The organism is Streptomyces sp. NPDC046465, from assembly GCF_040646035.1.
Lineage (GTDB): Bacteria > Actinomycetota > Actinomycetes > Streptomycetales > Streptomycetaceae > Streptomyces.
In genome coordinates this window covers 276,817-331,795 of the sequence record NZ_JBEYZK010000007.1, presented here as the reverse complement: position 1 = coordinate 331,795, position 54,979 = coordinate 276,817, and the positions used below count along the sequence as shown (strand labels likewise).

Sequence of the window (54,979 nt, the reverse complement as noted above, 5' to 3'; positions counted from 1 at the left end):
CGCGTCGACGAGGGCGGCGATCACGAAGAAGCCGGTGACCAGCAGATCCCAGACGAGCGGGCGGCGCCTGTCGAAGGCGCGCACCCGCTGGGTCGAGCGCTGGAGGAGCTGGGTGAGGGGGTGCGACTCGGTCACGTACTCATCCTCGTGCATCGGTCACGTACTCATCCTCGGGCGGAGGACCCACGGCCCCGTAGGGAGGTTGGGGAGGTCATACGTCGCGGCGCTTGAGCAGGACGGTCGCCGCGGCGAGGATCGCGGCGGCCCAGAGGGCGAGGGAGGCCAGGGCCGTGCCCGGGGCGACGGTGTTCTCCACCCGGCTGATCGAGCCCAGGGAGCTCGCCGCCTGTGCGGGAAAGTGCTTGATGATGGTGTCCACGGCGCCGAACGGCAGCATCGAGAGGACCTCGGGCAGGATCAGGACCGCGCCGACGAACGCGCCGATGGCGCCGGGCACCGAGCGGAGGAGGGCGCCGAGGCCCAGGGCGATGAGGCTGAGCAGGGTCAGGGCGACGGCGCTGCTCGCGAGGGCGCCGAGTACGCCGGAGTCGGTGAGGGACAGGGCCTTGTCGGAGTCCGAGAGCCAGATCTGGGCGGCGAGGAAGGTGACGAGGTTCGTCACGAAAGACACGGTGAAGGCGACGGCCGTGAAGACGCCCGCCTTGGACCACAGGACCGGCAGGCGGGCCGGGACGGCGGAGAGGGACGCCCGGATCATGCCCGTCGAGTACTCGCCCGCGGTGACGAGGATGCCGAGGACGGCGAGGCAGATCTGGGAGAGCTGGGTGCCGAAGAGGGTGAAGACGATCGTGTCGACCTCGGAGTCGTCGCCGTCGTAGGTGACGCCCATCGTGATGCCGACGGCGAGGACGAGGGCGCTCGCGGTGAACAGGGTGATCCAGGTCGAGCGGAGCGTCCACAGCTTGTGCCACTCGGAGCGGAGGATGCCCTTGGTGCTCAGGCGGTACGCGGGGGTGGGGGCGGGGGCAAGTGTGCTCATGCCGCGGCTCCTTCCGACTGGTGGGCCTGGTGGGCCTGGTGATTCTGGTGGGTGGCGGGGGTGTTCGGTGTGGCGATGTACTCGACCGAGTCCCGGGTGAGGTCCATGAAGGCCTGCTCCAACGACGCCGTCTGCGGGGTGAGTTCGAAGAGGGGGATGCCATGGGCGGCGGCGGTGCGGCCGATGTGCTCGGCGTCCGTGCCGCGCACGTCCAGGACGCCGGTGGCATCGCTGGAGAACCCCACGCCGGGCCCCACGAGCAGTTCGGTGAGGCGGCCCGCCTCGGGGGTGACGACCTTGACGGAGCCGGTGCCTGACTCGCGTACGAAACGTTCGACGGTGGTGTCCGCGAGGAGCTTGCCGCGGCCGATGATGATCAGGTGTTCGGCGGTCAGCGCCATCTCGCTCATGAGGTGGGAGGAGACGAGGACCGTGCGGCCTTCGGCCGCGAGGGACTTGAGGAGGTTGCGGATCCACAGGACGCCCTCGGGGTCGAGGCCGTTGACCGGCTCGTCGAGGATGACGGTGGCGGGGTCGCCGAGCAGGGCGGCGGCGATGCCCAGCCGCTGGCCCATGCCGAGGGAGAAGCCCTTGACGCGCCTGCGGGCGACTTCGTGGATGCCGGCCAGCTCCAGGACCGCGTCGACACGGCGCTGCGGGATGGAGTGGGTGAGGGCGAGTGCCATCAGGTGGTGGTACGCGGAGCGGCCCGGGTGGACCGAGCGGGCCTCCAGGAGGGCGCCGACCTCGTGCAGGGGTGCGGGGTGGGTCGCGTAGGCGCGGCCGCCGATGGTGGCGCGGCCGCGGGTGGGGGCGTCGAGGCCGAGGAGCATCCGCATGGTGGTGGACTTGCCCGCGCCGTTGGGGCCGAGGAAGCCGGTGACGGTGCCGGGGAGGACCTCGAAGCCGAGGTCGTCGACGACGGTCTTGTCGCCGTAGCGTTTGGTCAATCCGTATGCCCTGATCATGTCTTCGATGCTGGCGTGCGCGGGGGCGCCGATCGTCGGACCGGGGGCGGGATGTGCGGGGCGGGTGTAGTACCGGGGTAGGACGGTGACCCTTAGACGACTGTGACCCTGGGGTGTTGGTGCACCTGAGGTGTCGGTGCATCTGAGGAGGGGCCGCCCTGGTGCTGGGCGGCGCCCCTCGTCGTGGGTGCTGTGGTGCGGGTGCTGTGGTGCGGGAGCTCTGGCAAGGCGGCTCTGGCTAGGCGGCTCTGGCAAGGTGGCTCTAGTACGGGTTCTCCGTGCGGGCCGTGCGCAGGGCCTTTGCCCACCAGGCCAGTTGGTCCAGCATGACCTTGGCGGCACCGGCCGCGCCGTTCTCCTCGTGTGCCCGGCCGTCCTCGCCGAAGTGGTCCCAGCCGTTGTGGAAGCTGACCCCGTCGCGGATGGTCGCGCAGTGCAGCTCGGCGAAGACCAGGCGAAGCTGTTCGACGGCGCGCAGGCCACCGCCGTGGCCGCCGTAGGAGACGAAGGCGACCGGCTTGGCCACCCATTCGGTGCGGTGCAGGTCGATGAAGTGCTTCAGGGCGGCCGGGAAGCTGTGGTTGTACTCCGGGGTGACGACGACGAACGCGTCGGCGGCGTCGACCCGCTCGGCGAGCGCGGTGAGGGCGGGGGTGCGTTCGGCGCCCCAGCCGGGCTGGTTCGCGGGCAGTTCGAGGTCGGCTACGTCGATGACGTCCAGGTCGAAGCCGCTGTGCCGCTCGGCGAGTGCGGTGAACCAGTCGGCGACGGTGGGGCCGAAGCGGCCGTCGCGGGTGGAGCCGATGATGACGGCGAGGCGGAGGGGGGTGGTGGGCATGGCTTGCTCCTCTGGGGTGGGTACGGGGCGTTTGGTACGGGGTGTGTGGGGTGGGGTGTGCGGGGCGGGGGTGTGTGGGGCGGCGGTGCTGGGGCGGGGTCAGCGCGTTTGTGCCAAGGGTGCGGGCGCGGTCCTGGGCTCGGGCCCGGCAGGTGAGAGGGATGGCGCCGTCTCCCGGGATGCGGCCCCCGGCACCCCCGTACGCACCCGCAACAGCCCGTGGACCAGGAGTGCGAGCCCGGCGACGATGCCCGCGACGGTCCAGAGCGTGATCCGCCAGGCCTCGGTGAACTGGTCGGCGTGGCCGCCCGTGCCTGCCGTGACGCGGCCCGCGAGCTCCGCCGACCCGACCCGGGCCTCCACCAGGGCGAGCAGCAGCGCGCCGAAGAGGGTGAGCATGACGGCGCCGGTGCCGCCGCGGACCGTGTTGAGGAAGCCCGAGGCCATGCCGACCTTCGTGGGCTCGACCATGCCGAGTGCCTGGGCGTCGATGATGCCGAGGGACAGGCCCTGTCCGGCGCCGATGGTCAGCAGGGGGCCGGCGAGCGCTGCCGTGGAGATGCCGGGGTGCAGGGTGGTGAGCCAGATGTTGCCCGCGGCGATCAGGAGCAGGGACAGGACGAGCAGATGGCGGGCGGGGATGCCCCGGTTGACCAGGCGGGCGCCGAGCGGGGGCAGGGCGAGGACGGGGACGGTCATCAGGAGCAGGATCAGGCCCGCGTCGCGTGCCGTGGTGCCGCTGGTGCCCTGGAGGTAGGTGGGCAGGAAGACCAGGACGCCGGTGGTGCCCGCGCCGAGCCCGAAGGAGCCGAGGGACCAGCCGAGGAAGGCGGGGTTGCGGGCCAGGGAGAGGTCGAGGATGGGCTGGCCGCCGGTCGTGGTGAGGCGCTGCTCGACGCGCACGAAGGCGGTGAGCAGGGCCAGGCCGACGGCGAGCGGCAGGAGCGTACTCACTGATGCCCAGCCGGACTTGGAGCCCTGGGTGACGGCGAACAGGGTCAGGGAGAGGCCGCCGATGAAGGAGAGGGCACCGGCCTTGTCGACGCGCGGCGGGGTGTCGGCGCGGGACTCGGTGAGGAAGCGGGTGCCGGTGACGATGAGGGCTCCGGCGGCGGCGAAGACGAGGAACGTGGTGCGCCAGCCGAGGCCGTCCACCATCCAGCCGGAGAAGGTGGGGCCGATGGCGAGGCCGACGCCGGCCGTGGTGCCGAGGGCGGCGAAGACCCTGGTCCTGGCCGGTCCTGTGAAGGTCGCGGCGAGCAGGGAGCCGCCGCTCGCCATGACGCCCGCGGCGCCGAGGCCCGAGAGGAGCCGGGCGGCGTCCAGGAGCAGGATGTGGTGGGCGAAGGCGGCGCCCAGGGTGCCGGCGGTGTAGAGCGTGGCGCCCGCGGTGAGGACCCGGCGGCGGCCGAAGATGTCGCCGAGTGAGCCTGCGACGAGCATGAAGGAGGAGGCGGCGAGGAAGTAGCCGACGACCACCCACTGGAGGGCCGCGCCCGACGCGCCGAGGTCGGAGCCGATGCGGGGCAGGGCCACGGTGGTGCCTGACATCGCCATCGGCAGCGTGAACATGCCGAGGAGGACGACGAGGAGGGTCAGGACGGGGCGGGCGGGGCGAGTAGGGCGGGTGGGGCGAGTGAGACGGGCAGGGCGAGTGGGACGGACGGGACGGCCCCTGCGGACGGGCTGCGGGGCCTGCGGAGCGGTCTCGGTAGGCATGCGAGTAAAGTACAACGTGCGTTGTAGTTATTACAACGGTCATTGTAATTTTTCTGGGAGAGGTGAGATGGCGAGCAGGACAGAACAGGGTGAAGAGGGGCAGAAGCCCCTGCGCAAGGGGATGTTGGAGAAACGCAGGGCCATCACGAGCGGTGCCCGCACCGTCTTCGGCCGCGAGGGCTACACGCGCGCGAGCATCGACGCCATCGCCGCCGAGGCCGGTGTCTCCACGCGCACCATCTACAACCACTTCGGCGACAAGGAGGGCCTCTTCCGCGCCGTGCTGCTTGAGAGCGCGGCGTCGGTGACGGAGGCCGCGGAGGCGCTCTTCGAGCGGCATCTGCGCAAGGTCCGCGACATCGACGAGGACCTCCTCGACCTCGCCCGCGACTGGGCCGGGCAGGGCGCGGCGCACCCCGGGCACTTCGCCGTCGTACGCCAGATCATTCCGGAGGGCGGACGGCTGCCCGCGGACGTCCTGGAGGAGTGGCAGCGGATCGGGCCGCGGGCCTCGCAAGAGGCGCTGGGCCGCTGGCTGTTGGAGCTCGGCCGACAAGGGCTGATCACCGTCGACGAGACGAACGCGCGCAAGGCGGCGCGGCACTTCGCGTTCCTGGTGGGCGGCATGGTGACGGCCGAGTCGTACTTCGGGGCGCTGCCCCTGACGGCCGAGACGGTCGATGAGCTGGTGCGGGAGGGGGTGGGGATCTTCCTGCGGCTGTACGGGGTACGGGGGGCCGCCGGGGGTGGAGGGGAGCGGTGAGTGTCCCCTACTGAGTGGGGAGTTCGTCGTTCGGCCAGCGGGATCTGCCCTGTTCCCGTGAGCGGAGCAGGGCCAGGGTCGGCAGGCCGCGCGCCGTCCCGCCGGTGAGCAGCTCCGGCAGCTGCGGCAGCGGCGCCACCGCGGCGACATCGTCGAGGACCAGCGTCATTGGTGGGTCGAGCCGACCGGAGGATGACCGTTCGGCCATGCGCCGGCCGTGCTCGACCACGCTGGAGGCGAGTGCCGTCAGCAGTGGCATGGCACCCGGGCCCTGGTGGGACTTGGGATCCTCGATCGCCTCACCCACCACAAAAAGCGTGCCCCCTTCATCGACGAAGGAATCCAGAGTGAGGGCATCAGTTCGGTTGGGCGTGCAGGACTCGCGTACGTGGACCGTGAACAGTGCGGAGAGGGCGCGGGCCGTCAACTCCTGGGCGATGTCACGCCGTTCGGGATAGCCGGTGAGGGCCGCCTCCAGCTCGCCCGCGGCGCCGGACGACGCTTTGGGGTGCGTACGGAGGATGCGTACCGCCTCTTGCACCTGGGTGCCCTGCGACCAGCGGTGCACGACCTTCATGGGCTTGTCGCCCACCGCGGCGGCGTGCAGGAAGCTGCGCATCAGAATCCGTGCGGTGTCGGCGACGGCGGCGTCCAGCTTCGCGGCCGGTCTTATCGGCGCGATGAGCGCCACGGCGCGCTGGTCGGCCGTCGCCTTGTCCTGGCAGCCGGTGGTGGGGGACCAGTGCAGGCGGGCCGGGGTGTCGCACAGGTGGGCGGGGTCGTAGAGCAGGACGGGGCCGAGCTTGGCCCTGGCGTCCTTCGTCTCGGCCCACAGGGTGGGGTCGGAGGTCAGGACCATGGCCGCGCCCTCGGCATCCCGGACGGCCTCGACGGCGAGGGGGCGGCGGGTGGCGGGGCCGCCGAGGATCAACGCGGGTCGGCCTTCGGCCGGGGGGCGGGGGGACGGGGTGATGTTCTCCGCGCGGGGGCCTGCGGCCTGGGGGGCCGGGGCCGGGGTGATGTTCTCCGCGCGGGGGCCTCCGGCCTGGGGGGCCGGGACCGGGGTGCTGTTCTCCGCGCCTCCGGCGCGGGGGGCTCCCGCCGAGGGGGCCGGGGCCGGGGTGACGTTCTTCGCGCCTCCGGCGCGGGGGGCTCCCGCCGAGGGGGGCGGGGCCGGGGTGACGTTCTTCGCGCCTCCGGCGCGGGGCTCCCACCCGCCCACCCTTTCGGCCCGGAGCTCCGTGCCTTCGGCACGGGTGGGCTGGGCGGGGACTTCGGTCATCTCCGTGCCTCCGGCGCGGGGCGGTTGTGCGGCGGGGACTCCGGTCATCTCCGTGCCTCCGGCACGGTGCGCGTCGGGCGGCTCCGCTTCTTCCGACTCCCGGCGGAGCCTCCGTACCGCACGCCACCGCGCCACCGTCCCCAGCACGAAGACGGTCAGCACGATCAGGATCAGCAGTTGGCCGATGAACAGGCCCCAGAACAGGCCGTACCCCGAGAGCTGGCCCGGTGGGGTGTCCGGCCAGGCGCCCGCGACGTCGTGCGGTTGACCGAGCAGGTGACGTACGGCCGGGGGCGTATGGCCGAAGGAGACCTTCTCCGGCCAGGACCCGCGCGCGAAACGGCCCGCGAGGTTCGTCGCCGACCAGACGAGCACGGTGGCCCCGAGCAGGAGGGCAAGGAAACCCACCAACAGCCCGTCGGGCACGCCCCCTTGAGGACCCCTCTGCGGGGGCCGTCCGTGCGGGCCCCGGCCCCGCTCCCGCTCCCACTCGTCATCCCGCATGCTGCTCCATATACGCCGCCCGCTCCGCCGCCTCCAGCTCCGCCGCCCGCATCGCGTCGTCCGTCGGTACGTCGTGGGCGAGGTCGGCCGACGACTCCGTCATGGCGCGGTCGGTGAAGACCAGGGGGCGTTCCGTCTCCGTGATCAGGTGTTTGACCACCTGTACGTTGCCGTTGACGTCCCAGACCGCGATGCCGGGGGTGAGGGTGGGGATGATCTCCACCGCCCAGCGCGGCAGGCCAAGGACCCGGCCCGTCGCCCTCGCCTCGTCCGCCTTCTGGGCGTAGATGGTCCGCGTGGACGCCATCTTCAGGATGGCCGCCGCCTCCTTGGCCGCCGCCCCGTCGACCACGTCGCTCAAGTGGTGCACCACCGCCACGAACGACAGCCCGAGCCGCCGCCCGAACTTCAACAGCCGCTGGAACAGCTGCGCCACGAAGGGCGAGTTGATGATGTGCCACGCCTCTTCCACCAGGAAGATGCGCTTCTTGCGGTCGGGCCGGATCCAGGTGTGCTCCAGCCAGACGCCCACGATCGCCATCAGGATCGGCATCGCGATGGAGTTCCGGTCGATGTGCGAGAGGTCGAAGACGATCAGGGGGGCGTCGAGGTCGATGCCCACCGTCGTCGGGCCGTCGAACATGCCCCTCAGGTCACCGTCGACAAGGCGGTCCAGGACGAGGGCCACGTCCAGGCCCCACGCCCGTACGTCGTCTATGGCCACGTTCATGGCCTCGGCCGACTCCGGCTCGGGGTGGCGCAGCTGCTCGACGATGTCGGTCAGGACGGGCTGGCGCTCCACGATGGTCTCGTTGACGTACGCGTGCGCGACCTTCAGGGCGAAGCCCGAGCGCTCGTCGAGGCCGTGGCCCATCGCGACCTCGATGATCGTGCGGAGCAGCGCGAGCTGACCCGTCGTCGTGATCGCGGGGTCGAGCGGGTTGAGCCGGATGCCCATGTCCAGGGCTGCCGTCGGGTCGAGGCGGATGGGGGTTATGCCCAGCTCCTGGGCGATGAGGTTCCATTCGCCGACGCCGTCCTCGCCCTGGGCGTCGAGGACGACGACCTGGCGGTCCTTGAAGCGCAGCTGCCGCAGGACGTACGTCTTCTCCAGGGCCGACTTGCCGTTGCCTGACTCGCCGAGCACCAGCCAGTGCGGTGCGGGCAACTGCTGCCCGTACAGCTGGAACGGGTCGTAGATGTACCCCTTGCCGGAGTACACCTCACGCCCGATGATGACGCCGGAGTCGCCGAGGCCCGGCGCGGCCGTGGGGAGGTAGACCGCCTGGGCCTGCCCCGTCGAAGTGCGCACCGGAAGCCTGGTCGTCTCGATCTTCCCGAAGAGGAAGGCGGTGAAGGCGTCCGTGAGGATGGTCAGCGGATCCCGCATCTGAGCAGCCTGCCTCTACGTCTAGCGTCGGATGCCGGTCGCGAACGGCAGCGTGTTGACGAAGGCCCTGTGGTGCTCGCGGTCGCACCACTCCAGCTTCAGATACGACTTGCCGGCGGAGGCGCGGATGGTGCGCTTGTCGCGCGCGAGGGCCTCCGGGGAACGGGACGAGACCGTGATGTACCCGACGAGGTTGACGCCCGCCGCGCCGCTCGCCAGGTCCTCGCCGCGCTGGTCGAGGCGGGAGTGCGAGGCGATGTCGCGGGGGTCGACCGTGCGATTCATCTTGGCCTGGCGGCTGGCCTCCGCCTCGTCGTTCGTCTTCTCGGTCAGCATCCGCTCGATGGCGACCTCGGTGGGTTCGAGGTCCATCGTCACGGCCACCGTCCTGATGACGTCCGGGGTGTGGACGAGCAGCGGCGCGAGGAAGTTGACTCCGACGGGCGTCATCGGCCACTCCTTCACCCAGGCCGTGGAGTGGCACCAGGGGGCGCGGGTGGAGGACTCGCGGGTCTTGGCCTGGAGGTAGGTGGGCTCCATGGCATCGAGCTCGGCGGGCCAGGCGTTGCGCTTCGTCATCGCCTGGATGTGGTCGATGGGGTGGTCCGGGTCGTACATCGAGTGCACGAGCGAGGCGAGGCGGCCCTGGCCGAGCGGCTGCCGTACCCGGATGTCCGCTTCCTGAAGGCGCGAACAGATGTCGGTCAGCTCGCGCGCCATGACGACGGCGAGACCGGCGTCCTTGTCGAGCTTCCTGCCGCTCTGCGGGCGGGCCGCGCGGGCCATCGCCTGCGCCTCGGCGGCCAGGTCGCGGGAGTAGTGCATGCAGGCGACGAGGTAGGCGCGGTGCTGCTCGCTGCTGGTCGACACCATCGACTGCAGCTGGTCGTACGACTCCTGGAGCCACGGGAGCGACCGCCCGTCCCCTCGTACGCTGACGTCCTTGGCGTGCGCGTCGGGGTCGGCGGGCAGCGTACGGGCGAGCATTTGCAAGCGCGTGACGAAGCCGTCCCCGTTCGCGACGTGCTTGAGGAGCGTCCCGAAGCGGTCGACGAGGGCCTCCTGGTCCTCGCTGTCCCGCAGGCCGACGCCGGGCCCCTCGATCTCGATGGCGGCGGTGACGGTGCGGCGGTCCGCGTGCAGCAGCACGGCGATCTCGTCGGGGCCGAAGGGCGCGGCCAGCCAGCTGATGCGGCCGATGCCGGGCGGCGGCCCGACCTCGACCTCTCGTCCGTCGAACCGGATGCCCGCTTCGGAGGCGCTGGAACGGTAGCCGGTGCCGCGCTTCAGGGACCGCTTGTAGCTGCGGTTGATCTCGAACCACTTGTAGAAGGTGCGGTTCTTGTACGGGACGTACACGGCCGCGATGGCGAGCATCGGGAGGCCCGTCAGCAGGACGATGCGCAGGGAGAGGACGGGGACGAGGAGCCCGCACATCATGCCGAGGAACGCCCCCGCGATGATCAGGGCGATCTCCCCGGTCTCGCGGTTCTTGCCGACGATCGCGTTCGGCCGGGCGCGGCCGATCAGATATGTGCGGCGGGGCGCGACCGGCTGGGACAAGTGGGACTGGGTCGTCAACGCCCTTCACCTCCCGTGCTGTTGGTACTGCTGTTGGTACTGCTGTTGCGGGACCCGCCGCGGTTGCCCGCGTGCGGCGTGCTCGTCGCGCCGCTGCGCGGCTGGGGTGCGGCGGAGGGGACGGCCCCGCCGCCGTTCGCCGAGCCGCCGCCCCCGGAGGGACGGCTGCTGTGCGCGGCGACACCGCCGCCGACGGGGTTGGCGGGGCGCGGCTGGCTGCTCTGGCCGCCCTGGTTCCCGCCGCCGCTGCCGTTGCCCCGGGAACTGTGGGTCTTGATGCCCTGGGAGACGAGGGAGGCGGGGGAGCTGATCACGGCGGCGGCCTTGTTCTCGGCGCCGCGCATGATGCGGTTGTTGCGGGACCCGGCGATCTCGTCCCCGAACCCCGGGACGAAGCGGTAGATCATGGCGCTCGCGAAGATGGCGAGCAGGATGATCGAGAGCCCGGAGACGACCGCCGAGAACGAGTCGGGCCCGTCGTCGGCGGAGAGCGCCCCGGCGAGGCCGAGCACGATCACGATGATCGGTTTGACCAGAATCACCGCGATCATGATGCCCGCCCAGCGGCGGACGTGCGACCACAGGTTCTTGTCGACGAGTCCGGCGTACACGACGGTGCCGAGGAGTGCTCCTACGTAGAGGAGCGCGGCCCTGATCACGAGCTCCAGCCAGAGGACGCCCGCGGCGAGGATCGACACGAGGGAGACGACGATCAGCATGATCGGGCCGCCGCCGATGTCGTCGCCCTTCTTGAGCGCGCCGGAGAACGTCCCGAAGAACGTGTCCGTCTGACCGCCCGTCGCCTTCGCGATGACGTCCGTGACGCCGTCGGCCGCCGAGACGACGGTGTACAGGATCAGCGGGGTGAAGGCGGACGCGAGCACGGTGAGCCACAGGAACCCGATGGCCTCGGAGATCGCGGTCGTCAGCGGCACGCCGCGGACCGCCCGCTTGGCGACGGCGAGCAGCCACAGGAGCAGCGTCAGGATGGTCGACGCCGCGAAGACGACGGCGTACTGCTGGAGGAACTGGGGGTTCGTGAAGTCGACGTTCGCGGTCTCCTTCACGGCCTCGGACAGCTTGTCGACGGTCCAGGACGCGGCGTCGGCGCAGCCCTTGGCCAGGGAGCTGAGGGGGTCGAGGCTGTCGGGGAGGGGGGAGTCGGTGGGGTATTTACCGCTGCCGGAGCTGCCGCTTTGGCCTTTTTCGCAGTATTTTTTGGCGGGGCCGCGGATGAGGTCGCAGGCATCGTCGGATGGTTGGGGGTCCGGAGCTGCGAGGGCACGGGTGCCCAGCAGTACGGCCGCCGTCTGCACGGTGGTGAGAGCGGCGGCGAGTGTGATGGTGCGTCGACGGGTGCTACCGGGCATAGGTGAACCCTCCGAACTGCTCCACTGCCTTCGCCATGTCGTCGGCGGTGGATGCCCGCTGATCGCGTCCGACCGGGACAGGGCCGTCCTTCTGCCGGAAGTCGGCGACCTTCCATTCGCCGTCGGTCCACCGCAATTCGTAGGTGTTGGTGAACCAGCTCTCCGACACCGGGTTCTTGGCGGCCTCTCCCGCCAGGCCGAACAGGGACGAGTACCAGATCTCGACGCTCGCGGTGTCACCGCTGAACTTCGTGGCCTTGGTGCCCACCGGGATGATGCGCGAGACGAACGAGGTGTTCTTGGGGGCGGAGCCATCGGGGTTCAAACCGATGCTGGTCAGGAACTTCTCGCCCGAGTACACCTTGTCCAGGTCGGGCTGCCGCTTCGTCGCTTCGTCCGGGGTGTAGACGGTGTTCACGATGCCGTGCCGCAGCTCCTTGTTGAACATGTCGGCGGAGCCGAGCGCGACCGCGTAGTTCGCCGCCGCACTCTGCGCCCCCTGCTCATCGTGAGCGAACCCCGCAGGGATCCCCCCACGCTTGCCCCCGACCGGCCTCTCCCCCGAGGGAGCCGTCGAAGCCGACTCCGGCTTCTTGCCGTCTCCGTTCTCCGAAGAGGACTCGTCCCCGCCACGGTTGGCGAAAGCAATCGCCGCGATGAGCAGCACCACGACGCCCACGACAGTGACCAGGCTCCGCGAGGACGTCCGGCCGGACCGGCCGGATCTGCGCGTGCCGCCGTAGACGTCGTCGCCCCCGCCTTCTCCCTCGGGAAGCCGCGTCCGGGTCTCCCCGGAGCCGCCGAAGAAGAGGCCGTCGTTCCGCTCGTCGTCGGGACTCATGCCGCGCACGCCCCCTCAAGCTCTCGCTGAACCGTCGCACAGGACACGTACGACGGTAGCCGTGCTGGTTCCCGCGCGGGCGCGGTGTGGTGACTCGACATCAGGGAGTTGCAACCTCAGCCGGTGGGCACGACGGACGGGTGGGGGAGTGGGGACAGGGTGAAGGAGGGGACGGGGTGGAGAGAGGGGACGGGGAGGAGGGGACGTGGGTGGGGGGACGTAGGTGGGGGAGAGGCGGAGGCGGGCGGGGGAACGCGGGCCTGCGCCGGGACGTACTAGACCGCCATGCCGTAGACGATCGTGAAGAGCGTGCCGAGCGAGCCGATGATGAAGACGCCGGTCAGCCCCGCGATGATGAGGCCCTTGCCCTGCTCCGCGCTGAACGTGTCACGCAGCGCCGTCGCGCCGATGCGCTGCTTCGCCGCGCCCCAGATCGCAATGCCGAGACAGAGGAGGATGGCGATCGCCATCACGACCTCGATCATCACGCGTGCCTCGTTGCCCAGGCTCCCGAAGGGACCCCAGTCGGGGGCGATCCCGCCGATGATGGTGGTGATGTCGCCCTTTTCGGCTGCCATAAGCATGTGTAACTCACCGCCCCTAGTGGGTTGTTCTGGCACCTCTGCCTACCTCAGTACAGAGGACAGCTCATTCTCGCCGACAATCGGGCCCGCGCATGTCGCCTTGGCGCCATTCGTTGGCTGACTTCGTGCGTTTCCTCGTACGTGACGTCTGGTGACTCTGTGTATCACGCGGTACGACGCCGGGCAATGACGGCCCGGCGTGCCTCTGACCAGGTGTTAAGTAAGCCCGAGCCCGGCGGACCCGCGGGTCACGAAGGAGCAGTCGGTGTAACGGTAGGCGGTGCTGAGCCTCGCACCGTCGGCTCGATTGCGTACGGTGGCCCGCTTGTAGAGGAAGTGGTACTCGCCGACGGGCAGCCGGAGTGTGGTCCTGGGGTACGTCGTGACGCCCGCCCGGCAGGCGGCGTCGCCCTGCGACTTGGTGGCGTAGATGCGGCACGAGGGGCAGTCCTTCAGCGTGAGGGTGCCGGTGGTGGGGCCGGTGTAGAGGACCTCAAGGGCGCCGGGGCCGAGGTTGGCCACGAGGAACTCGACCGTGCCGCCGCCGGTGGCGGAGCGGGCCGGGGGCAGGTGGCGGCCGGCGCTCGGGCGTTCGGCGGCGATCTCCGCGGCGACGGCGATGTCCGCGGCGCGGTCGCGCTTGTCGCTGCCCGGGTACTTCGTGGCGAAGCCGTCGAGCGTCGCGACGGCCTTCGTGAAGTCGGCGTCCTTGAACTGGTCCACGCCGCAGGCGTAGACGCCGCGTTCCACGGCCCGGTCGGTGGTGGCGCGCAGGGCCTCCGCGTCGATTGCGTCGGCGGGCAGGGCGGCGGCGGTCCGGCCCAGGGCGCGCAGCTCGTCGACGCCGGGGCACGGGTCGGAGCCCTCGAGTGCGGCCGAGCGGGTGTCGACGGCATTGCGCAGGGCGGGGCCGACGGCCGCGGCGCGTTCCGACTCCGGGAAGGTGCGGAGGAGTTCGCCGAGCGGGCCGGTCGCGTCGGCGCGGCCCAGTGCGGCGGTCCCGCACGCGTAGAGGGAGGTGGCGAGTCGGTCGTCGGGCCAGGTGGCGAGGGTGCCGAGGCGCTCCTTGCCGGGGCCGCCGGGGCCGCCGAGGGTGTCGGGGACGGTCCGCAGGTGCCTGAGCGGGGTGACGGCGTCGCAGTACTTCTTGGCGGTATACGGGGCAGCGACGGACTTGTAGTAGGCGCCGAGGCTGTCGGGCAGCCGGTCCGCGGCCTTCGAGCCGCCGTGGTCCTCGGCGAGGCCGCGGTAGATGCCGAGGGCCTTCTTGTACTGGCGTTCCGCCGTGCCGCCGAAACGCTGCCCGTCGAGGCCCGCGACGATGCGGTCGGCCCTGTCGAGGCGGTCCAGGAGCATCTGCTCGACCGCCTCGTCGTGCGCGCTCTCGTACGCGAAGGCGCCGCCCGCGGGTATGGCGAGCAGGACGACGCCCAGGCCGACGGCGACGGGTGCGCGCAGTGCTCGTGGCCAGCGGCCGCGGTCCCGGGTGGCCCGGTGGGCGCCGTGCGCGGCGGCCAGGAGCAGGACGACGACGTACGCGACGAGTACGCCGACGGGGACGCGGTCGACGTCGGCGGGCAGTGCGATGAAGAGCAGCGCGGCGGTCGCGGCGCAGCAGAGGGCGGCGAGCAGGTGGCGGCGCAGGAGGAGGTAGCCGAGGCCCAGGCCGGTGAGGTTGAGGAGGGCTATGGCTGTGGGGTGCAGGGGGGTGGGGATGGGGGCGGGGTGGGGGTCGTGAGGGGGGCCCTGGGTCGGGGGGTTCAGGGGTGGTGGCTCTGCGTATGGGTTCGGCTGAGTGTGTGGGGGCGGCGGAGTGTGTGAGGGCGGCGGAGTGTGTGGAGAAGGTGGGACGGGTGGAGAAGGTGGGGCGGGTGGGGAGGGCGGGACCTGCGGGGGAGGTGGAACGTGTGGGGGTGGGCCGAACTCGCCCGGACGTTTGTCGCCGGGCTCCTCCGCAGGCCGGTCCCTCGGTTCCATCCTCGGCTCCCCCCGACCGTGGCGCAGGGCGCGGCGGTCGCGCGACGCCCAATTCCCCCACCATCGAGGTTGGTTGGGGGCGCGTCAATCACGCGTGGCCGGGGCCTTGAACCCCTGTGACCAGCGCGTTTCTCTGGCCACAGGGATCTCTTGGCTATCTCAGCCCGCGGGGGAGTCGCTGACCTTGATGACCGGGCCGATAGCCAGCTTGGTGCCGCCGGCGTCCTCGCCGTTGCTCACCGCCAGGGTGCCCGCGGGCCAGGCGATGGTGACGGTCTTCGTCTCGTTCGGCGGGGTCACGAGGATCTTGGCGATGCGCACGCCGGAGCCGCCGCTGTTGTTGACGGGGAACGTGATGTTGAAGGCCGCGGACTCGCCGTCCTTGAGGGTGTCGGGGGTGGCGGGCTCGCCATTGCGGTCCACGGAGAGGGTGTCTCCGGTGGAGGACTTCAGGTCGACGCCCGCGTAACCGTTGATGGCGCAGTCGCGGCCGCCGCCGTTCTCGAACTGGACGGTGACGACGCCTTCCGTCTTGTCGGTGCTGTTGTCGACGGCGGTCACTTCCAGCTCGTCGCTTCGGCAGATACCGGCCTTGCCGCCGTCGCCGCCGTCGCCGCCGCCGCTGCCGCCGCTGCCGCCGCTGCCGCCGCTGCCGTCGCTGCTGCCGCTACCGCTGCCGCCGGAGCCGCTTCCGTTCGCCTGGCCGCTGGAGGAGCCTGCCGGGGCCGCGTCCGAGCCGCCGACCTCGTCCCCGTTGCAGGCGGTCAGGCCGAGGGTGCTGATCAGGGCGAGGCCTGCGAGGAGGGTCTTGGTGGCATGGGCGTGCTTCATGGGGGTCCCCGTGAGTGAGTGGTGTGAGCGGTGGCTGTTCGCCGTTCTGCGGGGCCGTGGTGTCCGGCCTGGTGAACAGCGAAGCGGGTGCCGCTTCGACGGGGCAAGGAATGTTTGCGAATCAGGAACGCTGGAATGGGCGTACGGGGCCTGACCTGGGGAAATGCCGTTCCCCTGGAACGCCGTCCTGGAACGTTACGATCATGGATTCGCCGGCCGCGGCACGTCAGGAAAGGTCGACGCCCTCCACGAAGTGGTCGAACTCGCCCGCCTGCACGCCGAGGACGAAGGCGTCCCATTTCCGCTGCGTCGTCGTGACGACGTTGTCGGGGTCGCTGGTTTCCCTGAGGTACACCGCGTCGTCCTCGCCGAAGGCGATCTCGATCCATGGGCCGGGGCCCGGCTCGTCCTCGGGGGCGGCGCGGATCCATTCGAGGTCGGAGGGGATGGCGGGCCGGGGGCCGGGGCTCGGGGTCTCGGTCATGACTGGGGTGGGCGTCCCTTCTGAGGGGGTGGGGGTAAGTGCGGGGCTCAGGCCGTTCGGGCGCCTGAGGGTAGCTTCGCGCCCCGGATCAGTGCGGCGAACGCTGCGGGGGCTGCGGTGAGTATCGCGCCGCTGGGGTCGCTGCTTTCGGTGAGTTCGACGGTGCGGCTCGCTGTCGCGGCGACGTGTACGCAGGAGTTGCCCTGGGCGCAGTAGGACGACTTCTGCCAATCGCGGTTCATCCGTGCTCCTTCAAAGGTCTTGCATGACGGCGCATATCTCCACACCCCTCAGGCCGTTCGTGCGCCTGCTGGCCGTTTCGCGTCGCGGATCAGGGCGGCGAAAGCGGCGGGGGCTGCGGTGAGTATCGCGCCGCTGGGGTCGCTGCTTTCGGTGAGTTCGACGGTGCGGGTCGCTGTCGCGGCGACGTGCACGCACGAGCTGCCTTCGGAGCAGTAGGACGACTTCTGCCAGCTGGGGTTCACGGGTGCTCCTTCACAGGTCCTGCATGACGTTATGGATGAGGTCCCGGGTCTTATCGGGGGCGAGTGCGACTGCGTCGAGCCGTCCGAAGAGGGTTCGGTACTTGTGCAATTGGGCCTCGGCGTCGAGGAATGCCAGGCCGTGCGATTGGTCGAGGTAGACGGAGTCGAGCTGGGGCACGGGCCCGTGTACGTAGTAGATCGACTGCCCCGACCCGGGGTAGGCGCCGACGTCGAAGGTGATCGCGCGCAACACGATGTCGCTGCGCTCGCTCATGTCGAGCAGGTGCCGCAGTTGCTGCGTGGCCACTCGGGGCCCGCCCACCTTCATGCGCAGAGCGGCCTCGTGAATCACGGCTTCGTACGGGACAGGGTTCTGCTTGTACAGGACTGCCTGGCGCTTGATGCGAAACGACAGCCGGTGCTCGATGTCGGGCGGGGGCAGCTCGGTGACCGCCTGGCGGAAGATCTCGCGGGCATGGTCATGGGTCTGGAGCAGGCCCGGGATCCGTGCGGTGACACTGTCACGCAACGCCTCCGCGTGGTGCTCCAGTTCCGCCAGGTCGAGCAAGGAGCCGGGAAGCAGCTCTCGGTACTGCTCCCACCAGCCGCGCGTGCGGTCGCTCGTCGTGTGGGCGAGGGCGTCGATGAGCTCGTGGTCCGGACAGTCGTAGTGGCAGGCCAGCATTCGTACGCGCTCGGGGCTCACGCCCATGCGGCCGGACTCCATGTTGCTGACCTGGTTCTGCTTCACGCCCAGCAGTTGACCCGCTTCGGTGGACGTCAGGCCCGCCCGTTCGCGGAGTTTGCGCAGCTCTGCGCCGAGTCGGACTTGACGTCCCGTCGGATGGGATCTCACCGTTCGCTCGCCTCTCGCCACGCCTGGTCACCCACACGAGTGGTAGGGCGGCCCTTTTCCGCGATACCGATAAAGCCTTATCGGAACCCGGATACCTTATAACTCAGGCCACCACCCCAGAAGACCCCGCCCGACGGAGCGGCATCGTCACTGGGACCCGCCCGGCAACTCCCCACCCCCAACGGAGACTTCCATGAAGCCAACCGTATCGCCGCCCTGGGCCTACGCCCTCCAACTGCCCCACGATCCCCGCGCCCCCGGCATCGCGCGGGCCACCCTTCGGGCGGTCCTGAAGGCGTACGGGCTCGGCGAACTCACGCCCACCGCTGAGCTGCTGGCGGGAGAGCTCCTGAACAACGCGCACTGCCACACCGACGGCCCCTACGCCCTGCGTCTCCGCTCCTCCTCCCCGGAGGGGATCCGCGTCGCCGTGTGGGACTCGAACCCGCGGATCCCGCCAGGATTCGCGGAGGAACGCGTGCCCGGCCACCACCCGCCCGGCACGGCGGAGAACGGGCGGGGGCTGCATCTCGTGCGGTCCTGCGCGGACCGGTGGGGGGCGGCCTCCCCCGCCGACGCGGAGGACGCGGGGGACGCGGGGGACGCGGGGAAGTTGCTGTGGGCCGAGGTCACGCCCGGCTCCCCGTGGCGGCGGGGCGGCGGCTCCGGATCGGCCTAGTCGGGGCGGGCGCCGCGCGGGAAGCCGTACGTCACCTCGGGCGGCGGGTGCCAGGAGTGCGGGCCCAGTGAAGTTCCGGAAGTTTCCGGGCAATGGCTCCTGTCACTGTCGTACGAGGCCTCTACACTGAGCGCCGGGTGGGCTACCGGCGGGTGAGGGGTGGTTGACGGTGCGTAAGGCGTGGCTGGTCGCGTCCGTCGGGATCGGCGGGGCCCTCGGCTTCATCGCGCTGCTCGTCCTCGGGACGTACATGGCCGCGGGGAGCCTCGCAGGTGGCGCGGGCGGCGGCGAGACCGTGGGACTCGCCAAGGGCGCCGTGCCCGCGACGTATCAGCCCCTCGTGCAGAAGTGGGGCAACCTCTGCAAGGCGATCAACCCCGCACTGCTCGCCGCCCAGCTCTATCAGGAGAGCGGCTTCAACCCGCGCGCCAAGAGCCCGGCCAAGGCACTCGGGATAGCGCAGTTCATCCCCGGCACATGGGCCGCGCACGGCCTCGACGGCGACGGCGACGGCGACCGTGACATCTGGGATCCGCAGGACGCCATCCCCTCCGCGGCGTCGTACGACTGCAAGCTCGCCGGGTACGTGAAGGACGCCCCGGGGAGCCCCACGAAGAACATGCTCGCCGCGTACAACGCGGGCGCGTACGCCGTCATCAAGTACGGCGGCGTGCCGCCCTACCGCGAGACCCAGAACTACGTGAAGACCATCACCAACCTCTCCAAGAGCTTCGCGCGGCCCGTCGGCCGGGTCGCGCCCTCGCGGCAGGCGGCCGCGGCCATCTACTACGCGCAGAAGAAGCTCGGCACGCCGTACCTGTGGGGCGGCAACGGCACCGCGGACCAGAACGGCCGCTTCGACTGCTCCGGGCTCACCCTCGCCGCCTACCGCACCGTCGGCATCACCCTGCCGCGCGTCGCCAACGACCAGTACAACGCGGGACCGCACCCCAAGAGGAACGAACTGCTCCCGGGTGACCTGGTGTTCTTCTCGGACGACCTCACCAATTCCCGCACCATCCGGCACGTCGGGATCTACGTCGGAGGCGGCTACATGATCGACGCGCCCCGGACGGGCGCCGTGATCCGGTTCGACCCGGTCGACACCCCTGACTATTTCGGCGCGACGCGAGTCACGGAGGACGGCGCCAAAGCCTTGCCGGACAAACCGTCAGAGGTCTGAGGGGCTCACGAGCAGATGCCTGCGGAAGCCTCTTACGAGCGCTTGCGGAAGCGTACGCGAGGGGTGATGTGGCTTGAACTCTCCGTTAGTACACTCTTCTGAGCTGCGGCAATGAGTCTCTCTTCGGTAACGTCTCAGTGATCTTTCGGTGGAGAGTGGAACGTGGGGTGGGGGTAGGGCGTTCCCTTGACTGGACCGACCACGGGGGTTGATGGAACGGGTGCACAGAAAGGTGCGCCCACGGGCTAGGAGACAAGGGGCCGCAGCGACATGGCTGGACTCGATGAATCCGGGTCGAACCCCGACGTCAGCCTGCTCTACGACATCAACGGCCTGGCGAAGGACTCCCCGTCCTGGTTCGACGACGCCATGGCGTTCGTCGGGGAGTACGGGCTGCTGATCGCCCTGGTGCTGCTCGTGGTGTGGTGCTGGTGGGGCCAGCGCAGGCGCGCCACCCTCGACGACGCCGCGTCATCGGTCGCCGCCGTCGTCTGGACGCCGCTCGCAGCCGGTCTCGCCGTCCTGGTCAACGTCCCCATCCGCAGCTTCGTGGAACGGCCGCGTCCGTTCCGTGACCACCCCGGCCTCCAGCTCCTGGTGGACGGCAAGAACGACTACTCCTTCGTCAGCGACCACGCGACGCTCGCCATGGCCGTCGGCGCCGGACTTTTCGTCGCCAACCGGAAGTTCGGCCTCGTCGGCCTCGGCCTCGCCGCTCTGGAGGGCTTCTGCCGGGTCTTCATGGGCGTGCACTACCCGACGGACGTCGTCGGCGGCTTCGCGCTCGGCACCGCCGTCGTCCTGCTCCTCTCGCCGCTCGCCATGGCGCTGCTCACGCCGCTCACCAAGATGATCGGGCGGAGCGGGCGCGCGGGGTGGCTGGTGTGGGACCGGAAAGTCGGCCCTGTCGCCGCGCCCCTGAGCGGGACGGCGTCGCCGTCGGAGGCGGCGGCCACGGCACACCCGGACGAGCGGGACCTCGCCGCGTAACGCGTATCACCGGTCCTGCGTAGGCACCGTAGGTTCCGAAGGCCCCGTGTCATCGGTGGTGTCATCCGTACCGCGGCGGCGGCGCAGCAGCCAGACCCCCGCTCCGGCCGCGGCTCCCGTGACGACCGCGGAGACGAGCGTCAGAGGCCCCGCCTCGGGATGCTCCGCCGCGACCGGATGACCGGGGCCCCCGGGGCCCATGGGCTTCTCCAGGGCGATGGCGGGGCCCGCCAGAGCGACGAGGAGAGCCGCGGCGGCCGCCCCCGCGCCGGTGGCTATGCGCGGGGTGCGGCGAAGGCCGCCGGTCCGGTGAGTGCTGCGCGCTGGGGTCATGCCCTCAGCGCAGCCGTGTCCAGCGGGGTGGGCCACCCGAGGGCGTGTCGGACGGGACCGTTCGGGTGGCGGGGACGGCCGTACGGATGACGTAGGTGACGTTCGCCCCCCGCCCGGGAGGGCTACAGCCCCTGCGGGAAGTCGAAGAAGCGGGCCGGGTCGTACTGCTTCTTCAGCTTCTTCAGGCGCGGGGCCGCGTCCCCGTAGTACGCCTCGCGCCAGTTCGTCAGCGTGGCGTCGGTGTAGTTCTGGTACGCCGCACCCGACGCGTACCGCCCCATCGCCCCATGCGCCTTTTTCAGCCACGCCTGGGCGGGCTTGCCGGACGTGCCCGCCCGCCACGACGCGAGGTACTGCGCCAGCATCCGCGAGCGGCGGTGCACGAAGGCCGTCGCGGTCGGGTCGACGCGGTTGATCGCGCCGCCGAGCGCGGTGAGCGCGATGCTGCCCCCGCTCGCGCCCGTCACGTTCTCGATCTGCGACAGCAGCGCGCGGATGCCCGCCGCGGACAGCGAACGGTCGTAGAAGTCCGAACTGGCCGCGTACGTCTCACGGTTGAGGGCGCCCTGCGGGGTGCGGCCGGGCGTCGCGCCGGGGAGGTGGCACTGGGCGTCGGTGGGGAACGACGAGCAGCCCGCGTAGACCTCCATCGACTCCTCGTACGTACGCCGCTTCAGGGAGACGCTGCGGGCGGGCGCGCCGATCTTGTCGGCGAGCCGGTCGACGGCGTTCTGCAACTCCCCGTACGTACCGAGGGAGAAGCACGCGACGGAGACGGTCGGGGTGCCGCCCGGGGTGTTCGCCAGGTGGAGGGACGACCAGATCTCCTCCGGCTGGTCGGGGCCCCACGCCTGCCACGTCTTGACGACCGCCGCCGCCTTCGACCACGGCCAGGTCATGTACGCCGAGACGCCCTGGGGCGCGGCGTGCGTGCGGTAGGTGAGTTCGGTGACGACGCCGAAGTTGCCGTTGCCCGCGCCGCGCAGCGCCCAGAAGAGGTCCTTGTTCTCGGACTTGGAGGCGGTGAGCTGCTTGCCGTCCGCCGTGATGAGGGTGGCGGACGTGAGGCTGTCGCAGGTCAGGCCGTAGGCCCGGGAGACCACGCCGTGGCCGCCGCCGAGGGTCAGGCCGGAGATGCCGACGGTCGGGCAGGAGCCCGCGGGGATGGTGACGCCCTTCGCGGCGAGCGAGCGGTAGACGTCGATGAGCTTGGCGCCGCCGCCGATGGTGGCGCTGTTGCCGCTCGCCCGTATCTTGCTCAGCTTCGACACGTCGATGACGAGGCGGCCGTTGCCGGAGGACCAACCCGCGTAGGAGTGGCCTCCGTTGCGTATCGCGACCGGGGTGCGGTGGGCGCGGGCGTACGCGAGGGCGGTGCGGATGTCGTCCGGGTGCGCGACGTAGGCGACGGCGGTGGGCTTCAGATCGTCGAAGCGCGTGTTGTACAGCTGGCGTGCCGCCGCCCACTTGGCCTCGCCGGGCTGGACGAGGGTGCCGTCCAGGTCGCGGGCGAGTGCCTTGAGGGTGGCGGGCGATGTGGCGGCGGCGCTGGACGTCCTGATGGGCGTGCCGCCCGCACTCGCGCCGCCGGCGCCGCTGCTGCCTCGTGACGCCGCGGCGTCCCCCGAGCCGCCGCTCGTGCAGCCCGCGACCGTCGCGGCGGCCAGTGTGGCCGCCGTTGTGCCGATGAATGTACGTCGTTCCATGGCGCCTCCCGTTGCTTCCCGTCCCGGTGAACGAGACGGTCTGCGGGGCGCCGGGGTTCCTCGCCGCGCTCAGCCCCTGTCGTGGACTCAGGGCGCCGTCTCGTGTTCGGCGGCGTCCGTACGGGCTTTGCTGCGGGCTCTCCTTGCGGGGCCGCGCCAGCCGCAGGAGCAGTGGGCCGCGACGAAACGGCCCTTCTCGACCGTCGTCGTGCGGTGGGACGCGGGGGCTTGTTGATCGGCCACGCGGCCACCGTATCGACCGTCCGTGAACGGCCGCCGACGGCTCCGTCACGGGGTCGTCCGCGTGACGGGTCCATGGACCGGTCGTTAGGTGGAGGACGGGCGAACGGGCAGGACTGGCGCGGGACGCTTGAGGGTGGGCAGGCCATGGTGCATCGGCACAGGCGCACGGGTGCGGCGGACGCCGTGGTGGTCGCCACGGTCGCGGCGGCGGGGCTGGTGGCCGCCGCCACCGGATGTACGGGCGCCGGTGCCGCCGCGGACGGCGGTGGCGGCGTCGACCCCGGCGTCGCGGTGCGGCGGGCCGCCGACTCCCTGGTGCGAGCGGGCAGTTCGAAGGCGAACACGTCGATGGAGATGGCCAGCGGCGGCACGCGCGTGACCGTCCGGGGCACCGGCGTCTACGACTTCGAGCGGCAGCTCGGCGTGTTCGAGGTGGTGCTTCCGCCGGACCCCGCGGGGGACGACGAGCACCGGCCCATCACCGAGCTGATGTCCGACGGCGCGCTCTACATGAAGAACCGCGGGGCCGGAGTGCCGGCCGACAAGTGGGTGCGGATCGAGACACGTTCCCTCTCCGACGGAAATCTCGTCACCGGCGGAGCCACGGACCCCCTCGCGGCGGCGGAACTGCTGCGTGGCGCGAGAAGGGTGAGGTTCGTGGGGGAGGAGCGGGTGGGGGGTACGGAGGTGCGGCACTATCGCGGCGTCGTCGACCTGCGTGCCGCCGCCCGGTCCGCCTCCGCAGGTCAGCGCGGTGCGCTCGGTGCGGCGGCGGCGAAAGGGTTCAGCAAGGGGAGCGCCGCGTTCGATGTCTATCTCGATGACCGAGATCGCGTACGGAAGTTGCGTCAGCAGTTCTCCGTGGCCGACGCGAACGTGGCGTCGACCACACTCCTCTACGACTTCGGAGCGCCGGTGAAGGTACGACTTCCGGCCGAGAAGCACATCTACGCCGGGAAAATCGCCGAGCAGTAGTCGCTGACGGCTGGTGGAAATGGTCCGTCTGTGCCATGCGCGGTGCGTAGACGGCTCCCTACCCTAGGAAGTCGTCAGGTGGGTTCCGGGTCAGGAAGAGGTGATGAACGTGGCTCCGATGCGTGGCGGTACGGCGGTTCAGGACCACGTCGCCCTCGCCGAGATCGAACTGTGCGGGGAGCTCATCATCGCGGCGAGTGCGGCGGCGGAGCGCTTGAGCTTCGACCGTATCGACGAAGTCCTCAGAGTCTCCGACCACCAGGACCCCACGGGGCACGCGGACGACTGACTGACGGCGCCCCGTCATCCCCCGGGCGGGCGCCCCGTCATCCCCCGGGCGGGAGCGCTACGTGCGGAGCATCCGTGCGATCGCCTTCGTCGCCTCTTCGACCTTCGCGTCGATCTCGGTCCCGCCCTTGACCGCCGCGTCGGCCACGCAGTGCCGCAGGTGTTCCTCCAGGAGCTGGAGGGCGAAGGACTGCAGGGCCTTCGTGCTCGCCGAGACCTGGGTGAGTATGTCGATGCAGTAGACGTCTTCCTCGACCATGCGTTGCAGGCCGCGGATCTGGCCCTCGATGCGGCGCAGGCGCTTGAGGTGCTCGTCCTTCTGCTTGTGGTAGCCGTGCACCCCGCGGTCGTGGTCGGAGGCCGCCGCGGGCGCCGCCTCCGGGGTGGGTACGGCCGCGTCGGCCGCCTCGGTGGTCGTCATCGCGTCCTCCTCCTGGTCTTCCTACGTCTTCCTACGTCTTCCTACGGGGCTTCCCGTCGGACGTACCCGCATTTCTGCAGATCCATATACCCCCGGAGGGTATATGATAGCCGATTTCTCGGGGGGTGTGCTGATCACTGTGCCTGATGGGCGACACTGGGGGGCGGCCGGTTAGCCGTGGCCGGATGATGCGCCTAGCATCAGCCTGACCGCATCCAAAGCACCCCGAGGACCCCACGTGCGCTTTCGTCTGACCCCCAGGGAGACGAGCTTCTACGACATGTTCGCCGCATCCGCGGACAACATCGTCACGGGCTCGAAGCTCCTCATGGAACTGCTCGGAGCGGACTCCTCCGCACGGGCCGAGATCGCAGAGCGTATGCGGGCCGCGGAACACGCGGGAGACGACGCCACGCATGCGATCTTCCACCAGCTGAACTCCTCCTTCATCACGCCGTTCGACCGCGAGGACATCTACAACCTCGCGTCGTCCCTGGACGACATCATGGACTTCATGGAGGAGGCCGTCGACCTGGTCGTCCTCTATCAGGTCGAAGAACTCCCCAAGGGCGTCGAGCAGCAGATCGAGGTGCTCGCGCGGGCCGCCGAACTCACGGCGGAGGCCATGCCCAACCTGCGGACGATGTCCAACCTCACCGAGTACTGGATCGAGGTCAACCGTCTGGAGAACCAGGCCGACCAGATCCACCGCAAGCTCCTCGCCCAGCTCTTCAACGGCAAGTACGACGCCATGGAAGTGCTGAAGCTGAAGCAGATCGTGGATGTGCTGGAAGAGGCCGCCGACGCCTTCGAGCACGTGGCGAACACTGTGGAGACCATCGCGGTCAAGGAGTCCTGAGGCACCGCCATGGACACCTTTGCTTTGATCGTGACCATCGGCGTCGCGCTCGGATTCACGTATACGAACGGCTTCCACGACTCCGCGAACGCCATCGCCACCTCCGTCTCCACCCGCGCGCTCACGCCCCGTGCGGCGCTCGCCATGGCCGCGGTGATGAACCTCGCCGGTGCCTTCCTCGGCAGCGGCGTCGCCAAGACCGTCAGCGAGGGGATCATCGAGACCCCGCACGGTGACAAGGGGATGTGGATCCTCTTCGCCGCGCTCATCGGCGCGATCGTCTGGAACCTGGTCACCTGGTACTTCGGGCTCCCCTCCTCCTCGTCGCACGCGCTGTTCGGCGGCATGGTCGGGGCCGCGCTCGCGGGCGGCATCGGGGTCATCTGGTCCGGGGTCATCGACAAGATCGTCATCCCGATGTTCCTGTCGCCGGTGGTCGGCCTCATCGCCGGTTACCTGGTGATGTGCGCGATCATGTGGATGTTCCGCAAGTCCAACCCGCACAAGGCCAAGCGCGGCTTCCGTATCGCGCAGACGGTGTCCGCGGCCGGTATGGCGCTCGGGCACGGTCTGCAGGACGCGCAGAAGACGATGGGCATCGTGGTGATGGCGCTCGTCATCTCCGACGTGCAGAGCGCGGACGCGCCCATCCCGATCTGGGTCAAGATCGCCTGTGCGCTGATGCTCTCGGCCGGTACGTACGCGGGTGGCTGGCGCATCATGCGGACCCTCGGTCGCAAGATCATCGAGCTGGACCCGCCGCAGGGCTTCGCCGCGGAGACGACCGGCGCGGGCATCATGTTCACCACGGCGTTCATGTTCCACGCGCCGATCTCGACGACGCACGTCATCACGTCCGCGATCATGGGTGTGGGCGCGACGAAGCGGGTGAACGCGGTGCGGTGGGGTGTCGCCAAGAACATCATCCTGGGCTGGTTCATCACGATGCCTGCGGCGGCCTTGGTTGCCGCGGTGAGCTTCTGGATCGTCGACCTCGCCTTCTTGTAGAGGGCGCGCACAGCACGTAGAGCGCGCACACAGCACGTAGAGCGCGCACAGCCACATGGAAAGGCCCGCCCCCGGGAGCCAGGGGCGGGCCTTTCTTGTTGTCCCTGCGGTGGCACCGCCATGCAGCACCGCGGGGAGTCCGGGAAGTCCGGAGGTCCGGGGAGTCCGGGGAGTCCGGGGAGGGCCTAGCCGAAGCGGCCCGAGATGTAGTCCTCGGTCGCCTGGACCGAGGGGTTGGAGAAGATCCGCTCCGTCTCGTCGATCTCGACGAGCTTGCCGGGCTGGCCGACGGCGGCGAGGTTGAAGAAGGCGGTGCGGTCCGAGACGCGGGCCGCCTGCTGCATGTTGTGGGTCACGATGACGATCGTGAAGCGCTCCTTCAGCTCGCCGATCAGGTCCTCGATGGCGAGCGTCGAGATCGGGTCGAGGGCCGAGCAGGGCTCGTCCATGAGGAGCACGTCGGGCTCGACCGCGATGGCCCGCGCGATGCACAGGCGCTGCTGCTGGCCGCCGGAGAGGCCCGAGCCGGGCTTGTTGAGGCGGTCCTTGACCTCGTTCCAGAGGTTCGCGCCCTTGAGGGACTTCTCGACGACGTCGTTCAGCTCGCTCTTCTTGTACGAGCCGTTGAGCTTGAGGCCCGCCGCGACGTTGTCGAAGATCGACATCGTGGGGAACGGGTTCGGGCGCTGGAAGACCATGCCGACCGTGCGGCGCACCGCCACCGGGTCCACGCCGCTGCCGTAGAGGTCCTCGTCGTCCAGGAGCACCTTGCCCTCGACGCGGCCGCCGGAGGTCACCTCGTGCATGCGGTTCAGGGTGCGCAGGAACGTGGACTTGCCGCAGCCGGACGGGCCGATGAAGGCGGTCACGGAGCGGGGCTCCACGGTCATCGAGATGTCCTCGATCGCCTTGTGGGAGCCGTAGTAGGCGGTCAGGCCCGATACGTCGATTCGCTTGGCCATGGGGATCACTGCTTCTTTCGAGTCTCTGGTGCGCGAGCGCGCGAGGGTCCGCTGATTGGCCGCTCAGCGGCCCGTCTTGGGGGCCTTCCAGCGGGCTACGCCGCGGGCCGCCAGGTTGAGGATCATGATGAAGACGATGAGCACGAGGGCCGCGGCCCAGGCGCGGTCGTACGATGCCTCGGTGCCTGCCCCGTACTGCTGGTAGATGTACAGCGGCAGCGAGCCCTGGGCCCCGTCGAAGGGGTTCGTATTGATCAGGGGGGTCACCCAGACAAGCAGCAGGACCGGCGCGGTCTCACCGGCGATGCGGGCCACCGCGAGCATGACGCCCGTGGTGATGCCGCCGATCGCGGTGGGCAGCACGACCTTGAGGATGGTCCGCCACTTCGGGACGCCGAGGGCGAGCGACGCCTCGCGCAGCTCGTTCGGCACGAGCTTGAGCATCTCCTCGGTGGAGCGCACGACCACCGGCATCATCAGGATGGCGAGCGCCATCGCGCCGGCCCAGCCGGAGAAGTCGAAGCCGAGGATCAGGATCCAGAAGCTGAGGACGAACAGACCCGCGACGATCGAGGGGATGCCGGTCATGACGTCCACGAAGAACGTGACGACCTTGGAGAGCTTGCCGCGCCCGTACTCGACGAGGTAGACGGCGGTGAGCAGGCCGATCGGCACGGCGATCACGGAGGCCAGGAGCACCTGCTCCAGGGTGCCGATGAGCGCGTGGTAGATGCCGCCGCCGGTCTCTTCGTCCGCGACGACGCCCATCGAGTGGGTGAGGAAGTAGATGTCGAAGACCTTGATGCCGCGCTGCACGGTCTCGTAGATCAGCGAGGCGAGCGGGACGACGGCCAGCAGGAACATGACCCAGACCAGCGAGGTGGCGAGGCGGTCCTTGGCCTGTCGGGCGCCTTCGACGGCGACCGCGAGGACGTACGAGCCGACGATGAAGAGGAGGGCGGCTATCAGGCCCCACTGGATGCGGCTGTCCAGGCCGGCCCCGGCGCCGATGCCGACCGCGACGGCGGCCGAGCCGAGCGCGACGGCCGCGGGGGACCAGCGCGGGAGGCTGGCTGCCCGGAGCGTCGAGGGGCGCTCGACGAGAGGGTTGGCCTGGTTGGGTGTCGTGGTGCTCATGCGTTGGCCCCCGAGTACTCCTTGCGGCGCGCGATGATCAGGCGGGCCGCGCCGTTGACCAGCAGGGTGATGACGAACAGGACCAGGCCGGAGGCGATGAGCGCGTCCTGGCCGTACTCACTGGCCTCGTTGAACTTGCTGGCGATGTTCTGCGCGAAGGTGCCGCCGCCGTAGTCGAGCACGGAGGCCTGGAGCACGAAGGTCGGGGAGAGCACGGTGGCGACGGCGATCGTCTCGCCGAGCGCGCGGCCGAGGCCCAGCATCGAGGCGGAGATGATGCCGGAGCGGGCGAAGGGGAGCACCGACATGCGGATGACCTCCCAGCGCGTGGCGCCGAGGGCCAGCGCGGCCTCCTCGTGCATCTTCGGGACCTGGAGGAAGACCTCGCGGCTCACGTTCGTGATGATCGGCAGGATCATGATCGCGAGAAGGATGCCGACGGTCATCAGGGAGCGCGGGGCGCCGTCCTTGTACTCGAAGACGCCGGTCCAGCCGAGGTAGTCGTCGAGCCAGCCGTAGAGCCCCGTGAGGTGGGGGGCGACCACGAGGGCGCCCCACAGGCCGTACACGATCGACGGCACGGCGGCCAGCAGGTCGATCACGAAGGCGATGGGGCCGGCCAGCTTGCGCGGCGCGTAGTGCGAGATGAAGAGCGCGATGCCGATGGCGACGGGGACCGCGATCAGGAGGGCGATCAGCGAGCTCACCACGGTGCCGACGACGAGGACCGCGATGCCGAAGGACGGCTTGCCGCCGGTGGTGGCACCGGCCGGGTCCCACTCGAAGGTGGTGAGGAAGTTGCCCGTGTTGTCGGAGAGGGCGAGGGCCGTGCGGTACGTCAGGAACGCGGCGATGGCCGCCATGATCACGAGGAGCACGATCCCGGAGCCGCGGGAGAGGCCGAGGAAGATCTTGTCGCCGGGGCGGGTGGCGCCGCGGGCGGCCGCCTTGCTCACCGGGGCCGTCGGCCTCGCGTCGTCGACGGGGGGAGGAGCGGTCGTATTGCTTGGTATGTCCATGGGGTTCTCCGGTCTGCGGAGGCGCCGTGCGGGTGACGCAGGCGCTCCGTGGCGGCGGTGCACCGGACGGTGCGGCCGGCCCTCGTCGATGTGCACGGGGCCGGCCGCACTCGGTTCAGCTAGCTCAGGCCCGCGACGGTGGAGCGGACCTTGGTGATGATCTCGGCCGGGATCGGCGCGTAGTCGTTGTCCTTGAGGACCTTCTGGCCGTCCTCACCGGCGATGTAGGTCAGGAAGGACTTGGTGGCGGCGAGCGTCTCGGGCTTGTTGCCCTTCTCGCAGACGACCTCGTACGTCACCAGGGTGATCGGGTAGGCGCCCTCGGCGGTCGGCTTGTAGTTCAGCTGCAGGGAGAGGTCCTTGCCCTTGCCGACGACCTTGGCCTCGGCGATCGCCTTGGAGGCGTTGTCGACGGTGGCCTTCACCGGCTCCTTGGCGCCCGTCTTCAGGTCGACGGTGTTGACGCCCTCACCGGCGTACGAGAGCTCGAAGTACGAGATGGCGCCGGTGGTCTGCTTGACCTGTCCCGCGACACCGGCGGAGCCGTTCGCGGACTGGCCGCCCTTGGGCGCCCACGACTTGCCCGGCTCGTACGGCCAGGCGCTGGGGGCGGCGCCCTTCAGGTACTTGGTGAAGTTGTCCGTGGTGCCCGACTCGTCGGAGCGGTGGAACGCCTGGACCTTGGTGCTGGGGAGCTTGACGCCGGGGTTGAGCTTGGCGATCGCCTTGTCGTCCCAGCTCTTGATCTTGTCGTTGAAGATGTCGGCCAGGGTCTTGGCGTCCAGGGTCAGGTTGTCGACGCCGGGGACGTTGAAGCCGATGGCGATCGGGCCGCCCACCATGGGCAGGTCGAGGGCCTGGCTGCCCTTGCAGACCTTCTTCGACTTCTCGGCCTCCTCGGGCTTCAGCGCCGAGTCGGAACCGGCGAACGCGGTCTGGCCCTGGAGGAACGCGGTGATTCCGGCGCCCGAACCCGTCGGGTTGTAGTTCAGCTGCACGTCCTTGCAGTTGGACGTGTAGACCTTGCGCCAGGCGTCGATCGCGTTCTTCTGCGCGGACGAACCGGAGGCCGCGAGCTGGCCGCTGGCGTCGTCGCACTTGATGTTGGCGTTGGCGTTGGTCTCCTTGCCGCCGTCACCCGAGCCGCTCGTGTCGTCGGAGCCGCACGCCGTGAGGGCCAGGGCGCCGGAGACGGCGATGGCGCCGAGGGAGAGGGCGCGGAGCCGGTTCTTGCGCTGAAGCTTCACTTCGGGTCTTCCTTCCGGGAGCCGCCGACCCTTGTGGCGGCGTGCGATGACTTACGTCGTGTTGTAAGGCCGAAATTAGGCAGGACAGGTGAAGCGGCCGATGGGCACGAGTGAACGGCGGGTGAACCTCGGCGGTCGGCCTGGTTAGCCGACCCGCTACAAAAAGTAGCGGTCCTGCTACATGGAGTGAGGGAGGCAGGTGGCGGGAGGGTGGCGCGGGTCGGCGCGGGTCGCCCCGGGGTGCTGCGCCGCGGGTCGGCCCGGGGCGCTGCGGGGAGGGGAGAACGGGAGCGGCGCCGTCAGCTCAGCGCCGGTCGCCCTCAGTGCTGGTCGCCCTCGGCGGGGTGGAGGGCCGCGAGCAGCTCGGTGACGAGCTCCGCGTCGCGCGGGCGGGTCAGGCGGCGACGGGCCGCCTCGGGGGCCAGCCACCGCAGGTGCGACACCTCGGAGTTGGGGGTGAAGGTGCCGCCGACCGCCTCGGCGGCCCAGTAGCGCACCTCTTTGGGGTTCCCCTGCGCGTCCCGGTAGCGGGCGGTGGACAGCTCCGCGCCGAGCTCGCACCGCATGCCGGTCTCTTCCCGCACTTCTCGTACGGCCGCGTCGGCAGCCGACTCGGCGCGCTTGAGCTTGCCTTTCGGGTGGGACCAGTCTGCCCACTTCGGTCGATACACCAGGGCGAGCTCGATGCCGCCCTCCGTGGTGGGTGCGGGGCGCCACAGGACACAGCCGGCCGCCCGTACGACCCGTTCGTCTTCCTCGTCGTGCGTCACCGCGTCACCACGTCCTCGTCTCCTCGTGCAGCCACGCCTGCTGGAAGGCGAAGCGTGCCGCCTCGACATCGTGCCGCTGGTCGGCGTGGAGTACACCCAGGGCGTACGCCGTGGCCGGGGCGATGCGCGGGGTGCGGGCCGCCTGTGCCGCGGCGGCGGCTGCCGCCGATGCCTCCCGGTGGACGTTCAGGGCGTGGCTCGCGTCCGCGATGCGCGGCTCCGGGGGTGCGTGGCCGAGGAGGACCTCCTGGGCGTACCGGTGCAGGCGCAGCAGGGAGCGGACCTTGAGCCAGGGGGCGTCCTGGGCGTCGGGGGCGGTGTCCGCCGCGAGGCCGTGGACGAGGGCGCCCGCGTTGTACGGGTGGCCCGCCTGGCCGAGGGGAAGCGCCGCGACCGCTTCGGCGAGGGCTGACTCGGCCGTGCCCGCCAGGCGCTCGAGGCCGTCCGTGGCGCCGTTGAACGGGACCTCGCTGGCCAGGACGGCCACGTTGTCCGCCACCGCGTGGAAGCGGGAGGAGCCGAGGGCCTGGAGGGCGGCGGAGTGGGCCCGGGTCCTTGCGAGGGTCAGTTGCCGCTCCAGGAGTGCGGCGGCCTTGGCGGCGCCCACCGCGAGGCCCCGCGGTGGGCCGCTCTCGCCGTTGGTCACGGGCACCTCCGCCGTGACCCATGCCTCCCCGGGGCCGCGGCCTCGGCTCCGATCGAGGAGGGGGCGGCCCGAGCGCCGTGCGGGGCGCTTGCCTATGGCCGTCACGGTGGCGGCAGCGGGTGCGGGGACAGTGGCGGGTACGGGCGGGGGGCCCGACAGGCGGTGCAGGGCGTCCAGGAGGCGGGCGAGCCGGGACTCGTACGCGTGCTCCTGGGCCAACGTGCCCGAGAGCCACGCCAGTTCGGGCCGCAACGAGGCGGACCAGTCCTCGTCGAGGAGCGGCCGGAACGTGTGCAGCGTGCCGCCGATGCGGCGCGCCGCGCGCCGCAGGGAGCAGGCCGCCGCCAGGGCCTCCTCGGCGCCCTGCGCGTCCGTCGAGGACTCGCGGTGCAGCCGCAGCGAGCGGAGGAACTCCGTCGCCTGGTCCTGGAGGTAGGCCGTCAGGGCCTCGCCCGCGGTCCCCGTGCCCGTCGTCGTCTCATGGTGTTGCTGTGCCACGCCGGCGCCTCCGGGCGTCTATGAGCATCTCCTGGACGTTCCGCAGGGGCTGGCCGTCCGGATCCGCCGAGTGGCGGGTCCAGTTGCCGTCCGCGCCCAGGTGCCAGGAGGCGGTGGTGTCCGACATGCCGGTCTCCAGGAGCCGGCTGAGGGCCGTTCGGTGCGCCGGGTCCTGGACCCTGACCAGCGCCTCGATACGGCGGTCGAGATTGCGGTGCATCATGTCGGCGCTGCCGATCCACACCTCGGGCTCGCCGCCGTTGCCGAAGGCGAAGACGCGGGAGTGCTCCAGGAAGCGGCCGAGGACGGAGCGCACGCGGATGTTCTCCGAGAGCCCGGCGACGCCGGGGCGCACCGCGCAGATGCCGCGCACCCACACGTCCACCTCGACGCCGGCCTGCGACGCGCGGTACAGCGCGTCGACGACGGCCTCGTCGACCATCGAGTTGACCTTGATGCGGACGTAGGCGGGGCGGCCCGCCCTGTGGTGCTGCATCTCCTTGTCTATGCGGGAGATGAGGCCGTCGCGCAGGGACTTGGGGGCCACGAGCAGCCGACGGTAGGTCTCGCGGCGGGAGTAGCCGGAGAGCCGGTTGAAGAGGTCGGAGAGGTCCGCGCCGACCTCCGCGTTCGAGGTGAGCAGGCCCAGGTCCTCGTAGAGGCGGGCGGTTTTGGGGTGGTAGTTGCCGGTGCCCACGTGCGAGTAGCGGACGAGGGCCTCGCCCTCCTGGCGCACGACGAGGGAGAGCTTGCAGTGGGTCTTCAGGCCGACGAGGCCGTAGACGACGTGGCAGCCCGCCTCCTCCAGCTTGCGCGCCCACTTGATGTTGGCCTGCTCGTCGAAGCGGGCCTTGATCTCGACGAGGACGAGGACCTGCTTGCCGGACTCGGCGGCGTCGATCAGCGCGTCGACTATCGGGGAGTCGCCCGAGGTGCGGTACAGCGTCTGCTTGATGGCGAGGACGTCCGGGTCGGACGCCGCCTGCTCCAGGAACGCCTGCACGGACGTGGAGAACGAGTCGTACGGGTGGTGCAGGAGTACGTCGCGTTCGCGAAGGGCCGCGAAGATGTCGGGCGCGGACGCCGACTCGACCTCGGCGAGGTCACGGTGGGTGCCCGCCACGAACTTGGGGTACTTCAGCTCGGGCCGGTCCAGCTTGGCGATGCTGAAGAGGCCGGTGAGGTCGAGCGGGCCCGGCAGCGGATACACCTCGGCCTCGCTGATCTTCAGCTCGCGCACCAGCAGGCTGAGGACGTTCGGGGCGATGGACTCCTCGACCTCCAGGCGCACGGGCGGTCCGAAGCGGCGCCGCATGAGCTCCTTCTCCAGGGCCTGGAGAAGGTTCTCCGCGTCGTCCTCCTCGACCTCAAGATCCTCGTTCCTGGTGAGCCGGAACATGTGGTGCTCCTGGATCTCCATGCCGGGGAAGAGCTCCTGGAGGTGCGCGGGCGCGGCGATGACGTCCTCGATGGGCACGTACCGCTGAGGGGAGGCCTCCAGGAAGCGGGAGAGCAGCGGAGGGACCTTCACGCGTGCGAAGTGCTGATGCCCCGAGACCGGGTTGCGCACGACCACGGCGAGGTTCAGGGAGAGGCCCGAGATGTACGGGAAGGGGTGCGCGGGGTCCACGGCCAGCGGGGTCAGGACGGGGAAGATCTGCTGCCGGAAGAGCGTGAAGAGCCGGGACTGCTCCTTCTCGGTCAGCTCGTGCCAGCGCACCAGGTGGATGCCCTCGTCGGAGAGGCCGGGCGCCACGTCGTCCTGGTAGCAGGCGGCGTGCCGGGCCATGAGCTCGCGGGAGCGGTTCCAGATGAGTTCGAGGACCTCACGGGGTTGCAGGCCAGAGGCCGAACGGGTGGCGACGCCGGTCGCGATGCGGCGCTTGAGACCGGCGACGCGGACCATGAAGAACTCGTCCAGGTTCGAGGCGAAGATCGCCAGGAAGTTGGCCCGTTCGAGGAGGGGCGTCTGGGGGTCCTCGGCGAGTTCGAGGACCCGTTCGTTGAAGGCGAGCCAGCTGCGCTCCCGGTCCAGGAAGCGGCCCTGCGGCAGCTCGGCGCCGTCGTGGCCGACCGCCGCGTCCCCGTCGTACGCGTCGAGGTCGGCGTCGATGTCGGGGTCGAGGTCGGAGACGGTGGCGGCGATGGTGGCGGGGCGGTGCGCGGCGATGGAACCTACGGAAGGCTGGGCGTGCTGGACCGGTCCCTGCGTGTTCTGCTGGCTCATACGGCCATTCTTCCGCGCGGGGACGCCGATGGGCGCGTCGGAGAGCGCGGGAGCGATACGGAACCTTCCGTTGGCCGGGCGGTGCTTTCCGATCTCCGGGCGGTGCTTTCCGTTCTCCGGACGGGGCTTCCCGTTCTCCGGGGCGGGGTCGGGCGCGGCGGGCTGCATTGAGCGAGCGTCGCAAGCCTGTCTGAATGAGTGGTTACGGCGACATGACGTGCAGGACATCGGCCGAAGGCCCCCGGGCGTCCACGCGCCGGGGACCTTCCCAGATCGTACGGTTCAGGCCACGCTGCGCCGCAGCAGCCGGAACGCGACGTACGCGGCGGCGGCCGTGAGGGCGAGCACGATGCCGGTCTCGATCAACTGGATGTACCAGAAGTGCGATCGGGGGTGGTAGTCCATGAACCAGCCGGTGACCCTGGTGTCCGTGGGGCAGGAGAAGCCGGGCTCCGGCGTCGGGAGGCACTGGCCCGCGACGAAGTGGTCGCCCGCGGCGTTGGTGACGCCCTGGTCCATGACGAAGGAGTCGACGGGCTGACTCGCGGGCCACCAGTCGCCGTCGGGGGAGGCCCCCGAGACCGCGCGGGCCGGGAACAGATGCCAGCGGACCTGGCCCATGAGCAGGATCACCGCCCCGGTGATCGCTGTCGTGAGCGACACGGCGAACAGCGTGCGGCGCACCAGGAGGCCGACGGCCGCCCCCACGGCCACCGCGAGCAGGCCGTAGGCGGCGAGGGCCGGTCCGGTGGCCTCGTAGACGCCGCGGTCGGCCCAGTTCAGCTGCCAGCGGCCGCCGTTGGCCTGGGAGGCGCCGAGCTTGAGGACCGCCATGAGGAAGAGCGTCGCGCCGACGGCACACGCGGCGGCGGTGGTCAGCTTCGAGGCGAGCCAGCGCGCGGGGGAGACCGACTGGGTCCAGGACACCTTGTAGACACCGGACTCGAGCTCGCGCGCGACCATCGGGCCCGCGACGAAGGCGCCGATGAGCAGGGGCAGCAGGAGCAGGCCGAGGGAGCCGTTCTCCATGCTGATGTAGAGCAGGTCGCGGGCGCTGGTGAAGCCGAGGAACGTATCGCAGCCCGCGTCGGCGTAACAGCGGGGCTGAGGATAGGTGTGGGCGGCCCAGCGCAGCCAGCCGGTGTAGGCCAGGGCGGCGAGGAGGATGCCGCCGCCGGTCAGCAGGGCGGTGCGGTGCAGGCGGACGTCGGCCCAGCGGAGGCCGCGCAGGGTGAGCATGCTCATGCGGTCACCCCGGCCGTGGAGCGGGCCGTCGTGGCGGGGGTCAGGAGCGCGGGCGTGTCCGGCGAACGGAGATGGGCGAGCAACAGCTCCTCCAGGGAGGGTTCTTCGACGCCCCAGTCGTCGCCGACCGGGCCCTCGGGGCGGATCAGGGCCGACAGGCCGCGTCCGGTGGTGCGGGACTCGACGACGGTGTGCGGGAACAGGCGGCTCTCCGGGCCGCGCCCGGTGACCAGGCGGTGGGCGCCGACCAGGTCGTCAATGCCGCCGCCGAGACGGATCCGGCCCCCGGAGACGAGCAGCAAGTAGTCGCAGGAGTCGGCGAGTTCGGTGACGATGTGCGAGGACATCACGACGGTCGTGCCGTGCTCGGCGGCCTCCGCCATGAGCGTGCCCATGAGCTGGTGCCGGGCGAGGGGGTCAAGGTCGGCCATCGGCTCGTCGAGGAGCAGCAGTTCGGCGCGCTTGCCGAGGGCGAGGGCGAGCGCGACGCGGGTGCGCTGGCCGCCGGAGAGCGTACGGACTCGGGCGTTCAGGTCCAGGTCGCCGCCGCCGACGACGCGTGCGGCGGTGCCCGCGTCCCAGCGGCCGGGGTTGAGTTCGGCGCCGAGCCGCAGGGTGTCCGCGATGGTCAGCTGCGGGTGGAGCGGCTTGTCCTGGGCGACGTACGCGACGCGGGCGCGGGCCTTCGCGGGGTTGGTGCCGAGGACGGTGAGGGTGCCTTCGGTGGGGCGGTCGAGGCCTGCGGCGAGGGCGAGCAGGGTGGACTTGCCGGCGCCGTTCGGGCCGACGACCGCGCAGACGCGCCCGGTGGGCAGGCGGAACGAGCAGGCGTCCAGGGCGGGGCGCCGCCCGTGGCGTTTGGTCAGTGCGGACGCCTCGATGGCGGTGCCGGTCATGCGAAGTCCCCCTTGGTGCGCTGCTGCTTGCTTTCTTTGGTTCCCTTGGCTCCCCGAGGGGCTCCCCGGGCCTGGCCCTGCCGTTCGCCGAACTGCTCGTCCAGTACGGCGTGGAACAGTGCGGCCACGTCGTCCCTCTCCAGGCCCGCACGGCGCGCCCGTACGGCCCACTCGGCGAGCTCTCCCCGCAGCGGCGAGTCGGCCGGTGCGCCGCCCAGCGTCCGGCGCACGAAGGTGCCGAGCCCGCGCCGCGCCTCGACCAGGCCCTCCCGCTCCAGCTCGCGGTAGGCCTTGAGGACGGTGTTCGGGTTGATGGCGGTGGCCTCGACCACCTCGCGGGCCGTGGGCAGCTTGTCGCCGGGCTCCAGCAGGCCCATGCGGAGCGCCTGTTGGGTCTGCTGGACGATCTGGAGATAGGTGGCGACGCCGCTGCGCCGGTCGATGCGGTACTCGAACACCGCCTTCCACCACCCTTTCACTAATTGAGTAGTGAAAGGGTGGTGCAAGAGAGGGGCGGCGTCAAGTGACGCCGCCCCTCAAGGTCCGCTCATATCCCGCCTATTGGCGGGAAGGCGCAGGTCAGGACTCCGTGCGGTACATCAGGACTCCGTGCGGTACATCAGGTCCGTCTCGTGCGTGACGAAGCCGAGTCGTTCGTACACGCTCACGGCGGCCTTGTTGTCCGCGTCCACGTACAGCATCGCGGTCGGCAGGCCGGACTCCGCGAGATGGCGCAGGCCCGTCGTGGTCAGGGCCTTGCCGAGGCCGCCGCCCTGCGCGCCGGGCCGCACGCCGACCACGTACACCTCGCCGAGGCGCTCCTGGTCGTGCACCTTCGTCCAGTGGAAGCCGACCAGCTCGCCGTCGCTCTCGCGCTCCGCCAGGAAGAAGCCCGCCGGGTCGAACCACGGCTCCGCCTTGCGGTCGTCCAGATCGCGCTGGGTGAGGGAGCCCTGCTCGGGGTGGTGGGCGAAGGCCTCGGCGTTCACCGCGAGCCAGGCCGCGTCGTCCTGCCCCGGCACGAACGTACGGATGCGCACGCCCTCGGGAAGCACCGGCTCCGGCAGGTCGAGCTCCGCCAACGGGCGCCGCATCTGCCGCAGTTCGCGGAAGAGCGCGAGGCCGAGCACCTGCGCCAGGTGCCGGGCGGCGGAGTGCCCGCCGTGCGCCCAGACGCGCAGGCGCCGCCCCGACTCGGCGAGCAGCGCGGAGCCGAGCGCCCTGCCGTGCCCGTGCCCCCGGCGCGCGGGATGCACGACGAGTTCGGCGGCCGGTGCCTCCACGGGGTCGGTGTCCTCCAGCTGCGCGTACCCGACGAGCTCGTCGCCGACGCTGAGCAGCAGATGCCGGATGCCCTCGCGTGCGCCTCCCCTGAGTTGCAGCCGCCCCTGCTCGGACACCGCCTGCTGCCCGTCCGTGCGGGCGGCCTCGGCGAGCAGCCCGAGGACGGCCTCGGCCTGCGCGGGCGAGAGGGCGGCGAGAGTGTCGATCTTCCGGAGTGGCGCGGGTGCCTCGGCGGGCCGGTCGTCAGTCATGAGTCGAGCGTAACCGCGCGGCCTCCTGCCGGTGGGCCGCGCGCAATCAGGATGTGACCCGCGATCCTCTGTTGCGCTACGCGCGTTGACCATAGGCTGCCGAACGGTCCCATCCGTCTCACACCATCCCGGGGGAACGCGTGTCCGCCATACCGAAGCACCGAAGGCCCAGGCGCCGGGCCGGCCGCGTCCTCGCCGTGGCGGCGGGGCTCGCCACCGTCGGAGCGATGGCCGTCGCACTGCCCGCGGGGGCCGGGCAGGACCACGGAAACGGCAAAGACGGCGGGGACGGCAAGGACGGCAGGGGCGCCAAGAGCCGCACCGTCGACGTGCAGTTGCTGTCCTTCAACGACTTCCACGGCAACCTGCAGCCGCCCGCGGGCTCCTCCGGGCAGGTCACGGAGAAGCAGGCCGACGGGACCGAGAAGAAGATCGACGCCGGTGGGGTCGAGTACCTCGCCACCTCCCTGCGGACCGCGCGCAAGGCCCACCCGTACAGCGTCACCGCCGCCGCGGGCGACCTCATCGGCGCGAGCCCGCTGCTCTCCGGGCTCTTCCACGACGAGCCGACCGTCGAGGCGATGAACAAGCTGGACCTGGACGTCACCGGCGTCGGCAACCACGAGTTCGACGAGGGCGCCACGGAGCTGGCCCGCATGCAGAACGGCGGCTGCCACCCCAAGGACGGCTGCTTCGAGAAGGACAAGCGCGGCAAGGGCAAGAAGTTCAAGGGCGCCGACTACCCCTACCTCGCCGCGAACGTCACGAGCGAGAAGACCGGCAAGCCGATCCTCAAGCCGTACTGGGTGTGGAAGCACAAGGGCGTCAAGGTCGGCTTCATCGGCGTCACGCTCGAAGGCACCCCGGACATCGTCTCGGCCGAGGGCGTCAAGGGGCTGAAGTTCCACGACGAGATCGAGACCGTCAACAAGTACGCGAAGATCCTCGACAAGCAGGGCGTGAAGTCCATCGTCACCCTCATCCACGAGGGCGGCGTGCCGAAGAGCCAGACGTACAACTACGACTGCGACTCCCCGGGCGCGGGCGACGGCATCTCGGGGCCGATCACCACCATCGCCAAGGGCATCACGCCCAAGGTCGACGCCCTCGTCACCGGCCACACCCACAACGCGTACGTCTGCACGATCCCCGACCCGGCGGGCAAGCCGCGCATGGTGACCTCGGCGTCCTCCTTCGGGAAGCTCTACACCGACACCACGCTGACGTACGACCGCAGGACCAAGGACATCGTCCGTACGAGCGTGCGGTCCGCGAACCACGTGGTCAGCCGGGAGCAGGCCAAGGCCCCCGACATGACCTCGCTCATCGGGCGCTGGGACAAGCTCGCCGCACCCGTTGCCAACAAGCCCGTCGGCTACATCTCCGGGGACATTCCGGGCCGCGGCGCGGGCGTGCCCGAGTCGCCGCTCGGCGACCTCATCTCCGACGCGCAGCTCGCGCACGCCAAGTCCGTCGACCCGGAGGCCGACCTCGCGCTGATGAACCCGGGCGGCATCCGCTCCGACATCGTGTTCAAGGCGAGCGGCGGCGAGGGTGACGGCGTGGTCACGTACGGCGAGGCGTTCACCGTGCAGCCGTTCAGCAATACGGTCAACCTGGTCGACCTGACCGGCGCGCAGCTCGTCGCCGGGCTGAAGCAGCAGGTCAGCGGGGGCAACGAGGCCTCGCCGAAGATCCTTCAGGTCTCCGAAGGGCTGACGTACACGTTGGACATGACCAAGACCGGCGCGGACCGGGTCGTGGCCGACTCCATCAAGCTGAACGGCAAGGCGATCGACCCCGCCGCCACCTACCGCGTCGCGATGAACTCCTTCCTCGCGGGCGGCGGCGACGGATTCGGTGAGCTCGGCAAGGGCACGAAGCCGCTGGTCGGCAGCGATGACCTGAAGGCGTTCAGCGACTACATGAGCGCCAACTCCTCGGCGGACAAGCCGATCGCGCCGCCGAAGGCGGACCGGATCACGGTCGTGAAGTAGGTCGGAAGCAGGCCGGAAGCAGGCCGTGAAGTAACGGATGTCACGTGGGTGTCCGCGCGGTGGCGCTGACGTGGCGTGAGCTTGAAAACACCGCGTTAAAACAACCAGTCGAAACCGGGTGTTACCGGATGTAAGGCTTGGGGTGGGGTGTGAACGTATGGTGAGATCACTTGATGCGTTCCCCCCACCGCATAGCCACGCATCCTTCGGATGCCTCACCCGACGTCCGCAACGATCGCCAGAACGACACCGCTGAGCTCCCCGCCGCCACGTACGCGAATCCGTACGACGAACTGGCCGCGCTCGCGCCGAACCCGCTGGAGGAGTTCCTCCACGAGGAGAAGGACGAGCCCCGCGCGGAAGCCCCCTGGACGCCGCCGAACCACCGCCGCGGCAGCCGGAACCGCGGCCGGAGCCGTCGTCGCAGCCGGTTCGCGGGCCTGCCGCTCGCCGCGAAGGCCCTGGTCGCCGTCCTCGTCGCCACCGCGTTCCTCGGACTCGGCGACCGCTGGGCGCTCCTCTACGCCGAGCACGAGGCGGCGGAGAAGCTCAAGGACCAGATGCACCTGAGCGCGGCGCCCGAGGTCGACATCGAGGGGTTCCCCTTCCTCACCCAGGTCTTCGACAAGCGCGTCGACAAGGTGAAGGTGACCGTCCCGGACGTCGCGGCCGACCGCGTCTCGCTCGCCAAGGTCTCCGCGACCGCCACGGACGTGACGATCGACGGCGACGGGCCCACCTCGATCACGGGCGCGAGCATCGGCGAGATGAAGGGCGAGGTGCTGCTCTCCTTCGAGGACCTCAACCGCGAACTGGGCGCCTCCCAGGTCACGTTCAGCGGCCACGGCCACGACCAGGTCCTCGCGCGCGGCACGCTGCCCGTCGCAGGCCACGACCTGAAGGTCCGCGCCGACGCCCGCATCCAGCGCAACGGCGACCGCGGCATCTCCACCGACATCGGCGGCATGCGCCTGCAACTCGGCGACCTGGCGACCTACCGTCCCGGCACGCGCGAGAAGGAGGGCCTGCACCTGTCGAAGGACTCCGCGGACCGCGTCGCCGAGGAGACGTCGAAGGCGAAGGCGCTGCTGTCCGTCCCGGCGATCGTCCAGCGGCTCGGCGTGCCGCCGAAGGTGGTCCGGGGGGCCCTGAAGAGCGACGCCAAGCTGAACGAGCTCACCGGCTCGCCGAAGTTCGTGAACGACGTGATGGGCCTCAACCTCATCGACGTCGCGATGGGCCACCCCGAGCTCCTCAAGAAGCTCGGCCTCGACCCCGCCCTCCTCGAAGGCCTCGCGGGCCTCACCCGCCCCATCCTCGCCGACCGCCTCACCCTCGCCTTCCAGCTGCCGAAGCTGCCGGGGGCCGGGACGATGGCGCTGCAGGACGTGAAGGTCGAGAAGGAGGGCATCCGGGTGCGGATCGCGGGGTCCGGGATCGGGCTCGGCCACTGAGCGACGGCTTCTGAGGGGCTCGCGGGGCTCGCGGGGCTCGCGGGGCTCGCGGGCCCGGCCCGTACCGGTTACTGAGCGAAGGCCTCCGGCGCCGACGGTGTCCCGGGAGGCGGCGTCGGCGCCCCCGGCAGCCGCACCGAAGCCTCCGTGCCACCGCCGTCCGCCGCGCGCAGCGCCACCTCGCCGCCGCAGCTCTGCACCGTGCGCGCCACGATGGACAGGCCGAGCCCCGAACCCGGCAGGGAGCGCGCGGACGGGGAGCGCCAGAACCGGTCGAAGACGTGCGGCAGTTCGTCCGCGGGGATGCCGGGGCCGTGGTCCCGCACCGTCAGGTGGCCGCGGTCGAGCGCGACCTCCACCGTGCCGTGCGGCGGGCTGAACTTCACCGCGTTGTCGAGAATGTTGACGACGGCACGCTCCAGGGCGGGCGGCTCCGCCCGTACGTACCAGGGCGCCAGCTCCGCGGTGACGGTCAGCTCGGGGCCGCGCAGCCTGGCCCGCTCGATGGCCGCCCTGGTGAGCTCGTGCAGGGCGACCACCTGGATCTTGCCGCCGCCGTCCCGGGCGTCCGGGCGGGAGAGCTCCTGCAGATCGCCGATGAGCGCCGCCAGTTCGGTCATCTGCGCGGTGACCGAGGCGAGCAGCGCCTTGCGGTCGTCGGGCGGAATGGCCCGGCCCGTCTCCTCGCTGCGGGCGAGGAGCTCGATGTTGGTGCGCAGCGAGGTGAGCGGCGTGCGCAGTTCGTGGCCCGCGTCGGCGATCAGCTGCTGCTGGAGGTCGCGCGAGGAGGCCAGCGAGGCGGTCATGGAGTTGAAGGACTCCGAAAGCCGGGCGATCTCGTCGTCGCCCTCGACGGGGATGCGGAGGTCGAGGTCCTCTGTGCGGGCCACGTGCTCGACGGCGGCGGTGAGCCGGTCGACCGGGCGAAGCCCGGTGCGGGCCACCCAGAGCCCCGCCGCTCCGGCGCCCACGACGCCGATGCCTGCGACGAACAGGAGGATCAGGGCGAGGTTGTCGAGGGTGTCGTCCACCTCGCTGAGGGGCCGGGCCACGGAGACGGCGAGCGAGAGCTGGGGGTACTCCTCGAGGGGATACGTGTAGACCCGGTACTGCTCGCCGTTGGCCGCGGTGGTGTTGTGGTAGTTCGCGGACTTGTCGCGGCCCGCCACCGCCGTGTCCGCGTCGGTCACCTTGATCGACTGACGGCCCAGGATGACGCAGTTCGTGCCGTTCTTGGCGACGATCTGGATGGTCTGGTTGTACAGGTCGGGGTCGCCGCGGCCGGGGATCTCGCGCAGGCACCGCGCCCCGCCCGCCCCCGCGTCGATGTCGATCTGCTGAAGCACCGTGCCGGGCTTCGGCCGGTTGCTGTTCAGCGCGTCGTCCAGCGAGTCCCGCAGCGTGCCGCGCACCACGAACCAGCAGGTCACCGCCGCCGCAGCGACCGCCACCGCCACCGCGGTCGCCACAAGCAGCGCAAGGCGCGACCGCAGCGGAAGACCGCGGAAGCGCCGCACAGGCCCGGTCACTCGCCGCCCCGCAGCACATAGCCCACGCCCCGCACCGTGTGCACCAGACGCGGTTCGCCGCCCGCCTCCGTCTTGCGCCGCAGGTACATGACGTACACGTCGAGGGAGTTGGACGACGGCTCGAAGTCGAAGCCCCACACCGACTTGAGGATCTGCTCGCGGGTGAGGACCTGACGGGGGTGCGCCAGGAACATCTCAAGGAGCGTGAACTCCGTGCGGGTCAGCTCCACGGTCCGCGTGCCCCGCGTGACCTCGCGCGTCGCCAGGTCCATCCGCAGATCGGCGAAGGCGAGGACGTCGCCGTCGGCGGCCTGCCCGGCCGGAGCGTACGAACTGCGGCGCAGCAGTGCCCGGATGCGGGCGAAGAGCTCGTCCAGTTCGAAGGGCTTGACCAGGTAGTCGTCGGCGCCCGCGTCGAGTCCCGTGACGCGGTCGCCGACGGTGTCCCGCGCGGTCAGCATCAGGATCGGCGTGGTCGAACCGGTGGCGCGGAGCCGGCGCGCGGCGGTGAGGCCGTCCATGCGGGGCATCTGGATGTCGAGCACGACGAGGTCGGGGCGGTAGACGGCGGCCTTCTCCAGGGCGTCGGCGCCGTCGACGGCGACCTCCGTGCCGTACCCCTCGAAGGCGAGGCTGCGCCGCAGCGCCTCCCGCACGGCGGGTTCGTCGTCCACGATCAGGATGCGCAGCTGCTCGCGGTCACCGGTGCGGTCGCCTTCGGCGGGGCTCATGGGCTCTGGACTTCCTCGGGTACGGGGTGGACGGGGCCGCTATCAGCCTCGCACGCGGGCGCGGGGCGTGCGCGCGCCGTACAGGTCCCGCGCCACGGCGGCCTCCTGGGACCGGGACCGGGATCAGGTCTGGGAGCCGGACCGCAGCTTGCCGAGGTCCTGCTTGACGGTGTCGATGGGTATGGCGAAGCCGAGGCCGACGCTGCCCGAGCCGGACTCGCCGGTGCCCTGGCTCCCGGCCGAACTGGGCGCGTACATCGCGGAGTTGATGCCGATGATGTTGCCGTTCATGTCGATGAGGGCGCCGCCGGAGTTGCCGGGGTTGAGCGAGGCGTCGGTCTGCAGCGCCTTGTACGTGGTCTTCGAGGAGCCGGTCTCGCCGTTGAACTCCTTCCCGCCGAACTCGAACGGCCACTCGCCCCGCGGGTTCTGCTGCTGCTCCTGGCCGTCGCCCGTGGACACCGTGACGTCGCGTTCGAGAGCGGAGACGATGCCGCTGGTGACGGTGCCGGTGAGGCCCTCGGGGGAGCCGATGGCGACGACCTCGTCGCCGACCTTGACGTTGGCGGAGTTGCCGAACGTCGCGGGCTTGAGACCGGCGGCGTCCTTCAGCTGGATGAGCGCGAGGTCCTTCTTGCTGTCGGTGCCGACGACCTCGGCCTCGTACGTCTTGCCGTCGTTCGTCCGCACCTTGATCGACGAAGCGCCCGCGACCACGTGGTTGTTGGTGACGATCTCGCCGTCGCTCTTGGTGATCACGCCGGAGCCCGTCGACTTGCCCTGGCCCGTGGTGGCGCTGATCTCGACGATGCTGGGGCTGACCGCCTCCGCGACCCCGGAGACGGTGCCCTTCTTGCTCGTCGGCACGACGTCCGTGGAGGTGGCGGAGGAGCCGCCGTCCCGGTCGGTGAGCGTCTGCACGGCGTACGCGGTGCCGCCGCCGACCGCGGCCGCCGCGATGGCGACGGCGGCGAGCAGCGCCGCGGGGCCCCTGGCGCGGCGCCGCCGCGGAGGCACCTGCTGCGGCACCTGCGGAGGCAGCTGCGGGGCTTCCGGCGCATGAGCGGGCGGGGGCGGGTACGCACCGTGCGCGTACGCGCCCTGCGTACCGCCGTGATGAACAGGCGCTGCCGACTGCTGCTGGGGGTACTCGCCGCTGTGGCGGAAGGTCTCGGTCATGACTATGAGGTTGTCGGCCGTACATGAGAGCTGCCTGAGTACGTCCTGAGAAGCCCGGCAGAAGTGCGTATGCCCGATATAAAGCCGGGCGGGTGGGGCGGTGAGCCGGGCGGCGAGGCGGGCGGCGAGGCGGGCGGCGAGGCGGTTACGCGCAGCCGCAGGACTGCCGCACGACGAGGCGGGACGGGAACAGCTTCAGCCGCTCCCTGCGCGACCCGGCGACCCGCAGCCCGTCGTCCAGGACGAGGTCCACCGCGGCGCGCGCCATCGCGGGCCGGTCCGAGGCCACCGTCGTCAGCGGCGGATCCGTGAGGCCCGCCTCCTTGACGTCGTCGAAGCCGGTCACGGCCAGCTCCCCCGGCACGTCGATGCGCAGCTCCCGCGCCGCCCGCAGGATGCCGATGGCCTGGTCGTCCGTGGAGCAGAAGATCGCGGTGGGCCGGTCGGGGCGGGCAAGCAGCTCCAGGCCCACCTGATACGCGTCGTAGCGGTTGTACGGGGCCTCGAAGAGGCGTCCCTCGACCGGCAGACCGGCCTCCCGCATCGCGCGCCGCCAGCCCTCGACGTGGTCGGAGACGGGGTCGCCGATGGTCGGGGTGTCTGCGGTGCCGCCGACGCAGGCGACGTACGCGTGGCCGTGCTCCAGGAGGTGGCGGGTGGCGAGCTGCGCGCCGCCGACGTCGTCCGTGACGACCGCGACGTCGTCGATGGCCTCGGGCCGCTCGTGCAGGAGCACCACGCGGGCGTCCCACGCGTCGATCTCGGCGGCCGCCTGGTCGGTCAGGCCGTGGCTGACGAGGATGAGGCCGGAGACCCGCATGCCGAGGAAGGCGCGGAGGTAGTGCGTCTCGCGCTCCTCCACGTAGTCGGAGTTGCCGACGAGGACCATCTTTCCGCGCTCGGACGCCGCCTGTTCGACGGCGTGCGTCATCTCCGCGAAGAACGGCTGACGCGCGTCCGGCACGATCATGCCTATGAGGTCCGTGCGCCGCGAGGCCATGGCCTGGGCAACCCGGTCGGGCCGGTAGCCCAGCTCCTTGATCGCTGCGAGTACCCGCTCGCGCGTGGCCGGGGCGACCGGCCTGGGTCCGTTGTTGATGACGTAACTGACGACCGCGGTCGAAGTACCCGCAAGTCTTGCCACGTCATCCCGAGTCACCTTGGCCACGCGCGGAGTCTACGCGGATGGAACTACCGCTGGGCAGGGCGTACGGCAGCTTCCTTGGCGGCGGCCTCCGCGGCGGCCTTCACCTTCGCCTTCGCCTTCTCCTCCTCGGCCGCGCGCTCCACCTTCTCCGGTACGACGAAGCGGTAGCCGACGTTGCGGACGGTGCCGATGAGCGACTCGTGCTCGACGCCGAGCTTCGCCCGCAGCCGCCGCACGTGCACGTCCACGGTGCGCGTCCCGCCGAAGTAGTCGTAGCCCCACACCTCCTGGAGCAGCTGGGCGCGGGTGAAGACCCGGCCAGGGTGCTGCGCCAGGTACTTGATCAGCTCGAACTCCTTGAAGGTCAGGTCCAGGACCCGGCCCTTCAGCTTCGCGCTGTACGTCGCCTCGTCCACGGAGAGATCACCGTTGCGGATCTCCATGGGGGAGTCGTCGCAGGTGATCTGCTGGCGGCCCATCGCGAGCCGGAGCCGCGCCTCGACCTCGGCGGGGCCCGCCGTGTCGAGGAGCACGTCGTCGATGCCCCAGTCCGCGGTGACGGCCGCGAGGCCGCCCTCCGTCACGACGAGGACCAGCGGACAGCCGGGCCCCGTGGAGCGGAGGAGCTGGCAGAGGCTGCGGACCTGCGGCAGGTCACGGCGGCCGTCGATGAGGATGACGTCGGCGCCGGGGGTGTCGACGAGAGCGGGCCCCTCCGCGGGGGCGACGCGCACGTGATGAAGGAGCAGGCCGAGAGCGGGGAGCACCTCCGTCGACGGCTGGAGGGCATTGGTCAGGAGCAGCAGAGAACTCACCGCCGACCACCTGCCCGGGTCGTCCGACTTTCGTGCACGTTTCGCTCGCCCATAACGTCTGGTTCCTCCTCGGTCCCTGCGAGGACGTATGCGGCACTGCTTCGTACTAGCTTCGTACTGTCCGGCGGGGCCCGCGCCCGGAGCCTTCCGGAAAGCACGAAAGGACCCGGGGGCTGCGCTGCCCGGATCCTCTGCCAAGGAGAATAGCCCACATGAGTTCCGGTCCGGCAGGTCAAACGGCGCGATCTTCTGTGCCGCCGCTCACTCACGGTCAGCGTGGCGTTCAGCGGCGGGCAACGCTTCGTACACATGACGGAGTGGCCATCGAGGCCGCGTACGATCCCGGCCCTGACCCCGAGGGCGAGGTCGCCGTCGTCCTCGCGCACGGCTTCACGGGCGACCTCTCCCGACCTCACGTACAGCGCATCGCGGGCGTCTTCGCCCAGCGTGCGGCCGTGATCACGTTCTCGTTCCGGGGGCACGGCGGCTCCGGCGGGCACTCCACGGTCGGCGACCGCGAGGTGCTCGATCTGGCGGCGGCCGTCGCGTGGGCACGCTCCCTCGGGCACGCGCGCGTGGTCACCGTCGGTTTCTCGATGGGCGGCTCGGTCGTGCTGCGCCACGCCGCGTTGCACAGGGGGCGCACGGAAGCGCGCACCGACGCAGTGGTCGCGGTGAGTGCCCCCGCACGCTGGTACTACCGGGGGACGGCGCCGATGAGGCGGCTGCACTGGGTGGTCACCCGGCGCGCGGGCCGCACGGTCGGCCGTCTCGGTCTGCGGACGCGAATCCACCCGCACGAGTGGGACCCCGTCCCCCTCTCCCCGGTCGAGTCCGTCCCGCTCATCGCCCCGACGCCGTTGCTCATCGTCCACGGCGACCGGGACCCGTACTTTCCGGTCGATCACCCGAGGATGCTCGCGGCCGCCGCCGAGGGCGGGGCCGAGCTGTGGCTGGAGGAGGGCATGGGGCACGCCGAGCACGCGGCCACGGACGAGCTCGTCGGCCGGATCGCCTCGTGGGTCACGGCATCATGGACGTCGTCAACTGCCGACTGAAAGGGGAGTCGCATGGTGAACGGCACCATTCGTTACTGGGCCGCTGCCAAGGCGGCCGCGGGCATCGCCGAGGAGCCGTACGCGGCGGTGACGCTCGCCGAAGCGCTGGACGCCGCCCGCGAGCGGCACCCCGGTGAACTGGTCCGGGTCCTGCGGCGCTGCTCTTTTCTCGTCGACGGCAACCCCGTCGGGACCCGCAGGCATGAGACCGTACGGCTGGCCGAGGGCGGCACGGTCGAGGTGCTCCCGCCGTTCGCAGGAGGATGAGCACCATGTCCGATCAGCCCTATGAGGGGTACGAGGGGTACGACCCGTACGACCCGTACGCGCAGCAGCGGTACGCCGGGCAGCAGCAGCCGTATCCGGAACAGCAACAGCAACAGCAGCAACAGCCGTATCCGGAGTATCAGCAGTACCCGGAGTATCAGCAGTATCCGGAGCAGCAGGGGTACTACGCCCAGCCCCAGCCCCCGTACTACGCCGAGCCGCAGCAGCAGTACGCCCAGGATCAGCACACCCAGCAGTGGGAAGGGCAGACCTGGGAGACACAGGTGCAGCCGCCCATCGCCGCGGTGAACGTGACGGAGACCGCGTACCTGCCCCCGCAGGCCGCGGCGGAGGCAGCCTCCGACGACACCGCCACCGACACCACCACCACCTACGGCCCCGCCACCACCACCGGCAACCCCCGCGTCACCGACGCCCAGCGGGCCCGCGCCGAAGGGCGGTCGCCGGTCATAGAGCCCGGGATGCAGCCCGCCGCGCTGACCGCCCTGCTCGGGCTGCTCCTCGCCGCGGGCGCGGCCGTCGGGCAGTACGCGCTGCTCGTGCCGCTCGTGCTGCTGCAGGCCGTGACCGCCGCAGGGTGGTTCAGGCTCAACGGGATGTGGCCGGCCCGGCAGGGCATCGCGCTCGCCTTCCTCGGCGGTGTCGTCGCGGACGTCGCACTGCTCGCCGCAGGCAAGGAGAACGGGCCCGCCGCGATCCTCGGCACCCTCGGCGTGTGGGTGCTGCTCGTCCTCGTGCTGCAGCTCCGCAGCCGTGCGGGCGCCGACGAGCGGATGTACGGGCTGATGGCGACCGTGGCCTCGTCCGCGCTCGCGATCGTCACCGCCGGGCACCTCGCGGCCGCCTCCGACGCCGTCACCGTGGGCGGCATCGCGGTCGCCGTCGCGATCCTCGCCCGCGCGCTGCCGCTGCCCACGGCCGCCTCCGTCGTCGTCGCGCTGCTCGCGGCGGCCGGTGCCGGGATCGCCGTCGGCGGCACCACGGACTACGGCAACCAGGGCGCGCTGCTCGGCCTCGGCGCCGGGGTCTGCGCGCTGATCGGGCACCGCGTCGCCAGCTACGACTATCCGTCCCGCTTCGTGCACATGACGGCGGGCGTCGCGCTGCCGCTCGCGGCCGCCGCCCCGGTCGTCTACGTGCTCGGCCGCGCCATCGGCTGAGCCACTGGCAGCCACTGGCAGCCACAGGCTGAGCCACCGGCTGAAGCCCAGACCCTCGCCACCGGCGATCGTCACAGCTGATCGACAGGTCCCCCGCCGAGCTCTTCGGCCGGGGACCTGTCCTTTAGGCTCGCCGGAACGACAGTTGAGACGGGGGACAAGGTGGGGGAACACCGGACATGAGCAAGCGAGCCGTACGCATACTCCTGATCGTCGTCGTCATTCTCGGAGGGCTCTTCGTGGCGGCCGACCGGCTTGCCGTGAACTTCGCCGAGAGCGAGGCGGCGGACAAGATGCGCACCAGCGAGGGGCTGAGCGAGACGCCCGACGTCTCCATCAAGGGCTTCCCCTTCCTCACCCAGGTCGCGGGGGGTGAGCTCGACGACGTGGAGGTCGGCATCAAGAACTACGACGCCAAGTCGGGCTCCGACTCCATCCGCATCGCCGACCTGACGGCCCACATGAAGGGCGTGGAGTTCTCCGGCGACTACAGCTCCGCGACCGCCGCGACCGCCACGGGCACCGCGCACGTCTCGTACGACGAGCTCCTGAAGGCCACCAAGTCCGAACCGGTCGAGCTGCCGCTCGGCGCCACCGGCAAGGTCGTCGGCCTCTCCGACGGCGGCAACGGCAAGGTCAAGGTCGAGGTCGAGGTCAGCAAGGGCGGCGCGAAGCTGCCGAAGCCCGTGCACGTGCTCAGCTCGGTGCGGGTCGAGGGCGACGACATCAAGGTGCACGCGGACGAGATCCCGAAGAGCCTCGACGTGCTCGGCGTCGCCATCCCGCTGCCCGAGGGCATGGTCCGCGACGTCACCGACTTCAACCAGAAGATCGACGACCTGCCGGCCGGCATCAAGCTGGAGAAGGTCGAGGCGGCGCCGGACGGCGTGGACATGTCCGTGACCGGCTCGAACGTGCGGCTGGTGGGCTGACGCGGGCGCCCCTCGGAGCGCCGCGTCCGCAGTACGAGACGCGGCCGTCCGGCGGGCGGATGTGACGGGGGCTACACCAGTCCCGGAGCCCCGCCGGGGCGGCTCCGGACTTCAACGATTCCCACATCGTGGACGATCGTGTCTCACCATGCGGAGCGCCGGTGACACGGCCGCCCCTCCGTCCCTACGATCGGACGCATGCAACGACAGGCGGACCTCACGAAGCGGCGGGCAGTCGACCTGTGCCGCGTCGCCGCCATGCTCTGTCGCACCTTCTGACGAGGGCCACACCCTCGTTCCCCCAGGCCTGTCCGCCGCCCATCCGGCGGGCCGCCCCGCGCCGTACGTACGCCACCCGTGCCTCCCCGCACCACCGGCCCGTACCGGCCGCCCCCCTCGTGCACCGCAGCACAGCACCGCACCGCCGTAACTGCCCCGGAGGAGAGACACATGAGCCGCAGCGACGTCCTGGTAGACGCCGACTGGGTCGAGGCCCACATCGAGGACCCGAAGGTCGCCATCGTCGAGGTCGACGAGGACACCTCCGCGTACGACAAGAACCACATCAAGAACGCGATCCGCATCGACTGGACCAAGGACCTCCAGGACCCGGTCCGCCGTGACTTCATCGACCAGGAGGGCTTCGAGAAGCTCCTCTCCGGCAAGGGCATCGCGAACGACACCACCGTCGTCCTCTACGGCGGCAACAACAACTGGTTCGCGTCGTACGCCTTCTGGTACTTCAAGCTCTACGGCCACCAGGACGTGAAGCTCCTCGACGGCGGCCGCAAGAAGTGGGAGCTCGACTCCCGCGACCTGGTCGACGGCGCCGAGGTCCCCAGCCGCCCCGCCACCGACTACAAGGCCAAGCCGCAGGACTCCTCGATCCGCGCCTTCCGCGACGACGTCGTCAACGCGATCGGCTCGCAGAACCTGGTCGACGTGCGCTCGCCCGACGAGTTCAGCGGCAAGCTGCTCGCCCCGGCCCACCTCCCGCAGGAGCAGTCGCAGCGCCCCGGCCACGTGCCGAGCGCCCGCAACATCCCGTGGTCGAAGAACGCCAACGACGACGGCACGTTCAAGTCGGACGACGAGCTCAAGGCCCTCTACGAGGACGAGCAGGTCGACCTGGCCAAGGACACCATCGCGTACTGCCGCATCGGTGAGCGTTCGGCCCTGACCTGGTTCGTCCTGCACGAGCTGCTCGGCCAGACCAACGTCAAGAACTACGACGGCTCGTGGACCGAGTACGGCTCCCTCGTCGGCGTGCCGATCGAGCTCGGCGCCAACAAGTAAGCCCGCCCGACCTTCCCTCTTCCCATCCCCTCAGGAGTACCCATGTGTGGAGCAAAGGCCGGCGGCCCCGACGCTTCGACGATCAAGCCCGGTGAGACGACGATCCAGGGCCAGGTGACCCGCGACGGCGAGCCCGTCACCGGTTACGTGCGCCTGCTCGACTCGACCGGCGAGTTCACCGCCGAGGTCCCCACCTCGGCCACCGGACAGTTCCGCTTCTACGCAGCCGAGGGCACGTGGACCGTCCGGGCGCTGATCCCCGGCGGCACGGCGGACCGTACGGTCGTCGCCCAGACGGGCGGTCTGGCGGAGGTCGCGATCGCGGTCTAGATCGCGCGTCGCGGTTCGCACCGCACCGAGAACGGCTGAAGGGCCGCACCCCAGGGGGTTGGACGCCACTGGAACGGGGTGCGGCCCTTCGGCTGCCTAAGGGCGGCGCCGTTTGCCGTCGAGCTCGTCCCACCAGTCGTCGGACTTACGGTCCCCGCTGGGGTCGTCCCACCAGCGGTCGTCGGGCCCGCGCCGGTTCGCCGTCATCGCGGCGAGGGGCGGGATCACCATCGCCACGACACACATCCCGACGGCCACGGGAATCGACCAGAGCCGCACGACACCCCAGGCCAGGACGAACAGACCGATGCAGGTCCCCATCATGGCGAAGTACAGACGGCGCCTTCGCGCGTACATACACCCAGCGTACGTCGCGAGGGACCTCACAGAGAGGGACGGGCGCCGCCCGACTACAGTGGGACCGGCTCTGATACCTGCCCCCACCGCTCACCGAGGAGCACCCCGTGCTTGAGGCCTTCTTCTCCGCCCTGCTGGTTCTCGTCTGCGTCGGCGTTCTCGCCTTCGCCGGACTGACCGTGAAGAAGCTGTACCAGGGCCAGCGCTGACCCCCACCCCCTCCTCCACAGATCGCCCTCCGCAGATCGCCCCTCCACAGATCGCCTGAGCTTCCCATGATCGAGATTCCGTCCGACCTGAACCCCGACCTCGTCCCCCTCGCCTTCCTCCTCGGCAACTGGGCCGGCGCGGGCGTCACCGACTTCCCCGGCGCCGAGAAGGCGAATTTCGGCCAGGAGGTCTCCTTCACGCACGACGGGCGCGACTTCATCGAGTACCGCTCGTACACCTGGGTGCTCGACGCCGAGGGCAACAAGGTGAAGCCCCTGGAGTCCGAGTCCGGCTTCTGGCGGATCGACAAGGACCGCAAGGTCGAGGTCGTGATGGTCCGCGACGACGGCGTCGTCGAGGTCTGGTACGGCGAGCTCGCCGACAAGAAGCCGCAGATCGACCTGGCCACGGACGCCGTCGCGCGCACCGCCGCCTCCGGCCCCTACACCGGCGGCAAGCGCCTCTACGGCTACGTGAAGGGCGACCTGATGTGGGTCGGCGAGAAGCAGACCCCCGAGATCCCGCTGCGGCCCTACATGTCGGCCCAGCTGAAGAAGGTCGTCACGCCCGAGGACGTCGCCGACATGGCGCGCAACCTCGGCGACCTGCCCGACGACGGCATCGCCTTCTTCAAGTAGACCCGGATGGCCTCGGACGCGAGGCTCTAGACTTCACGGTGTGGCGAGCACCGACTCCGACTGGAAGAGCGACCTGCGTCAGCGCGGCTACCGGCTGACGCCGCAGCGTCAGCTTGTCCTCGAAGCCGTCGACGCCCTGGAACACGCGACCCCCGACGACATCCTCTGCGAAGTGCGCAAGACGGCGTCGGGGGTCAACATCTCCACCGTCTACCGCACCCTGGAGCTCCTGGAGGAGCTGGGCCTGGTCAGCCACGCCCACCTCGGGCACGGCGCGCCGACGTACCACCTCGCGGACCGCCATCACCACATGCACCTGGTCTGCCGGGACTGCACGGACGTCATCGAGGCCGACACCTCGGTCGCGGCGGAGTTCACCGACAAGCTGCGCGAGACCTTCGGCTTCGACACCGACCTGAAGCACTTCGCGATCTTCGGACAGTGCGGGAAGTGCCGGGACGCGGAATAGCGGGGACGCGGAATAAGCGCGGCGGTGGGCAGGTCGTAGTCTGTGTGAACATGAAGAGCCCCCTGTTGTCCCTGCCCGGCGCCGTCCCCGCCGAGGGCGTGGACGAAGGCGTAGCCGCTCACTACGGAGAACTGTTCCGGGAGCAGCGCGCCCTCGCCGACGGCACCGGATTCGTCGACCTCTCGCACCGCGGCGTGATCGCCGTCACCGGCTCCGACCGGCTGAGCTGGCTGCACCTTCTGATCACCCAACACGTCAGCGAGCTGCCGACCGGCCAGGCCACCGAGGCGCTGATCCTCTCCGCCAACGGCCACATCGAGCACGCCCTGTACCTCGTCGACGACGGCGAGACCGTCTGGGCGCACGTCGAGCCCGGCACCCAGGACGCCCTCATCGCGTACCTGGAGAGCATGAAGTTCTTCTACCGCGTCGAGGTCGAGGACCGCACGGACGCGTTCGCCGTCGTCCACCTGCCGGCCGGCTCCATCGCCGCCGTCCCGGACGGCGTCGTCGTACGCGAGACCCCGCACGGCCGCGACCTGTTCCTGCCCCGCATGGACCTGGCGTCGTACGCCGCCGAGAACGGCCCCGCGGCCGGGCTCCTGGCGTACGAGGCGCTGCGGGTGGAGTCCCACCGGCCGCGCCTCGGCTTCGAGACCGACCACCGCACCATCCCGCACGAGCTGGGCTGGATCGGCACCGCCGTCCACCTGCAGAAGGGCTGCTACCGCGGGCAGGAGACGGTCGCCCGCGTCCACAACCTGGGGAAGCCGCCGCGCCGCCTGGTCTTCCTGCACCTGGACGGCAGCGAGGTGCACCTGCCCGCGGCCGGTACGCCGCTGCACCTCGCGAGCGAGGGGCTCGACGGCCGCAAGCTGGGGTTCATCACCACGGCCGTACGCCATCACGAGCTCGGCCCGATCGCCCTGGCCCTCGTCAAGCGCAACGTGCCCCTGGACGCGAAGCTGATCGCCGGTGACACGGCCGCCGCGCAGGAGGCCGTGGTCGAGCCGTAAGAGCCTGTGCCGTGTCCCCGGCCGGGCGATCAC

58 protein-coding genes (1 of these 58 cut by a window edge) are annotated in these 54,979 nt (G+C 70.7%); 20 read left to right on the top strand and 38 right to left on the bottom strand.

What is annotated here, in order from left to right; all coding sequences use genetic code 11:
- The 5 genes from ABZ953_RS13985 to ABZ953_RS13965 all read right to left on the bottom strand — a co-directional run.
- Positions 1-153, bottom strand: the start of a protein-coding gene (locus ABZ953_RS13985; protein WP_361721867.1) for a histidine kinase. The gene continues 1,089 nt to the left of window position 1, outside the view; 153 of the gene's 1,242 nt are visible here — the first part of the coding sequence; it begins with the start codon at positions 151-153; its stop codon lies beyond the left edge, outside the window.
- Between the two features lie 58 nt (positions 154-211).
- The gene (locus ABZ953_RS13980) at positions 212-1,000 is read right to left on the bottom strand and encodes an ABC transporter permease (RefSeq protein ID WP_361721864.1); all 789 of its coding nucleotides are present in this window, start codon (positions 998-1,000) and stop codon (positions 212-214) included.
- Complete coding sequence (locus tag ABZ953_RS13975; RefSeq protein WP_361721861.1) at positions 997-1,968, bottom strand: ATP-binding cassette domain-containing protein; 972 nt, start codon at positions 1,966-1,968, stop codon at positions 997-999. Before ABZ953_RS13975 ends, ABZ953_RS13980 begins: the two co-directional genes overlap by 4 nt.
- Before the next feature lie 262 nt (positions 1,969-2,230).
- On the bottom strand, positions 2,231-2,806 hold the full coding sequence (locus ABZ953_RS13970; RefSeq protein ID WP_361721858.1) for an NAD(P)H-dependent oxidoreductase: 576 nt from the start codon (positions 2,804-2,806) through the stop codon (positions 2,231-2,233).
- 99 nt (positions 2,807-2,905) lie between these two features.
- A complete protein-coding gene (locus ABZ953_RS13965; protein ID WP_361721855.1) occupies positions 2,906-4,525 on the bottom strand; it encodes an MFS transporter in 1,620 nt (539 codons plus the stop codon).
- Positions 4,526-4,592: 67 nt separating this feature from the next.
- Between ABZ953_RS13965 and ABZ953_RS13960 the strand changes: the two genes are divergently transcribed.
- A complete protein-coding gene (locus ABZ953_RS13960; RefSeq protein WP_361721852.1) occupies positions 4,593-5,288 on the top strand; it encodes a TetR/AcrR family transcriptional regulator in 696 nt (231 codons plus the stop codon).
- A 7-nt stretch (positions 5,289-5,295) separates the two neighbouring features.
- Here the strand turns inward: ABZ953_RS13960 and ABZ953_RS13955 are convergent, their stop codons facing one another.
- The 12 genes from ABZ953_RS13955 to ABZ953_RS13900 all read right to left on the bottom strand — a co-directional run bounded on the left by ABZ953_RS13955 (position 5,296) and on the right by ABZ953_RS13900 (position 17,473).
- Entirely contained in the window at positions 5,296-7,074 is a 1,779-nt protein-coding gene (locus ABZ953_RS13955; protein WP_361721849.1) for a type VI secretion protein, read from the bottom strand.
- Positions 7,064-8,464 carry an ATP-binding protein gene (locus tag ABZ953_RS13950; protein WP_361721846.1) on the bottom strand — a complete coding sequence of 467 codons (1,401 nt, stop codon included), beginning with the start codon at positions 8,462-8,464 and terminating at the stop codon, positions 7,064-7,066. Before ABZ953_RS13950 ends, ABZ953_RS13955 begins: the two co-directional genes overlap by 11 nt.
- Before the next feature lie 21 nt (positions 8,465-8,485).
- Positions 8,486-10,045 (bottom strand): SCO6880 family protein, encoded by a 1,560-nt coding sequence (locus ABZ953_RS13945; protein WP_361721843.1) that lies wholly within the window; start codon positions 10,043-10,045, stop codon positions 8,486-8,488.
- Positions 10,042-11,415 carry a hypothetical protein gene (locus tag ABZ953_RS13940; protein ID WP_361721840.1) on the bottom strand — a complete coding sequence of 458 codons (1,374 nt, stop codon included), beginning with the start codon at positions 11,413-11,415 and terminating at the stop codon, positions 10,042-10,044. The genes ABZ953_RS13945 and ABZ953_RS13940 overlap by 4 nt, the downstream gene beginning before the upstream one ends.
- Positions 11,405-12,256: a hypothetical protein gene (locus tag ABZ953_RS13935; RefSeq protein ID WP_361721837.1), complete on the bottom strand. Its 852-nt coding sequence runs from the start codon at positions 12,254-12,256 to the stop codon at positions 11,405-11,407. Before ABZ953_RS13935 ends, ABZ953_RS13940 begins: the two co-directional genes overlap by 11 nt.
- Before the next feature lie 275 nt (positions 12,257-12,531).
- A complete protein-coding gene (locus ABZ953_RS13930) occupies positions 12,532-12,840 on the bottom strand; it encodes a hypothetical protein (protein WP_055570172.1) in 309 nt (102 codons plus the stop codon).
- Positions 12,841-13,056: 216 nt separating this feature from the next.
- Positions 13,057-14,817: a hypothetical protein gene (locus ABZ953_RS13925; RefSeq protein ID WP_361721834.1), complete on the bottom strand. Its 1,761-nt coding sequence runs from the start codon at positions 14,815-14,817 to the stop codon at positions 13,057-13,059.
- Positions 14,818-14,976: 159 nt separating this feature from the next.
- Complete coding sequence (locus ABZ953_RS13920) at positions 14,977-15,648, bottom strand: DUF4232 domain-containing protein (protein ID WP_361721831.1); 672 nt, start codon at positions 15,646-15,648, stop codon at positions 14,977-14,979.
- Positions 15,649-15,874: 226 nt separating this feature from the next.
- Positions 15,875-16,132, bottom strand: a complete 258-nt coding sequence (locus tag ABZ953_RS13915) for a DUF397 domain-containing protein (RefSeq protein WP_361721828.1) — start codon at positions 16,130-16,132, stop codon at positions 15,875-15,877.
- Between the two features lie 47 nt (positions 16,133-16,179).
- Positions 16,180-16,374: a DUF397 domain-containing protein gene (locus ABZ953_RS13910; RefSeq protein ID WP_361721825.1), complete on the bottom strand. Its 195-nt coding sequence runs from the start codon at positions 16,372-16,374 to the stop codon at positions 16,180-16,182.
- A 48-nt stretch (positions 16,375-16,422) separates the two neighbouring features.
- On the bottom strand, positions 16,423-16,617 hold the full coding sequence (locus ABZ953_RS13905) for a DUF397 domain-containing protein (protein WP_361721822.1): 195 nt from the start codon (positions 16,615-16,617) through the stop codon (positions 16,423-16,425).
- 10 nt (positions 16,618-16,627) lie between these two features.
- Complete coding sequence (locus ABZ953_RS13900) at positions 16,628-17,473, bottom strand: helix-turn-helix transcriptional regulator (RefSeq protein ID WP_361721819.1); 846 nt, start codon at positions 17,471-17,473, stop codon at positions 16,628-16,630.
- 193 nt (positions 17,474-17,666) lie between these two features.
- On the opposite strand from ABZ953_RS13900, the gene ABZ953_RS13895 reads away from it, so the two are divergent.
- The 3 genes from ABZ953_RS13895 to ABZ953_RS13885 all read left to right on the top strand — a co-directional run bounded on the left by ABZ953_RS13895 (position 17,667) and on the right by ABZ953_RS13885 (position 20,325).
- Positions 17,667-18,152: an ATP-binding protein gene (locus ABZ953_RS13895; protein WP_361721816.1), complete on the top strand. Its 486-nt coding sequence runs from the start codon at positions 17,667-17,669 to the stop codon at positions 18,150-18,152.
- A 169-nt stretch (positions 18,153-18,321) separates the two neighbouring features.
- Positions 18,322-19,335 (top strand): bifunctional lytic transglycosylase/C40 family peptidase, encoded by a 1,014-nt coding sequence (locus ABZ953_RS13890; RefSeq protein ID WP_361721948.1) that lies wholly within the window; start codon positions 18,322-18,324, stop codon positions 19,333-19,335.
- Between the two features lie 270 nt (positions 19,336-19,605).
- Positions 19,606-20,325, top strand: coding sequence for a phosphatase PAP2 family protein (locus tag ABZ953_RS13885; protein ID WP_361721813.1), 720 nt, complete (start codon positions 19,606-19,608; stop codon positions 20,323-20,325).
- Positions 20,326-20,331: 6 nt separating this feature from the next.
- Here the strand turns inward: ABZ953_RS13885 and ABZ953_RS13880 are convergent, their stop codons facing one another.
- The 3 genes from ABZ953_RS13880 to ABZ953_RS13870 form a co-directional block, all read right to left on the bottom strand.
- Entirely contained in the window at positions 20,332-20,658 is a 327-nt protein-coding gene (locus tag ABZ953_RS13880) for a hypothetical protein (RefSeq protein WP_361721810.1), read from the bottom strand.
- 122 nt (positions 20,659-20,780) lie between these two features.
- Positions 20,781-22,364 carry an FAD-binding oxidoreductase gene (locus ABZ953_RS13875; protein WP_361721807.1) on the bottom strand — a complete coding sequence of 528 codons (1,584 nt, stop codon included), beginning with the start codon at positions 22,362-22,364 and terminating at the stop codon, positions 20,781-20,783.
- 87 nt (positions 22,365-22,451) lie between these two features.
- Positions 22,452-22,607, bottom strand: coding sequence for a hypothetical protein (locus ABZ953_RS13870; RefSeq protein WP_361721804.1), 156 nt, complete (start codon positions 22,605-22,607; stop codon positions 22,452-22,454).
- Between the two features lie 144 nt (positions 22,608-22,751).
- On the opposite strand from ABZ953_RS13870, the gene ABZ953_RS13865 reads away from it, so the two are divergent.
- Together ABZ953_RS13865 and ABZ953_RS13860 are read left to right on the top strand one after the other, a co-directional pair.
- Entirely contained in the window at positions 22,752-23,582 is an 831-nt protein-coding gene (locus ABZ953_RS13865) for a hypothetical protein (protein ID WP_361721801.1), read from the top strand.
- Between the two features lie 103 nt (positions 23,583-23,685).
- Positions 23,686-23,871, top strand: a complete 186-nt coding sequence (locus tag ABZ953_RS13860; protein WP_361721798.1) for a hypothetical protein — start codon at positions 23,686-23,688, stop codon at positions 23,869-23,871.
- A 57-nt stretch (positions 23,872-23,928) separates the two neighbouring features.
- Here the strand turns inward: ABZ953_RS13860 and ABZ953_RS13855 are convergent, their stop codons facing one another.
- Complete coding sequence (locus ABZ953_RS13855; protein WP_361721795.1) at positions 23,929-24,291, bottom strand: metal-sensitive transcriptional regulator; 363 nt, start codon at positions 24,289-24,291, stop codon at positions 23,929-23,931.
- Positions 24,292-24,529: 238 nt separating this feature from the next.
- Between ABZ953_RS13855 and ABZ953_RS13850 the strand changes: the two genes are divergently transcribed.
- Positions 24,530-25,150 carry a DUF47 family protein gene (locus ABZ953_RS13850; protein WP_324767024.1) on the top strand — a complete coding sequence of 207 codons (621 nt, stop codon included), beginning with the start codon at positions 24,530-24,532 and terminating at the stop codon, positions 25,148-25,150.
- A 9-nt stretch (positions 25,151-25,159) separates the two neighbouring features.
- A complete protein-coding gene (locus ABZ953_RS13845; RefSeq protein WP_361721792.1) occupies positions 25,160-26,158 on the top strand; it encodes an inorganic phosphate transporter in 999 nt (332 codons plus the stop codon).
- A 185-nt stretch (positions 26,159-26,343) separates the two neighbouring features.
- Here ABZ953_RS13845 and pstB read toward each other — a convergent pair whose 3' ends face one another.
- The 11 genes from pstB to mshD all read right to left on the bottom strand — a co-directional run bounded on the left by pstB (position 26,344) and on the right by mshD (position 38,340).
- Positions 26,344-27,120, bottom strand: coding sequence for a phosphate ABC transporter ATP-binding protein PstB (gene pstB, locus ABZ953_RS13840; protein WP_361721789.1), 777 nt, complete (start codon positions 27,118-27,120; stop codon positions 26,344-26,346).
- A gap of 63 nt (positions 27,121-27,183) precedes the next feature.
- A complete protein-coding gene (gene pstA, locus ABZ953_RS13835) occupies positions 27,184-28,257 on the bottom strand; it encodes a phosphate ABC transporter permease PstA (protein ID WP_361721786.1) in 1,074 nt (357 codons plus the stop codon).
- Complete coding sequence (gene pstC, locus ABZ953_RS13830; RefSeq protein ID WP_361721783.1) at positions 28,254-29,276, bottom strand: phosphate ABC transporter permease subunit PstC; 1,023 nt, start codon at positions 29,274-29,276, stop codon at positions 28,254-28,256. The genes pstA and pstC overlap by 4 nt, the downstream gene beginning before the upstream one ends.
- Before the next feature lie 119 nt (positions 29,277-29,395).
- Positions 29,396-30,523, bottom strand: a complete 1,128-nt coding sequence (gene pstS / locus ABZ953_RS13825) for a phosphate ABC transporter substrate-binding protein PstS (RefSeq protein WP_361721780.1) — start codon at positions 30,521-30,523, stop codon at positions 29,396-29,398.
- 320 nt (positions 30,524-30,843) lie between these two features.
- Entirely contained in the window at positions 30,844-31,293 is a 450-nt protein-coding gene (locus ABZ953_RS13820) for an NUDIX hydrolase (RefSeq protein WP_361721777.1), read from the bottom strand.
- Between the two features lie 4 nt (positions 31,294-31,297).
- Positions 31,298-32,437 (bottom strand): CHAD domain-containing protein, encoded by a 1,140-nt coding sequence (locus ABZ953_RS13815; RefSeq protein ID WP_361721774.1) that lies wholly within the window; start codon positions 32,435-32,437, stop codon positions 31,298-31,300.
- Entirely contained in the window at positions 32,418-34,664 is a 2,247-nt protein-coding gene (locus ABZ953_RS13810) for an RNA degradosome polyphosphate kinase (protein ID WP_361721945.1), read from the bottom strand. The genes ABZ953_RS13815 and ABZ953_RS13810 overlap by 20 nt, the downstream gene beginning before the upstream one ends.
- A gap of 282 nt (positions 34,665-34,946) precedes the next feature.
- A complete protein-coding gene (locus tag ABZ953_RS13805) occupies positions 34,947-35,909 on the bottom strand; it encodes an ABC transporter permease (RefSeq protein ID WP_361721771.1) in 963 nt (320 codons plus the stop codon).
- A complete protein-coding gene (locus ABZ953_RS13800; protein WP_361721768.1) occupies positions 35,906-36,805 on the bottom strand; it encodes an ABC transporter ATP-binding protein in 900 nt (299 codons plus the stop codon). Before ABZ953_RS13800 ends, ABZ953_RS13805 begins: the two co-directional genes overlap by 4 nt.
- Entirely contained in the window at positions 36,802-37,263 is a 462-nt protein-coding gene (locus ABZ953_RS13795; protein WP_361721765.1) for a GntR family transcriptional regulator, read from the bottom strand. The genes ABZ953_RS13800 and ABZ953_RS13795 overlap by 4 nt, the downstream gene beginning before the upstream one ends.
- 141 nt (positions 37,264-37,404) lie before the next feature.
- Positions 37,405-38,340 (bottom strand): mycothiol synthase, encoded by a 936-nt coding sequence (gene mshD, locus ABZ953_RS13790; protein ID WP_361721762.1) that lies wholly within the window; start codon positions 38,338-38,340, stop codon positions 37,405-37,407.
- A 140-nt stretch (positions 38,341-38,480) separates the two neighbouring features.
- On the opposite strand from mshD, the gene ABZ953_RS13785 reads away from it, so the two are divergent.
- Both ABZ953_RS13785 and ABZ953_RS13780 read left to right on the top strand, forming a co-directional pair.
- Positions 38,481-40,337 (top strand): bifunctional metallophosphatase/5'-nucleotidase, encoded by a 1,857-nt coding sequence (locus ABZ953_RS13785; protein ID WP_361721759.1) that lies wholly within the window; start codon positions 38,481-38,483, stop codon positions 40,335-40,337.
- Between the two features lie 173 nt (positions 40,338-40,510).
- Positions 40,511-41,791, top strand: coding sequence for a DUF2993 domain-containing protein (locus tag ABZ953_RS13780; RefSeq protein ID WP_361721756.1), 1,281 nt, complete (start codon positions 40,511-40,513; stop codon positions 41,789-41,791).
- A gap of 68 nt (positions 41,792-41,859) precedes the next feature.
- On the opposite strand, the gene ABZ953_RS13775 is transcribed toward ABZ953_RS13780, so the two are convergent.
- The 5 genes from ABZ953_RS13775 to ABZ953_RS13755 all read right to left on the bottom strand — a co-directional run bounded on the left by ABZ953_RS13775 (position 41,860) and on the right by ABZ953_RS13755 (position 47,192).
- Positions 41,860-43,320, bottom strand: a complete 1,461-nt coding sequence (locus ABZ953_RS13775) for a HAMP domain-containing sensor histidine kinase (protein WP_361721753.1) — start codon at positions 43,318-43,320, stop codon at positions 41,860-41,862.
- Positions 43,317-44,051: a response regulator transcription factor gene (locus ABZ953_RS13770; protein WP_361721750.1), complete on the bottom strand. Its 735-nt coding sequence runs from the start codon at positions 44,049-44,051 to the stop codon at positions 43,317-43,319. The genes ABZ953_RS13775 and ABZ953_RS13770 overlap by 4 nt, the downstream gene beginning before the upstream one ends.
- Before the next feature lie 123 nt (positions 44,052-44,174).
- Positions 44,175-45,230 (bottom strand): trypsin-like peptidase domain-containing protein, encoded by a 1,056-nt coding sequence (locus ABZ953_RS13765; RefSeq protein ID WP_361721747.1) that lies wholly within the window; start codon positions 45,228-45,230, stop codon positions 44,175-44,177.
- Between the two features lie 145 nt (positions 45,231-45,375).
- Positions 45,376-46,398 carry a LacI family DNA-binding transcriptional regulator gene (locus ABZ953_RS13760; RefSeq protein WP_361721744.1) on the bottom strand — a complete coding sequence of 341 codons (1,023 nt, stop codon included), beginning with the start codon at positions 46,396-46,398 and terminating at the stop codon, positions 45,376-45,378.
- 23 nt (positions 46,399-46,421) lie between these two features.
- Positions 46,422-47,192, bottom strand: a complete 771-nt coding sequence (locus ABZ953_RS13755; RefSeq protein ID WP_361721741.1) for a response regulator transcription factor — start codon at positions 47,190-47,192, stop codon at positions 46,422-46,424.
- 212 nt (positions 47,193-47,404) lie between these two features.
- On the opposite strand from ABZ953_RS13755, the gene ABZ953_RS13750 reads away from it, so the two are divergent.
- From ABZ953_RS13750 to ABZ953_RS13720, 7 genes are all read left to right on the top strand, one after another.
- Positions 47,405-48,250: an alpha/beta fold hydrolase gene (locus ABZ953_RS13750; protein ID WP_361721738.1), complete on the top strand. Its 846-nt coding sequence runs from the start codon at positions 47,405-47,407 to the stop codon at positions 48,248-48,250.
- 12 nt (positions 48,251-48,262) lie between these two features.
- Positions 48,263-48,517, top strand: coding sequence for a MoaD/ThiS family protein (locus tag ABZ953_RS13745; protein ID WP_361721735.1), 255 nt, complete (start codon positions 48,263-48,265; stop codon positions 48,515-48,517).
- 5 nt (positions 48,518-48,522) lie between these two features.
- Positions 48,523-49,698: a hypothetical protein gene (locus ABZ953_RS13740; RefSeq protein WP_361721732.1), complete on the top strand. Its 1,176-nt coding sequence runs from the start codon at positions 48,523-48,525 to the stop codon at positions 49,696-49,698.
- A gap of 179 nt (positions 49,699-49,877) precedes the next feature.
- On the top strand, positions 49,878-50,630 hold the full coding sequence (locus ABZ953_RS13735; RefSeq protein ID WP_361721729.1) for a DUF2993 domain-containing protein: 753 nt from the start codon (positions 49,878-49,880) through the stop codon (positions 50,628-50,630).
- 198 nt (positions 50,631-50,828) lie between these two features.
- Entirely contained in the window at positions 50,829-50,909 is an 81-nt protein-coding gene (locus ABZ953_RS13730) for a putative leader peptide (protein ID WP_351007875.1), read from the top strand.
- A 171-nt stretch (positions 50,910-51,080) separates the two neighbouring features.
- Entirely contained in the window at positions 51,081-51,926 is an 846-nt protein-coding gene (locus tag ABZ953_RS13725; RefSeq protein ID WP_361721726.1) for a sulfurtransferase, read from the top strand.
- A gap of 42 nt (positions 51,927-51,968) precedes the next feature.
- A complete protein-coding gene (locus ABZ953_RS13720; RefSeq protein WP_030784848.1) occupies positions 51,969-52,256 on the top strand; it encodes a DUF1416 domain-containing protein in 288 nt (95 codons plus the stop codon).
- A 96-nt stretch (positions 52,257-52,352) separates the two neighbouring features.
- Here the strand turns inward: ABZ953_RS13720 and ABZ953_RS13715 are convergent, their stop codons facing one another.
- Entirely contained in the window at positions 52,353-52,613 is a 261-nt protein-coding gene (locus tag ABZ953_RS13715; RefSeq protein WP_361721722.1) for a DUF3099 domain-containing protein, read from the bottom strand.
- A gap of 275 nt (positions 52,614-52,888) precedes the next feature.
- On the opposite strand from ABZ953_RS13715, the gene ABZ953_RS13710 reads away from it, so the two are divergent.
- From ABZ953_RS13710 to ABZ953_RS13700, 3 genes are read left to right on the top strand one after another with little or no spacing between them, the layout of a single operon-like run.
- The gene (locus ABZ953_RS13710; protein WP_361721719.1) at positions 52,889-53,461 is read left to right on the top strand and encodes an FABP family protein; all 573 of its coding nucleotides are present in this window, start codon (positions 52,889-52,891) and stop codon (positions 53,459-53,461) included.
- Between the two features lie 40 nt (positions 53,462-53,501).
- Positions 53,502-53,930: a transcriptional repressor gene (locus tag ABZ953_RS13705; RefSeq protein WP_361721716.1), complete on the top strand. Its 429-nt coding sequence runs from the start codon at positions 53,502-53,504 to the stop codon at positions 53,928-53,930.
- Positions 53,931-53,980: 50 nt separating this feature from the next.
- Entirely contained in the window at positions 53,981-54,946 is a 966-nt protein-coding gene (locus ABZ953_RS13700) for a folate-binding protein (RefSeq protein ID WP_361721713.1), read from the top strand.
- Positions 54,947-54,979 lie beyond the last annotated feature (33 nt).

What these genes read in the sequence shown, in the direction of transcription:
- ABZ953_RS13980 (WP_361721864.1), bottom strand. Translation starts at nt 1,000, where the DNA reads ATGAGCACACTTGCCCCCGCCCCCACCCCCGCGTACCGCCTGAGCACC.
- ABZ953_RS13975 (WP_361721861.1), bottom strand. Translation starts at nt 1,968, where the DNA reads ATGATCAGGGCATACGGATTGACCAAACGCTACGGCGACAAGACCGTC.
- ABZ953_RS13970 (WP_361721858.1), bottom strand. Translation starts at nt 2,806, where the DNA reads ATGCCCACCACCCCCCTCCGCCTCGCCGTCATCATCGGCTCCACCCGC.
- ABZ953_RS13965 (WP_361721855.1), bottom strand. Translation starts at nt 4,525, where the DNA reads ATGCCTACCGAGACCGCTCCGCAGGCCCCGCAGCCCGTCCGCAGGGGC.
- ABZ953_RS13960 (WP_361721852.1), top strand. Translation starts at nt 4,593, where the DNA reads ATGGCGAGCAGGACAGAACAGGGTGAAGAGGGGCAGAAGCCCCTGCGC.
- ABZ953_RS13955 (WP_361721849.1), bottom strand. Translation starts at nt 7,074, where the DNA reads ATGCGGGATGACGAGTGGGAGCGGGAGCGGGGCCGGGGCCCGCACGGA.
- ABZ953_RS13950 (WP_361721846.1), bottom strand. Translation starts at nt 8,464, where the DNA reads ATGCGGGATCCGCTGACCATCCTCACGGACGCCTTCACCGCCTTCCTC.
- ABZ953_RS13940 (WP_361721840.1), bottom strand. Translation starts at nt 11,415, where the DNA reads ATGCCCGGTAGCACCCGTCGACGCACCATCACACTCGCCGCCGCTCTC.
- ABZ953_RS13935 (WP_361721837.1), bottom strand. Translation starts at nt 12,256, where the DNA reads ATGAGTCCCGACGACGAGCGGAACGACGGCCTCTTCTTCGGCGGCTCC.
- ABZ953_RS13930 (WP_055570172.1), bottom strand. Translation starts at nt 12,840, where the DNA reads ATGCTTATGGCAGCCGAAAAGGGCGACATCACCACCATCATCGGCGGG.
- ABZ953_RS13925 (WP_361721834.1), bottom strand. Translation starts at nt 14,817, where the DNA reads ATGGAACCGAGGGACCGGCCTGCGGAGGAGCCCGGCGACAAACGTCCG.
- ABZ953_RS13920 (WP_361721831.1), bottom strand. Translation starts at nt 15,648, where the DNA reads ATGAAGCACGCCCATGCCACCAAGACCCTCCTCGCAGGCCTCGCCCTG.
- ABZ953_RS13915 (WP_361721828.1), bottom strand. Translation starts at nt 16,132, where the DNA reads ATGACCGAGACCCCGAGCCCCGGCCCCCGGCCCGCCATCCCCTCCGAC.
- ABZ953_RS13910 (WP_361721825.1), bottom strand. Translation starts at nt 16,374, where the DNA reads ATGAACCGCGATTGGCAGAAGTCGTCCTACTGCGCCCAGGGCAACTCC.
- ABZ953_RS13895 (WP_361721816.1), top strand. Translation starts at nt 17,667, where the DNA reads ATGAAGCCAACCGTATCGCCGCCCTGGGCCTACGCCCTCCAACTGCCC.
- ABZ953_RS13885 (WP_361721813.1), top strand. Translation starts at nt 19,606, where the DNA reads ATGGCTGGACTCGATGAATCCGGGTCGAACCCCGACGTCAGCCTGCTC.
- ABZ953_RS13880 (WP_361721810.1), bottom strand. Translation starts at nt 20,658, where the DNA reads ATGACCCCAGCGCGCAGCACTCACCGGACCGGCGGCCTTCGCCGCACC.
- ABZ953_RS13875 (WP_361721807.1), bottom strand. Translation starts at nt 22,364, where the DNA reads ATGGAACGACGTACATTCATCGGCACAACGGCGGCCACACTGGCCGCC.
- ABZ953_RS13865 (WP_361721801.1), top strand. Translation starts at nt 22,752, where the DNA reads ATGGTGCATCGGCACAGGCGCACGGGTGCGGCGGACGCCGTGGTGGTC.
- ABZ953_RS13860 (WP_361721798.1), top strand. Translation starts at nt 23,686, where the DNA reads ATGAACGTGGCTCCGATGCGTGGCGGTACGGCGGTTCAGGACCACGTC.
- ABZ953_RS13855 (WP_361721795.1), bottom strand. Translation starts at nt 24,291, where the DNA reads ATGACGACCACCGAGGCGGCCGACGCGGCCGTACCCACCCCGGAGGCG.
- ABZ953_RS13845 (WP_361721792.1), top strand. Translation starts at nt 25,160, where the DNA reads ATGGACACCTTTGCTTTGATCGTGACCATCGGCGTCGCGCTCGGATTC.
- pstB (WP_361721789.1), bottom strand. Translation starts at nt 27,120, where the DNA reads ATGGCCAAGCGAATCGACGTATCGGGCCTGACCGCCTACTACGGCTCC.
- pstA (WP_361721786.1), bottom strand. Translation starts at nt 28,257, where the DNA reads ATGAGCACCACGACACCCAACCAGGCCAACCCTCTCGTCGAGCGCCCC.
- pstC (WP_361721783.1), bottom strand. Translation starts at nt 29,276, where the DNA reads ATGGACATACCAAGCAATACGACCGCTCCTCCCCCCGTCGACGACGCG.
- ABZ953_RS13810 (WP_361721945.1), bottom strand. Translation starts at nt 34,664, where the DNA reads ATGAGCCAGCAGAACACGCAGGGACCGGTCCAGCACGCCCAGCCTTCC.
- ABZ953_RS13805 (WP_361721771.1), bottom strand. Translation starts at nt 35,909, where the DNA reads ATGAGCATGCTCACCCTGCGCGGCCTCCGCTGGGCCGACGTCCGCCTG.
- ABZ953_RS13800 (WP_361721768.1), bottom strand. Translation starts at nt 36,805, where the DNA reads ATGACCGGCACCGCCATCGAGGCGTCCGCACTGACCAAACGCCACGGG.
- mshD (WP_361721762.1), bottom strand. Translation starts at nt 38,340, where the DNA reads ATGACTGACGACCGGCCCGCCGAGGCACCCGCGCCACTCCGGAAGATC.
- ABZ953_RS13780 (WP_361721756.1), top strand. Translation starts at nt 40,511, where the DNA reads ATGCGTTCCCCCCACCGCATAGCCACGCATCCTTCGGATGCCTCACCC.
- ABZ953_RS13770 (WP_361721750.1), bottom strand. Translation starts at nt 44,051, where the DNA reads ATGAGCCCCGCCGAAGGCGACCGCACCGGTGACCGCGAGCAGCTGCGC.
- ABZ953_RS13765 (WP_361721747.1), bottom strand. Translation starts at nt 45,230, where the DNA reads ATGACCGAGACCTTCCGCCACAGCGGCGAGTACCCCCAGCAGCAGTCG.
- ABZ953_RS13750 (WP_361721738.1), top strand. Translation starts at nt 47,405, where the DNA reads ATGAGTTCCGGTCCGGCAGGTCAAACGGCGCGATCTTCTGTGCCGCCG.
- ABZ953_RS13745 (WP_361721735.1), top strand. Translation starts at nt 48,263, where the DNA reads ATGGTGAACGGCACCATTCGTTACTGGGCCGCTGCCAAGGCGGCCGCG.
- ABZ953_RS13740 (WP_361721732.1), top strand. Translation starts at nt 48,523, where the DNA reads ATGTCCGATCAGCCCTATGAGGGGTACGAGGGGTACGACCCGTACGAC.
- ABZ953_RS13735 (WP_361721729.1), top strand. Translation starts at nt 49,878, where the DNA reads ATGAGCAAGCGAGCCGTACGCATACTCCTGATCGTCGTCGTCATTCTC.
- ABZ953_RS13730 (WP_351007875.1), top strand. Translation starts at nt 50,829, where the DNA reads ATGCAACGACAGGCGGACCTCACGAAGCGGCGGGCAGTCGACCTGTGC.
- ABZ953_RS13725 (WP_361721726.1), top strand. Translation starts at nt 51,081, where the DNA reads ATGAGCCGCAGCGACGTCCTGGTAGACGCCGACTGGGTCGAGGCCCAC.
- ABZ953_RS13720 (WP_030784848.1), top strand. Translation starts at nt 51,969, where the DNA reads ATGTGTGGAGCAAAGGCCGGCGGCCCCGACGCTTCGACGATCAAGCCC.
- ABZ953_RS13715 (WP_361721722.1), bottom strand. Translation starts at nt 52,613, where the DNA reads ATGTACGCGCGAAGGCGCCGTCTGTACTTCGCCATGATGGGGACCTGC.
- ABZ953_RS13710 (WP_361721719.1), top strand. Translation starts at nt 52,889, where the DNA reads ATGATCGAGATTCCGTCCGACCTGAACCCCGACCTCGTCCCCCTCGCC.
- ABZ953_RS13700 (WP_361721713.1), top strand. Translation starts at nt 53,981, where the DNA reads ATGAAGAGCCCCCTGTTGTCCCTGCCCGGCGCCGTCCCCGCCGAGGGC.